At 55.6% G+C, this 55,095-nt stretch carries 56 protein-coding genes, 2 tRNA genes, 2 pseudogenes and 1 riboswitch (2 of these 61 only partly in view); of the genes and pseudogenes, 35 read left to right on the forward strand and 25 right to left on the reverse strand.

Features of this window, described 5'->3' with window-relative positions:
* The 7 genes in view from rutA to rutG are tightly spaced (at most 21 nt apart) and all read left to right on the forward strand, a layout consistent with a single transcriptional unit that may run on beyond the window.
* Positions 1-616: the 3' portion of a pyrimidine utilization protein A gene (gene rutA / locus IMQ56_RS19485; RefSeq protein WP_196063667.1), read on the forward strand. The gene continues 476 nt to the left of window position 1, outside the view; 616 of the gene's 1,092 nt are visible here — the last part of the coding sequence; the start codon falls outside the window, past its left edge; it ends in the stop codon at positions 614-616.
* Positions 616-1,305 (forward strand): pyrimidine utilization protein B, encoded by a 690-nt coding sequence (gene rutB / locus IMQ56_RS19490; RefSeq protein ID WP_149500546.1) that lies wholly within the window; start codon positions 616-618, stop codon positions 1,303-1,305. The genes rutA and rutB overlap by 1 nt, the downstream gene beginning before the upstream one ends.
* Positions 1,306-1,316: 11 nt before the next feature.
* Entirely contained in the window at positions 1,317-1,703 is a 387-nt protein-coding gene (gene rutC, locus IMQ56_RS19495) for a pyrimidine utilization protein C (protein ID WP_040117477.1), read from the forward strand.
* 7 nt (positions 1,704-1,710) lie between these two features.
* Entirely contained in the window at positions 1,711-2,511 is an 801-nt protein-coding gene (gene rutD / locus IMQ56_RS19500) for a pyrimidine utilization protein D (RefSeq protein ID WP_047733562.1), read from the forward strand.
* Positions 2,512-2,520: 9 nt separating this feature from the next.
* On the forward strand, positions 2,521-3,111 hold the full coding sequence (locus IMQ56_RS19505) for a malonic semialdehyde reductase (RefSeq protein ID WP_017693662.1): 591 nt from the start codon (positions 2,521-2,523) through the stop codon (positions 3,109-3,111).
* Positions 3,112-3,123: 12 nt separating this feature from the next.
* Positions 3,124-3,615 carry an NADH-dependent FMN reductase RutF gene (gene rutF, locus IMQ56_RS19510; RefSeq protein WP_196063668.1) on the forward strand — a complete coding sequence of 164 codons (492 nt, stop codon included), beginning with the start codon at positions 3,124-3,126 and terminating at the stop codon, positions 3,613-3,615.
* A 21-nt stretch (positions 3,616-3,636) separates the two neighbouring features.
* Positions 3,637-4,959 carry a pyrimidine utilization transport protein G gene (gene rutG, locus IMQ56_RS19515; protein WP_045349207.1) on the forward strand — a complete coding sequence of 441 codons (1,323 nt, stop codon included), beginning with the start codon at positions 3,637-3,639 and terminating at the stop codon, positions 4,957-4,959.
* Between the two features lie 110 nt (positions 4,960-5,069).
* Here the strand turns inward: rutG and IMQ56_RS19520 are convergent, their stop codons facing one another.
* A complete protein-coding gene (locus tag IMQ56_RS19520) occupies positions 5,070-5,990 on the reverse strand; it encodes a DMT family transporter (protein WP_017384777.1) in 921 nt (306 codons plus the stop codon).
* A gap of 116 nt (positions 5,991-6,106) precedes the next feature.
* Positions 6,107-6,277, reverse strand: a complete 171-nt coding sequence (locus tag IMQ56_RS19525) for a general stress protein (RefSeq protein WP_001273664.1) — start codon at positions 6,275-6,277, stop codon at positions 6,107-6,109.
* 391 nt (positions 6,278-6,668) lie between these two features.
* Between IMQ56_RS19525 and wrbA the strand changes: the two genes are divergently transcribed.
* Positions 6,669-7,265, forward strand: a complete 597-nt coding sequence (gene wrbA / locus IMQ56_RS19530) for an NAD(P)H:quinone oxidoreductase (protein WP_006809323.1) — start codon at positions 6,669-6,671, stop codon at positions 7,263-7,265.
* Positions 7,266-7,283: 18 nt separating this feature from the next.
* Positions 7,284-7,511, forward strand: a complete 228-nt coding sequence (locus IMQ56_RS19535; RefSeq protein ID WP_006809324.1) for a YccJ family protein — start codon at positions 7,284-7,286, stop codon at positions 7,509-7,511.
* Positions 7,512-7,543: 32 nt separating this feature from the next.
* On the opposite strand, the gene agp is transcribed toward IMQ56_RS19535, so the two are convergent.
* Positions 7,544-8,785, reverse strand: a complete 1,242-nt coding sequence (gene agp / locus IMQ56_RS19540; RefSeq protein ID WP_017384778.1) for a bifunctional glucose-1-phosphatase/inositol phosphatase — start codon at positions 8,783-8,785, stop codon at positions 7,544-7,546.
* Positions 8,786-8,937: 152 nt separating this feature from the next.
* Here agp and IMQ56_RS23080 point away from each other — a divergent pair.
* Positions 8,938-9,033 (forward strand): annotated as a pseudogene (locus tag IMQ56_RS23080) (transcriptional regulator); the annotation flags it as partial.
* A 78-nt stretch (positions 9,034-9,111) separates the two neighbouring features.
* Here the strand turns inward: IMQ56_RS23080 and IMQ56_RS19550 are convergent.
* Positions 9,112-9,471: a helix-turn-helix domain-containing protein gene (locus IMQ56_RS19550; protein WP_017384779.1), complete on the reverse strand. Its 360-nt coding sequence runs from the start codon at positions 9,469-9,471 to the stop codon at positions 9,112-9,114.
* A 100-nt stretch (positions 9,472-9,571) separates the two neighbouring features.
* Here IMQ56_RS19550 and IMQ56_RS19555 point away from each other — a divergent pair, with 100 nt between their 5' ends.
* On the forward strand, positions 9,572-10,321 hold the full coding sequence (locus tag IMQ56_RS19555; protein WP_017384780.1) for an SDR family oxidoreductase: 750 nt from the start codon (positions 9,572-9,574) through the stop codon (positions 10,319-10,321).
* Position 10,322: 1 nt separating this feature from the next.
* Here the strand turns inward: IMQ56_RS19555 and IMQ56_RS19560 are convergent, their stop codons facing one another.
* Positions 10,323-10,826, reverse strand: a complete 504-nt coding sequence (locus IMQ56_RS19560) for a DedA family protein (RefSeq protein WP_017384781.1) — start codon at positions 10,824-10,826, stop codon at positions 10,323-10,325.
* Positions 10,827-10,985: 159 nt separating this feature from the next.
* Positions 10,986-11,155: riboswitch (M-box (ykoK) riboswitch) on the forward strand.
* A gap of 60 nt (positions 11,156-11,215) precedes the next feature.
* On the opposite strand from IMQ56_RS19560, the gene IMQ56_RS19565 reads away from it, so the two are divergent.
* On the forward strand, positions 11,216-12,217 hold the full coding sequence (locus IMQ56_RS19565) for a magnesium transporter (protein ID WP_015570882.1): 1,002 nt from the start codon (positions 11,216-11,218) through the stop codon (positions 12,215-12,217).
* Positions 12,218-12,259: 42 nt separating this feature from the next.
* Here IMQ56_RS19565 and IMQ56_RS19570 read toward each other — a convergent pair.
* Positions 12,260-12,347: transfer RNA gene (locus tag IMQ56_RS19570), tRNA-Ser, on the reverse strand.
* Between the two features lie 254 nt (positions 12,348-12,601).
* Here IMQ56_RS19570 and IMQ56_RS19575 point away from each other — a divergent pair.
* Positions 12,602-13,120, forward strand: coding sequence for a LuxR C-terminal-related transcriptional regulator (locus IMQ56_RS19575; RefSeq protein ID WP_023303404.1), 519 nt, complete (start codon positions 12,602-12,604; stop codon positions 13,118-13,120).
* A gap of 40 nt (positions 13,121-13,160) precedes the next feature.
* On the opposite strand, the gene IMQ56_RS19580 is transcribed toward IMQ56_RS19575, so the two are convergent.
* Positions 13,161-14,774 (reverse strand): mechanosensitive ion channel domain-containing protein, encoded by a 1,614-nt coding sequence (locus IMQ56_RS19580; RefSeq protein ID WP_196063669.1) that lies wholly within the window; start codon positions 14,772-14,774, stop codon positions 13,161-13,163.
* Positions 14,775-14,947: 173 nt separating this feature from the next.
* Between IMQ56_RS19580 and IMQ56_RS19585 the strand changes: the two genes are divergently transcribed.
* The 3 genes from IMQ56_RS19585 to IMQ56_RS19595 are packed head-to-tail and all read left to right on the forward strand — an operon-like array spanning position 14,948 to position 17,741.
* Positions 14,948-15,955 carry an ABC transporter substrate-binding protein gene (locus IMQ56_RS19585; protein ID WP_063945836.1) on the forward strand — a complete coding sequence of 336 codons (1,008 nt, stop codon included), beginning with the start codon at positions 14,948-14,950 and terminating at the stop codon, positions 15,953-15,955.
* On the forward strand, positions 15,952-16,983 hold the full coding sequence (locus IMQ56_RS19590; RefSeq protein WP_017384785.1) for an iron ABC transporter permease: 1,032 nt from the start codon (positions 15,952-15,954) through the stop codon (positions 16,981-16,983). The genes IMQ56_RS19585 and IMQ56_RS19590 overlap by 4 nt, the downstream gene beginning before the upstream one ends.
* Entirely contained in the window at positions 16,980-17,741 is a 762-nt protein-coding gene (locus tag IMQ56_RS19595; RefSeq protein WP_032671209.1) for an ABC transporter ATP-binding protein, read from the forward strand. The genes IMQ56_RS19590 and IMQ56_RS19595 overlap by 4 nt, the downstream gene beginning before the upstream one ends.
* Positions 17,742-17,801: 60 nt before the next feature.
* Here the strand turns inward: IMQ56_RS19595 and IMQ56_RS19600 are convergent.
* Together IMQ56_RS19600 and IMQ56_RS19605 are read right to left on the reverse strand one after the other, a co-directional pair.
* Positions 17,802-17,889: transfer RNA gene (locus IMQ56_RS19600), tRNA-Ser, on the reverse strand.
* 144 nt (positions 17,890-18,033) lie between these two features.
* Positions 18,034-19,662, reverse strand: coding sequence for an ABC transporter substrate-binding protein (locus tag IMQ56_RS19605; protein ID WP_023296279.1), 1,629 nt, complete (start codon positions 19,660-19,662; stop codon positions 18,034-18,036).
* 270 nt (positions 19,663-19,932) lie between these two features.
* On the opposite strand from IMQ56_RS19605, the gene yccA reads away from it, so the two are divergent.
* Both yccA and tusE read left to right on the forward strand, forming a co-directional pair.
* Positions 19,933-20,592 (forward strand): FtsH protease modulator YccA, encoded by a 660-nt coding sequence (yccA, locus tag IMQ56_RS19610; RefSeq protein ID WP_003858127.1) that lies wholly within the window; start codon positions 19,933-19,935, stop codon positions 20,590-20,592.
* A gap of 88 nt (positions 20,593-20,680) precedes the next feature.
* Positions 20,681-21,010: a sulfurtransferase TusE gene (gene tusE / locus IMQ56_RS19615; RefSeq protein ID WP_196063670.1), complete on the forward strand. Its 330-nt coding sequence runs from the start codon at positions 20,681-20,683 to the stop codon at positions 21,008-21,010.
* Here tusE and yccX read toward each other — a convergent pair.
* Positions 21,007-21,288, reverse strand: coding sequence for an acylphosphatase (gene yccX / locus IMQ56_RS19620; RefSeq protein ID WP_023296278.1), 282 nt, complete (start codon positions 21,286-21,288; stop codon positions 21,007-21,009). The genes tusE and yccX overlap by 4 nt on opposite strands.
* Before the next feature lie 93 nt (positions 21,289-21,381).
* Here yccX and rlmI point away from each other — a divergent pair, with 93 nt between their 5' ends.
* Complete coding sequence (gene rlmI, locus IMQ56_RS19625; RefSeq protein WP_015570890.1) at positions 21,382-22,572, forward strand: 23S rRNA (cytosine(1962)-C(5))-methyltransferase RlmI; 1,191 nt, start codon at positions 21,382-21,384, stop codon at positions 22,570-22,572.
* A gap of 60 nt (positions 22,573-22,632) precedes the next feature.
* On the forward strand, positions 22,633-22,950 hold the full coding sequence (gene hspQ, locus IMQ56_RS19630) for a heat shock protein HspQ (protein WP_003858136.1): 318 nt from the start codon (positions 22,633-22,635) through the stop codon (positions 22,948-22,950).
* Positions 22,951-22,982: 32 nt separating this feature from the next.
* On the opposite strand, the gene IMQ56_RS19635 is transcribed toward hspQ, so the two are convergent.
* On the reverse strand, positions 22,983-23,396 hold the full coding sequence (locus IMQ56_RS19635) for a CoA-binding protein (RefSeq protein ID WP_006809337.1): 414 nt from the start codon (positions 23,394-23,396) through the stop codon (positions 22,983-22,985).
* A 171-nt stretch (positions 23,397-23,567) separates the two neighbouring features.
* Between IMQ56_RS19635 and IMQ56_RS19640 the strand changes: the two genes are divergently transcribed.
* Positions 23,568-24,230, forward strand: coding sequence for a DUF2057 family protein (locus tag IMQ56_RS19640; RefSeq protein ID WP_196063671.1), 663 nt, complete (start codon positions 23,568-23,570; stop codon positions 24,228-24,230).
* Positions 24,231-24,310: 80 nt separating this feature from the next.
* Positions 24,311-24,769, forward strand: a complete 459-nt coding sequence (gene mgsA / locus IMQ56_RS19645) for a methylglyoxal synthase (RefSeq protein ID WP_003858146.1) — start codon at positions 24,311-24,313, stop codon at positions 24,767-24,769.
* 54 nt (positions 24,770-24,823) lie between these two features.
* Here mgsA and helD read toward each other — a convergent pair whose 3' ends face one another.
* On the reverse strand, positions 24,824-26,878 hold the full coding sequence (helD, locus tag IMQ56_RS19650; protein WP_196063672.1) for a DNA helicase IV: 2,055 nt from the start codon (positions 26,876-26,878) through the stop codon (positions 24,824-24,826).
* A 122-nt stretch (positions 26,879-27,000) separates the two neighbouring features.
* Between helD and IMQ56_RS19655 the strand changes: the two genes are divergently transcribed.
* Entirely contained in the window at positions 27,001-27,447 is a 447-nt protein-coding gene (locus tag IMQ56_RS19655) for a YccF domain-containing protein (RefSeq protein ID WP_015570894.1), read from the forward strand.
* 18 nt (positions 27,448-27,465) lie between these two features.
* On the forward strand, positions 27,466-29,628 hold the full coding sequence (gene yccS, locus IMQ56_RS19660) for a YccS family putative transporter (RefSeq protein ID WP_015570895.1): 2,163 nt from the start codon (positions 27,466-27,468) through the stop codon (positions 29,626-29,628).
* Here yccS and IMQ56_RS19665 read toward each other — a convergent pair.
* Complete coding sequence (locus tag IMQ56_RS19665) at positions 29,585-30,211, reverse strand: TfoX/Sxy family DNA transformation protein (protein WP_017384804.1); 627 nt, start codon at positions 30,209-30,211, stop codon at positions 29,585-29,587. The genes yccS and IMQ56_RS19665 overlap by 44 nt on opposite strands.
* A 217-nt stretch (positions 30,212-30,428) precedes the next feature.
* On the opposite strand from IMQ56_RS19665, the gene sulA reads away from it, so the two are divergent.
* Together sulA and ompA are read left to right on the forward strand one after the other, a co-directional pair.
* Positions 30,429-30,938, forward strand: coding sequence for an SOS-induced cell division inhibitor SulA (sulA, locus tag IMQ56_RS19670; RefSeq protein WP_026094322.1), 510 nt, complete (start codon positions 30,429-30,431; stop codon positions 30,936-30,938).
* A 356-nt stretch (positions 30,939-31,294) separates the two neighbouring features.
* Positions 31,295-32,347: a porin OmpA gene (gene ompA, locus IMQ56_RS19675; protein WP_108376575.1), complete on the forward strand. Its 1,053-nt coding sequence runs from the start codon at positions 31,295-31,297 to the stop codon at positions 32,345-32,347.
* A gap of 65 nt (positions 32,348-32,412) precedes the next feature.
* Here ompA and matP read toward each other — a convergent pair whose 3' ends face one another.
* Positions 32,413-32,865 carry a macrodomain Ter protein MatP gene (gene matP, locus IMQ56_RS19680; protein WP_006809347.1) on the reverse strand — a complete coding sequence of 151 codons (453 nt, stop codon included), beginning with the start codon at positions 32,863-32,865 and terminating at the stop codon, positions 32,413-32,415.
* A gap of 186 nt (positions 32,866-33,051) precedes the next feature.
* Between matP and IMQ56_RS19685 the strand changes: the two genes are divergently transcribed.
* Positions 33,052-34,818, forward strand: coding sequence for a Lon protease family protein (locus IMQ56_RS19685; RefSeq protein ID WP_196063673.1), 1,767 nt, complete (start codon positions 33,052-33,054; stop codon positions 34,816-34,818).
* 68 nt (positions 34,819-34,886) lie between these two features.
* Complete coding sequence (fabA, locus tag IMQ56_RS19690) at positions 34,887-35,405, forward strand: bifunctional 3-hydroxydecanoyl-ACP dehydratase/trans-2-decenoyl-ACP isomerase (protein ID WP_000227926.1); 519 nt, start codon at positions 34,887-34,889, stop codon at positions 35,403-35,405.
* Between the two features lie 71 nt (positions 35,406-35,476).
* Here fabA and rmf read toward each other — a convergent pair whose 3' ends face one another.
* The 6 genes from rmf to rlmKL all read right to left on the reverse strand — a co-directional run bounded on the left by rmf (position 35,477) and on the right by rlmKL (position 43,402).
* Entirely contained in the window at positions 35,477-35,644 is a 168-nt protein-coding gene (rmf, locus tag IMQ56_RS19695; protein WP_003858162.1) for a ribosome modulation factor, read from the reverse strand.
* A gap of 254 nt (positions 35,645-35,898) precedes the next feature.
* Positions 35,899-36,465, reverse strand: a complete 567-nt coding sequence (gene pqiC, locus IMQ56_RS19700; protein WP_017384809.1) for a membrane integrity-associated transporter subunit PqiC — start codon at positions 36,463-36,465, stop codon at positions 35,899-35,901.
* Positions 36,462-38,102 carry an intermembrane transport protein PqiB gene (pqiB, locus tag IMQ56_RS19705; protein ID WP_015570901.1) on the reverse strand — a complete coding sequence of 547 codons (1,641 nt, stop codon included), beginning with the start codon at positions 38,100-38,102 and terminating at the stop codon, positions 36,462-36,464. Before pqiB ends, pqiC begins: the two co-directional genes overlap by 4 nt.
* Before the next feature lie 4 nt (positions 38,103-38,106).
* Complete coding sequence (gene pqiA / locus IMQ56_RS19710) at positions 38,107-39,360, reverse strand: membrane integrity-associated transporter subunit PqiA (RefSeq protein ID WP_196063674.1); 1,254 nt, start codon at positions 39,358-39,360, stop codon at positions 38,107-38,109.
* A gap of 13 nt (positions 39,361-39,373) precedes the next feature.
* Positions 39,374-41,281, reverse strand: a complete 1,908-nt coding sequence (locus IMQ56_RS19715) for an ABC transporter ATP-binding protein (protein WP_062938620.1) — start codon at positions 41,279-41,281, stop codon at positions 39,374-39,376.
* Between the two features lie 12 nt (positions 41,282-41,293).
* Positions 41,294-43,402 carry a bifunctional 23S rRNA (guanine(2069)-N(7))-methyltransferase RlmK/23S rRNA (guanine(2445)-N(2))-methyltransferase RlmL gene (rlmKL, locus tag IMQ56_RS19720; RefSeq protein WP_149604341.1) on the reverse strand — a complete coding sequence of 703 codons (2,109 nt, stop codon included), beginning with the start codon at positions 43,400-43,402 and terminating at the stop codon, positions 41,294-41,296.
* Positions 43,403-43,500: 98 nt separating this feature from the next.
* Here rlmKL and IMQ56_RS19725 point away from each other — a divergent pair, with 98 nt between their 5' ends.
* Positions 43,501-44,610 carry a YcbX family protein gene (locus tag IMQ56_RS19725; RefSeq protein ID WP_059294847.1) on the forward strand — a complete coding sequence of 370 codons (1,110 nt, stop codon included), beginning with the start codon at positions 43,501-43,503 and terminating at the stop codon, positions 44,608-44,610.
* Here the strand turns inward: IMQ56_RS19725 and zapC are convergent.
* Complete coding sequence (gene zapC, locus IMQ56_RS19730) at positions 44,607-45,149, reverse strand: cell division protein ZapC (protein ID WP_015570906.1); 543 nt, start codon at positions 45,147-45,149, stop codon at positions 44,607-44,609. The two genes, IMQ56_RS19725 and zapC, sit on opposite strands and share 4 nt — an antisense overlap.
* A gap of 166 nt (positions 45,150-45,315) precedes the next feature.
* A complete protein-coding gene (pyrD, locus tag IMQ56_RS19735; RefSeq protein ID WP_023299739.1) occupies positions 45,316-46,326 on the reverse strand; it encodes a quinone-dependent dihydroorotate dehydrogenase in 1,011 nt (336 codons plus the stop codon).
* Between the two features lie 248 nt (positions 46,327-46,574).
* Between pyrD and ssuE the strand changes: the two genes are divergently transcribed.
* The 5 genes from ssuE to ssuB are packed head-to-tail and all read left to right on the forward strand — an operon-like array spanning position 46,575 to position 50,815.
* The gene (gene ssuE, locus IMQ56_RS19740) at positions 46,575-47,150 is read left to right on the forward strand and encodes an NADPH-dependent FMN reductase (RefSeq protein WP_196063675.1); all 576 of its coding nucleotides are present in this window, start codon (positions 46,575-46,577) and stop codon (positions 47,148-47,150) included.
* A complete protein-coding gene (locus IMQ56_RS19745) occupies positions 47,143-48,105 on the forward strand; it encodes a sulfonate ABC transporter substrate-binding protein (protein ID WP_023303399.1) in 963 nt (320 codons plus the stop codon). The genes ssuE and IMQ56_RS19745 overlap by 8 nt, the downstream gene beginning before the upstream one ends.
* Positions 48,102-49,247, forward strand: coding sequence for an FMNH2-dependent alkanesulfonate monooxygenase (ssuD, locus tag IMQ56_RS19750; protein ID WP_017384817.1), 1,146 nt, complete (start codon positions 48,102-48,104; stop codon positions 49,245-49,247). The genes IMQ56_RS19745 and ssuD overlap by 4 nt, the downstream gene beginning before the upstream one ends.
* 9 nt (positions 49,248-49,256) lie before the next feature.
* The gene (ssuC, locus tag IMQ56_RS19755) at positions 49,257-50,048 is read left to right on the forward strand and encodes an aliphatic sulfonate ABC transporter permease SsuC (RefSeq protein ID WP_003858185.1); all 792 of its coding nucleotides are present in this window, start codon (positions 49,257-49,259) and stop codon (positions 50,046-50,048) included.
* Positions 50,045-50,815, forward strand: a complete 771-nt coding sequence (gene ssuB, locus IMQ56_RS19760) for an aliphatic sulfonates ABC transporter ATP-binding protein (RefSeq protein ID WP_015570909.1) — start codon at positions 50,045-50,047, stop codon at positions 50,813-50,815. Before ssuC ends, ssuB begins: the two co-directional genes overlap by 4 nt.
* 100 nt (positions 50,816-50,915) lie before the next feature.
* Here the strand turns inward: ssuB and pepN are convergent, their stop codons facing one another.
* Complete coding sequence (gene pepN / locus IMQ56_RS19765; protein ID WP_196063676.1) at positions 50,916-53,528, reverse strand: aminopeptidase N; 2,613 nt, start codon at positions 53,526-53,528, stop codon at positions 50,916-50,918.
* 421 nt (positions 53,529-53,949) lie between these two features.
* On the opposite strand from pepN, the gene IMQ56_RS19770 reads away from it, so the two are divergent.
* A complete protein-coding gene (locus IMQ56_RS19770) occupies positions 53,950-54,189 on the forward strand; it encodes a DinI family protein (protein WP_196063677.1) in 240 nt (79 codons plus the stop codon).
* 86 nt (positions 54,190-54,275) lie between these two features.
* Here the strand turns inward: IMQ56_RS19770 and IMQ56_RS19775 are convergent, their stop codons facing one another.
* Positions 54,276-54,701 carry a hypothetical protein gene (locus IMQ56_RS19775; RefSeq protein WP_133058704.1) on the reverse strand — a complete coding sequence of 142 codons (426 nt, stop codon included), beginning with the start codon at positions 54,699-54,701 and terminating at the stop codon, positions 54,276-54,278.
* 330 nt (positions 54,702-55,031) lie between these two features.
* A pseudogene (locus IMQ56_RS19780) lies at positions 55,032-55,095 on the reverse strand (recombinase family protein); it runs 411 nt beyond the window's last position.

Genomic DNA, 55,095 nt, shown 5'->3' on the forward strand with positions numbered 1-55,095 from the left:
AAGCGATTTCAAAGGCGACTTCTTTACCATGAACGACTGCCGCGTCAGCCCGCAGCCGTCAGTGCCGATGAAGGTGATATGCGCCGGACAGAGCGATGCGGGAATGGAATTCTCGGCGAAATACGCCGACTTCAACTTCTGCTTCGGCAAAGGCGTTAACACCCCGGCCGCCTTCGCGCCCACCGCGGCACGCATGAAAGCGGCCGCCGACAAAACCGGGCGCGACGTGGGTTCCTACGTGCTGTTTATGGTGATTGCCGACGAAACCGACGACGCCGCGCGCGCCAAATGGGAACGATACAAGGACGGCGCGGATGACGAAGCGCTGAGCTGGCTTACCGAGCAGAGCCAGAAGGATACCCGCTCCGGCGCGGACACCAACGTTCGCCAGATGGCCGACCCGACGTCTGCCGTCAATATCAACATGGGCACCCTGGTTGGCTCGTATGCCAGCGTCGCCAGAATGCTCGACGAAGTGGCTGCCGTGCCCGGCGCCGAAGGCGTGCTGCTGACCTTCGATGATTTTCTCACCGGCGTGGAAACTTTCGGCGAGCGCATTCAGCCGCTGATGCAGTGCCGCGCCCACATCCCTGGCGTGACGAAGGAGGTGGCGTAATGACGACCCTCAACGCTCGCCCGGAAGCCATTACCTTTGACGCGCAGCGCAGCGCGCTGATCGTGGTGGATATGCAAAACGCCTATGCCAGTAAAGGCGGGTATCTGGATCTGGCCGGGTTTGACGTCTCCACCACGCAGCCGGTGATTGAGAACATCAAAACCGCCGTGAGCGCCGCGCGTGCTGCGGGCATGCTGATCGTCTGGTTCCAGAACGGCTGGGACGAGCAGTACGTCGAGGCTGGCGGTCCCGGTTCCCCCAACTTTCACAAATCCAACGCCCTGAAAACCATGCGCCAACGGCCCGAACTCCAGGGCTCGCTGCTGGCGAAAGGCGGCTGGGATTATCAGCTGGTGGATGAGCTGGTACCGGAACCCGGCGATATCGTGCTGCCGAAACCGCGCTACAGCGGCTTTTTCAATACCCCGCTCGACAGCATGCTGCGCAGCCGGGGCATTCGCCATCTGGTCTTTACGGGCATAGCCACCAACGTGTGCGTGGAGTCGACCCTGCGCGACGGCTTTTTCCTCGAGTATTTTGGGGTGGTGCTGGAGGATGCCACCCATCAGGCCGGGCCGGATTTTGCCCAGAAAGCCGCCCTGTTCAATATCGAAACCTTTTTTGGCTGGGTCAGTAACGTCAATGATTTCTGCGACGCGCTGACGCCGCCGCTCGCCCGCATCGCCTGAGGAGAACCGCTATGCCGAAATCCGTGATTATTCCGCCGGGCACCAGCACCCCGATTGCCCCGTTTGCCCCCGGCACTCTCGCCGACGGCGTGGTGTATGTCTCGGGCACGCTGCCGTTTGATAAAGACAACAACGTGGTGTTTATCGATGACCCAAAGGCGCAAACCCGCCACGTGCTGGAGACAATCAAAACCGTGATCGAAACGGCGGGTGGGACGATGGAGGACGTGACCTTCAACAGCATCTTTATCACCGACTGGAAAAACTACGCCGCGATTAACGAGATTTACGCGGAGTTTTTCCCCGGCGATAAACCGGCGCGGTTTTGCATCCAGTGCGGGCTGGTAAAGCCCGAAGCGCTGGTTGAAATTGCCACCGTTGCGCACATCGCGAAGTGAGGCGGCCATGATACTGTCCATTTCACCGCCCCCCTTTGCGGGCGCGCCCGTGGTGGTACTGATTGCCGGGCTCGGCGGCAGCGGCAGCTACTGGCTGCCCCAGCTCGCCGTGCTGGGGCAGGAGTATCAGGTGGTGTGCTACGACCAGCGGGGCACGGGGAACAACCCGGATACCCTGCCGGAAGACTACACCCTCGCACACATGGCCGACGAGCTTGCGCTGGCGTTAGCCGGGGCCGGGATCGCCCGTTACTGCGTGGTCGGCCACGCGCTGGGGGCGCTGGTCGGTCTGCGGCTGGCTATCGATAAGCCCGACGCCCTCACCGCGCTGGTCTGCGTCAACGGCTGGCTGACCCTCAATGCCCATACCCGCCGCTGTTTTGACGTTCGCGAACGTCTGCTGCATGCGGGCGGGGCGCAGGCGTGGGTAGAGGCACAGCCGTTGTTCCTCTACCCGGCAGACTGGATGGCCGCCCGCGCCCCGCGGCTGGAGGCCGAGGACGCGCTGGCGCTGGCCCATTTTCAGGGCAAAGCCAATCTGCTGCGCAGGCTGGATGCCCTGAAACAGGCCGATTTCAGCCGCCACGCTGCACGCGTTCGCTGCCCCGTGCAGATTATCTGTTCCACCGACGATCTGCTGGTGCCGTCCGTCTGCTCCGCTGAACTGCACGCCGCTCTCCCGCACGCCCGCAAAACGGTCATGCGCCAGGGCGGGCATGCCTGCAATGTGACCGTGCCGGACATCTTTAACACTCTGCTGCTGAACGGGCTTGCCAGCCTGCTGCACAGCCCAGAACCCGCTTTGTAAGGAGCTTGAATGAGCGAAGCCATCACGCCCGCCGCGCTGGAAACGCTGTTTACCGGCGCACGTACCCATAACGGCTGGCTGGATATACCGGTCAGTGACGAGACGCTGCGCGAGATTTATGACCTGATGAAATGGGGGCCGACGTCCGCCAACTGCTCCCCGGCGCGCATTGTGTTTGTGCGAAGCCCGGAAGGAAAAGAGAAGCTGCGCCCGGCGCTCTCCAGCGGCAACCTTGAGAAAACGCTCACTGCCCCGGTCACGGCGATTGTCGCCTGGGACAGCGAGTTTTATGAGCGCCTGCCTGAACTGTTCCCACACGGCGATGCCAGAAGCTGGTTTACCTCCAGCCCCGCGCTGGCGGAAGAGACCGCCTTTCGCAACAGCTCAATGCAGGCCGCGTACCTGATTTTCGCCTGCCGCGCGCTCGGGCTGGACACCGGGCCGATGTCGGGTTTTGACCGGGAAAAAGTGGACGCGGCCTTTTTCACGGGCACGCTACTCAAAAGCAATCTGCTGATTAACATCGGCTATGGCGATACGACCAAACTGTACGGACGCCTGCCGCGTCTGGCCTTTGACGATGCCTGCGGGCTGGCGTAAGGAGCGAACGTGATGACACCGGATAAACAAACCTTTCGCGACGCCATGGCCTGCGTCGGCGCAGCGGTCAATATCATCACCACCGACGGCCCCGCGGGAATGGCGGGCTTCACCGCCAGCGCGGTATGCAGCGTCACGGATTCCCCGCCTACCCTGCTGGTGTGCCTGAACCGCGGCGCGTCGGTCTGGCCGATTTTCAGCGAGAACCGCACCCTGTGCGTTAACACGCTGAGTGCCGGACAGGAGCCTTTATCCAACCTGTTTGGCGGGAAAACGCCGATGGCGGACCGCTTTGCCGCTGCCCGCTGGCAGACAGGCGACACGGGCTGCCCGCGTCTGGAAAATGCGCTGGCCTCGTTCGACTGCCGTATCAGCCAGGTGGTGAGCGTTGGCACTCACGACATTCTGTTTTGCGACATTGTATCCATCGTACGCCACCCGGCGCCGCAAGGGCTGGTGTGGTTCGACCGCGACTATCACGCGCTTATGCGACCCGCCTGTTAATCCGCATTCAGGAGACAGATCATGTTCGGACTTCCCCACTGGCAGTTGAAATCGACCTCCACAGAAGAAGGCGTGGTCGCGCCGGATGAAAGGCTCCCGCTCGGGCAGACCATGGTGATGGGCGTGCAGCATGCGGTCGCGATGTTTGGTGCGACGGTGCTGATGCCCATGCTGATGGGGCTGGATCCTAACCTCGCCATTTTGATGTCGGGTATGGGTACCCTGCTGTTCTTTTTTGTCACCGGCGGGCGTGTGCCCAGCTATCTGGGCTCCAGCGCCGCCTTCGTTGGGGTGGTCATTGCAGCGACCGGGTTTAACGGTCAGGGTATTAACCCCAACCTGAGCGTGGCCCTCGGCGGCATTATCGCCTGTGGGCTGGTCTACACCCTGACCGGTCTGGTGGTGATGAAAGTCGGCACGCGCTGGATCGAGCGAATGATGCCCCCCGTCGTCACCGGGGCGGTGGTGATGGCGATAGGCCTGAACCTCGCGCCGATTGCGGTGAAGAGCGTATCCGGCTCGCCGTTTGAAAGCTGGATGGCGGTGATAACGGTGCTGTGCATCGGCGTGGTGGCGGTCTTTACGCGCGGCATGATCCAACGGCTGCTGATCCTGGTCGGGCTGATTGCGGCCTGTCTGGTCTACGCGCTGCTGGCGAACGTGTTCGGTCTCGGCAAACCGGTTGATTTCACACTGATTCACCAGGCCGCCTGGTTCGGCCTGCCGCAGATGACCTCCCCCACCTTTAACGCTCAGGCGATGATGCTCATCGCGCCTGTCGCGGTGATTCTGGTGGCTGAAAACCTGGGCCACCTGAAAGCCGTAGCGGGAATGACCGGGCGCAATATGGATCCGTATATGGGGCGGGCGTTTGTGGGAGACGGTCTGGCGACCATGCTCTCCGGCTCGGTCGGCGGCAGCGGCGTGACGACCTACGCGGAAAACATCGGCGTGATGGCTGTGACCAAAGTCTACTCGACGCTGGTCTTCGTGGCGGCGGCGGTGATGGCGATGCTGCTCGGCTTTTCCCCGAAATTCGGCGCATTGATCCACACCATCCCGGCCCCCGTGATTGGCGGCGCCTCGATTGTGGTATTTGGTCTGATTGCCGTGGCGGGGGCACGCATCTGGGTGCAGAATCATGTTGATCTGAGCCAGAACGGTAATCTGATCATGGTGGCGGTGACGCTGGTGCTGGGGGCGGGTGATTTCGCCCTGACGCTGGGCGGGTTTACGGTGGGCGGGATTGGCACGGCGACCTTCGGCGCGATCCTGCTCAACGCCCTGCTGAGCCGCCGGAAAAGGGATGTACCGCAAGGAAAAGCCATCACCCCCTCCACCTGAAATACGTGCCGCTTTCTTGCCGGGTGACGCTACGCTTACCCGGCCTACAATTGGCAAGTAGGCCCGCGCAAGCGAAGCGCCGCCGGGCTAAACGGGCAGGCTGCGCGTTATTAGCTATCTGCCCCTTGTTCAGCGCTCAATCCGGCAGTCGCCTTACGTCGTTTTTTTAACTTCAACTCGCTCACCAGCACCCCGGCGATAATAAACGCCGCGCCCACCAGCGCCAGCAGGGGCAGACGCTCCCCGGCGAGTCGCCCGAAAATACCCGCCCATACCGGTTCACCGGTATAAATGACCGTCGCCCGAGTTGGGGATACGCTGCGCTGCGCCCAGTTCATGGTGACCTGGATAATGGCGCTGAAAATGCCCAGCCCCAGCGCCACGACGATAAGCCCGGTAGACATCGGCGGGACGGACTCCCCTGCCGGCACCATCGTCGCGAACGCCACCAGCGACGCGGTGGTAAGCTGCACCACCGTCACCCGCTTGACGTCCACTTTTCCTGCCCAGGCGCTAATCAGGATAATTTCTGCCGCAATGGCGACGGCCCCCACCAGAGTGATGATCTCCCCCGGCCCCAGCGCCAGCAGATTATTTTCCGGCCCGGCTAATAAAATAAGGCCGATGAACGCCAGCACGATGCCAATGCACGACATCAAGCCCGGCATTCTGCCGAGGCACAACCACTGCAACAGCGGCACCAGCGGTACGTACATGGCGGTGATGAAGGCGGATTTACTGCTGGAGATAGACTGGAGCCCCCACGTTTGCAGGCTGTAGCCCATGGCAATCGCCACGCCAATGGCGACACCCGCTTTAAGCTCTCTCAGGGTCAACCCGCGCAGGGTTTTCAGCGAAATAAGCGCCACGGCAATCGCCGCGGTTGCAAAGCGCAGCCCCACGAAGAAAAACGGATCGCTCATCGTGACCGCGTACTGAACGGCAAGAAAGGTTCCGCCCCAGAACATGGTGATCAAAATCAGGATGGCTTCCTGAGGCTTAATGGAGAAGGTAAAACGGGAAACGGACATGGGACACCAGCACGAAGAATCAATCCTGTAGTGTGCGATGCCTTTGATGACAGTTCAATGTAGCAGACATAAAAAAACCGCCGGGAAACCCGGCGGCAGGGAGTTAACCCGGCGTACTACTTGTTGCTGCCGTGGCTATTTTTACCCCCTTTTTTACCAGCCTCTGATGCGCGCTGAGGGTCGTTTTTAAAGTTGCCCCCGCTAGACTGGCCACCTTTACGACCTGCTTCTGATGCTCTTTCACGGTCTTCAGCGAAATTACCTGAACCACCACGATGGTTTGCCATCTCTAACCTCCAGAGTGTGAAACATTAGACATCATATTGCATTCAGTAAAAGAGGATTCTTTCACCTCGCGGCTCAAGGACAGTGCCTTTATCTGTGCCGCGTGAAACTAAGCTTAGTGTAATGCGGCTATCCGGCAAGCGAGAGGTAATATTCTGCAACATGATCTCAGCCTTTCGTATGAAATGTCGGGGAAGTCATTCATAAGCCGTTCTTATATTTTGAAAAATCCGCGCCGCGAAAGTTGTTTCATTTTGCTACAAGGCGCATAACCAAAAGATATTGTTATATATCAAAGAAATGCCGTTCATTTTTGCAGTCTGGCTGTGATGTCATATCTTTAAAGGAACGCAGCGATCCGCTGTAAGAAAAACCAACGAGGAGTGATGCAAAATGGCAAAAGTTCTGGTGCTCTATTATTCCATGTATGGACACATTGAAACCATGGCTCACGCAGTAGCAGAAGGCGCAAACAGAGTAGACGGCGTTGAGGTCGTGGTTAAACGCGTACCGGAAACCATGCAGGCGGAAGCCTTCGCCAAAGCCGGGGGGAAAACACAAAACGCCCCGGTCGCCACCCCGCAGGAGCTCGCGGACTATGATGCCATTATCTTCGGCACCCCGACCCGCTTCGGCAATATGTCCGGCCAGATGCGCACCTTCCTCGACCAGACGGGCGGGCTCTGGGCCTCCGGCGCGTTATACGGCAAGCTGGCCAGCGTGTTCAGCTCTACCGGCACGGGCGGCGGCCAGGAGCAGACGATCACCTCCACCTGGACTACCCTTGCCCATCATGGGATGGTGATTGTGCCGATTGGCTACGGCGCGCAGGAACTGTTCGATGTTTCCCAGGTTCGTGGCGGGACACCGTATGGCGCGACAACCATTGCCGGTGGGGATGGGTCACGTCAGCCAAGCAATGAAGAACTTTCAATCGCCCGCTATCAGGGTGAATACGTCGCGGGTCTTGCAAAAAAACTGAACGGCTAACCCAACAGGAGGACAAGTATGCCAACTCAAGAATCCAAAGCTCACCACGTGGGCGAATGGGCAAGTTTACGCAATACCTCTCCGGAGATTGCCGAAGCCATCTTTGAAGTCGCCAATTATGACGAAAAGCTGGCTGAGCAGATTTGGGAAGAAGGCAACGATGAAGTGCTGGTTCGCGCCTTCGAAAAAACCGACAAAGACTCGCTGTTCTGGGGCGAGCAAACCATCGAACGTAAAAACGTCTGAACGTTCCCCCCGCCCACGCGGGGGGTTATCTTCTATTTCGCCGCGTTGTTCATCACCGCATTGAATTTATCGACAGGACAGAAGCCGTTGCCATCCACCGGACAGCCCTTCAGCTCCAGCGTCACGCGCTGCGCAGGGGATTGCAGCGACAGTACGCTGGCGTTACGCAGTTGCTCTGAACTCTGGTAGACATACTCAATTTTCATCAGCTCCTGATTAGTGTTTTTGTCATGCCAGCGCTGGAAGACAATTTTACCGCCAATCGGGGTTCTTTCCTGCTGGTCGTGCAGCTGATAAGGCCTGAAGTCCAGCGCGGTCAGCAGCGAGGCGATGTTAGAGTCGTGCCCCACCAGCAGGGTGATTTTTGGCGCTTTTGCCTGGTCGGTCACCAGCGCTTTATCAATGTACTTCACCAGCGGTTTAGCCACGTTCTGCGCCACCTCCGTCGACGTAAACAGCGAGTCCTGATAGCCGTTTTTCAGCTTCGACAGCACGCGCCACTGCTGATCGGTTTTGATTTCCCCCCAGGCCACCTGGTCTGTCGGGAAGCCTTCGTAATACTGTAGCGTGAACGCATCCACCAGCGAGTTACCCACCTTCAGCGGCCCGGAGACGCCCGGTTCTTTTTCATAATCGGCGCTGAACGTATCTTTCGCCTCCGTCAGGGAGCAGACTTTTTTCTCCTTGCAGGACGGCGAGTCGCTGTAGTTTGTCAGCTGTTCCAGCAGTTTGTAGCTTTCATCCAGCTGCATTTTCTGCCGTTCCGTCTCCATCGCTTTCAGCGCTTTCTCGCGAAACTCAGGGGAGTTATCGGTAATGACCGGATTGAAGGTGGGGTCCATGGTGCCCATTTTTTCCTGGTGATGCACAGGAACATCGCACCCGGGGAACGCGCCGGTGATAAAGAACTGTGCGGTCGCCACGGTGCGCTGGAGGCTGTTGGCGTAGGCATAGACGGTATCCGCTGGCGGGCATTCACCCGTCTTCACCATCCCCTGCTCTGCCAGCCACTCGCGCATATAGTGACCCATATACACTTCCAGTACGCCACCTTTGGTGGTGAGCTGTCCACCCGGGACGTCCCACTCCGGCCACTGCTTCGGCGTGGACTGCTCCAGCACGCTGCCGTTATTGGCAAGCGGCGCGCGCAGGTTGTGGCGGCTCATGATGAGCACCTGTTCCAGCTGATAGCCGTCCGGCGTGTCCTGCGCCTGTGCGCCAAAGGTCACGGAAAGGGTACATGCCACGGCAACTGCGAGTAGTGCTTTTCTCATCCCTAATTCCTCACACGTTTTTAATGTCGCCCTGAGTGTGACAGATCCGTGACAGGTTTTTCGGGAAGCATTTCTCAAACTGATGATTAACGTGCTTACGGCGTGTGCCGATGAGTTTTATAAAAAAACCATACCCCACCGGAGAATTCGCTGTGAAACGTACCCGCCTTGAAGAGAGCACCTGCCCCGTCGCCCGTTCGCTGGATATTATCGGCGACTGGTGGTCGCTGCTGATTGTTCGCGACGCGCGCTACGGGGTCGCAGTCGATATTCTGGTGGCCTATCTCACCGATGAAGCGGGGATCCGCGCTACGTAAAACAGTAGCCTAACGCTGAAGCTGGTCACCGTATTCGCTCATCCAGGCGGCCAGCGGCGAGAGTGCGTCCTGAAGGGTTAGCCCCAGCTCGGTGATCTGATACTCCACGCGCGGCGGGATCTCCGGGTAGACCGTTCGCGTCACCAGACCGCGCTGCTCAAACAGGCGCAGCTGCTTCGTCAGCTCTTTCTGGGTGATGGGGGCAGCGGCACGCAGCAGATCGCCAAAGCGAACGGGCGTATTGAACACAATCAGGCGATAGAGAATGGGGATCGCCCACTTACCGGAAATCAGATTCACAAACTGCGTCATCGGGCAGGTATACGCCTCAGATTTTTTTTCGCAGCACGCTTCCAGCAGCTCTGCCATTTCACACCTCTTGCCTCGTTAGTATCCAGTTGGTACCTGGTTTCCTTTCGATACTAACGTTTCTATAGTGCTTTCTCCAGAGACATTTCAGGAGAAGAACATGGGTCGTTTAACCGATAAGTATACGTTGATTACCGGCGGCACCAGCGGTATCGGTCTCGCCACCGCGCAGGCGTTTATCGCCGAAGGGGCGCGCGTCGCCGTGACCGGACGCAACCCGGATACCCTCGCCGAAGCAGAGCGCATTCTGGGCGATAAGGCCTGGGTGATCCCAACCGACGCAGGCGATATTTCGTCGCAAAAAGCGCTGGCGGAGTCCCTCACCGCCCGCTGGCCACGCCTGGATGCGGTCTTTCTCAACGCCGGTGACGTAACGCACGCGCCGCTGGAAGTCTGGCAGGAAGAGGCCTGGGACCGTCTGATGAACATCAACCTGAAGGGACCGTTCTTTTTAATTCAGGCGCTGCTGCCGCTGCTGAATAACCCATCCTCGGTGATCCTCTGCGGCTCCGTGAGCGCGCGCATCGGCCTGCCCACCAGCAGCGCGTATGCCGCGAGCAAGGCCGCCCTGCTGTCGCTGGCGCGTACACTGTCGGCGGAGCTGCTGCCGCGCGGGATCCGCGTCAACGGTCTGAGTCCCGGTCCGGTGGAAACCCCGGCGTTTACGAAAACGGGCTTAAGCGACGAGGCGCTTAACGCGATGATGGCAGAGGTCATTAAGCTGGTGCCGCTGGGCAGAATGGGCTCGACGACCGAGCTGGCAAAAGCCGCACTCTATCTGGCCTCCGACGAGTCGAGCTACACGGTGGGAACGGAACTGCTGGTGGACGGCGGAATGGGGAGCCTGTAATTCAAAAGGCGCTGATGCCGGTGACCGCGCCGACATACAGCGCCGCCCACGCACAGGCGGAAAGCAGGCTGACGGCGTAGACCTTGACGGCGTTCAGCCTGAGCATCCCGGCCGCCAGCGGAACGATGTAACGCAACACCGCCAGGAAGCGCGACGTAAAAAGCACGATGACCCCGTTCTTTTGCAGCTGATGCTGGACCCGCAGGAACTTATTGGCATGCTTTGAGGTGAAGCGCGTGACCATCCGGGTATGCCCCATCAGTTGGCCGATATGGTAATTCAGCATCGAACCTGCCGTTGCCCCCATCACTACGGCGAGCCACGTCAGCGCAGGATGCATGCTCCCCTGGCTGACGGTAATACCCGCCAGCAGCATCACCGACGCAGGCGGCAGCACGGAGGAGATCAGCACCGTCGATTTGCTCAGCGCCATCACGAATAACAGCACAAACAGATGTGCCGGATACAGCGCAAAATGATTCAGCAGGTTATCAACCCATGCCATTTTCCCCTCCCCCGCTAATAATTTAATTGTCCATTTAAAATGAATAACCTTAAATAAACCCTCAACATTTTATTAATAAGATTTACCTAAACCGTTCTTAAACATTATTTAATTTTCTGAGCACTAAATTTAAACAGGCGTATTATCCCTCTCGTTTTACAACGATCTCGTTATGGCGAGGCTCCTGTACAAATACACGTTATCGCTCTGGTGGGTTCGAGAGAACCGGCACAGGGTAAAACAGGCACTGTCGAATCAAGGCTTTGTCAGTATAACTTCCCTTGTGGGATACGGTGTACAGTGCTGAACCCAGGACGTGGGGATCTCCTTTCCGACATGCCCTGTCTTGCTCGCCCCTGAGAGATTTTATTATTCAAAGGGAATTTACTATGTCTTACGCTATTCACAACCAAAACCTGGCTTTTAATGACAGCGCCATCGCGCAATATATGAATACCGATTTTATCGTTATCGATATTTCATTATGCGTAGCTCTGGCACGCGAGCAGTTCTTTGAAAAATTAAAAGATGATGATATTCCGTCGCATATTTTTATCGAAGATAACGGTCGCCTCGCGGGTTTAATCGCCGTACGCAAATTATTGCAGGCCACGGACACCGTGCAGCCTGTTAAGGGGTTGATGATATCGGATTTTATTCAGCTCAAACCGGAAGATGAGCGGGCGGATGTCGCCGGGCTGCTGGCGCACGCGGGTGCGGATGTAGTGCCGGTGGTGACCCACGGCAAGCTGGTGGGCTGCCTTACCGAGCGTGAAATCGCCCATCTGCTGGAAGATGACGTTACTGAAGATGCCCAGCTTCAGGGGGCGACGCTGCCGCTGGAGAAGCCCTATCTGGAAACCAGCGCCTTCAGCCTGTGGAAGAAACGCTCCGTCTGGCTGCTGCTGCTGTTTGTTGCGGAAGCGTATACCAGTTCGGTGATCCAGCATTTTGAAGAGGCGCTGGAATCTGCCATCGCGCTGGCGTTCTTTATTCCGCTGCTGATTGGCACCGGCGGAAACAGCGGGACGCAGATCACCTCGACGCTGGTGCGCGCCATGGCGCTGGGTGAAGTCCACCTTCGCGATGTGGGTCGCGTGCTGCGCAAAGAGATCAGCACCTCGTTAATGATTGCCGCCACGCTGGGTCTGGCGGGCTGCGTTCGCGCCTGGATGATGGGTATTGGGATGGAAATCACGCTCATCGTCAGCCTGACGCTGGTCTGCATTACGCTGTGGAGCGCCATCGTCTCGTCGGTGATCCCGATGGTACTGAAACGCTGCAAAATCGATCCGGCGGTGGTCTCCGCACCGTTTATCGCCACGCTAATCGACGGGACCGGGCTGATTATCTACTTCAAAATCGCGCAGTATACGCTGGGGCTGGAATAACGAAAAAACCCTGCGATATTGCTATCGCAGGGTTTTCGAATTTGGCGGAAGCGTAGAGATTCGAACTCTAGAACCCTTTCGGGTCGCCGGTTTTCAAGACCGGTGCCTTCAACCGCTCGGCCACGCTTCCAAAGTGAGGCGCACTATAAACATCTCTGAGCATGATGTAAAGCACGAAATTGCATAACATTACACGTCTTCCGTCCTCCCCTTCCGCCCCGCTGATTTCTTCGTCATCGGCTGGCTAAAATGTAAACATTTATTTTTACATTCATAACGTTTATTAGATTCGCAGGTGGTCATTTAGACTCTTTTTCGTACAACACCCATTAACCGTGGATCACTGCGATAAGAGATTAGCCATGACTTTATTTAACGACGATTATGAATTTTTTATTTATCAGTGATAACTACTACCTTTGCCAGGGTGTATCAAGCTCCCTGACATCAACCCATTTGATTCGCGATGACGCGGATATTCACGATCTTGATGGGGTCGATCAGGCGATGGATTTTATCATTGCGATTGAACAGGATAAGTTACGCAATAAAACCATTCGGCAGGTCAAAAAAGTTAAGCGTGATTACATTGTCCTGATGCATGAGATAGAAGCCAACCGCGCAGTGAGAATCGATAATATTATCTATTCGTCGATGCATTTTACTGCTCACCCTTTTCAGCAGCTGATGCGCTTTTACCGGGCGCTCAGAACACACTCCTTTACGCGACGCGAATATGACGTGCTGAAGCTGTTTCATTTGGAAAACCATGAGATCGCGAAAAAGCTGCAATTGTCACAAAAAACGACCAGCACCTACCGCGTGAGGATCCTCGAGAAATTAAATATGCGCTCAAAAAACATTCTGGCGATGACCCGTGTAAAATCGGCGATCGTCGATTAAAAGCTGTAACATTTTGCCTTGCCACGGAAAAACCGGGCCGTCACGTTTCGCCCTGAGGGGGTTTGGCTGGCGCGGTATACCAGTTCTCTTTGGCAACCATTACGCTGCCCTCTGGCTGCATAACAAAATTCGGGGACATGATCTGCACGTTAAATTCGTTAAACACATCCTGTATCTGGCTATGCAGTTCATTGCGGGCAACCGCGAGGGACTGTTCGGGCAGCAGACGGACCTGCAATTCGTAAGCGATATACCAGTCCATTAACCCTAACTGGCGTACCAGCGGCGGCTCGGAAAGGTCAATCCCTTTTGCCCGTTTCGCGGCCAGCTCCAGCATGGCATGCACCTGACGCCATGGGGTGTCATAACCGATCGTGACGCTGACCGTCAGATTGAGGCTGCCATCGGGCTGTAGCGCGCTCAGGTTGGTGATCTTACCGCTCACCACCACCGCGTTGGATACGGTAACGACATAATTTTCCCGGGTAATAATTTTGGTCGCCAGCATGCCAATTTCACTGACCTTGCCTTCGTTATCCGCTACCCGAATGACATCGCCTTTGCGCAGCGCGCGGGAGTAAATCAGGACCAGACCGCTCATGGCATGGTTCATCACCCCTGCCGAGCCCAGCGTTAACATCAGGCCGAAGAAGACGCTAATACCTTTAAACGCCAGCGAGTTAGCACCGGGAAGAAACGGCCAGGCGGCGGAGAGAGCAAATAGCCAGACGGCAACGGAAATGAGCTTACGGGTCGCCCCTACGGTTTCCGGATGTACGCCGGGAAGTTGCAGACGACCAGCCTCCACCTGATTCAGCACCATCTTAAGAAGCTTCAGAATAAAAGCGGTAATGAGGAAAATGATCAGCACAATCGTCAGCCCCGGCAAGGCCGAGACAATCGCCAGGGCGATTTGCTGCACCACGCGAAGCGTCCAGTCTCCCAGCGACGTGCCCCACACCCGCGTCCACGGAAACAGACTGAACGCCCAGCTCAGCCAGACGTAAAAGCCGATCAGCCCCAGCAGGAACATCAGCAAGGCGTAAAGCCGAATCTCAATGGCGCCAATGTATCGCCGCCAGCTTTGCGGCACCCGGCTGCGATTCTCCACAATACGCCGACGGTAGACGCGCCGGAACCAGCGCCAGGAACGCCACGCGCCATAGCAGAGCAGCAACAGCCCCAGCAGGCCAGCGGCAGTTTTTACCGTAGACAGCGCCAGCCAGCCGGTATCGTATTGATCGCGCAGCGCCATTCTCTGCGCTTCCATGCGCGCCAGCACGCGCTGTGCGGCCTGATCGAGGGTAAGGTCGTCCCCTTCGTCCAAATCCCCTTCGGTCAGCAGCATCACAGGTTTACCGTTCATCACTATCAGCCGTCCCTGCTGGTTATAGCGGGTCACGGGGACGATGCTGAGCGGCTCACGCACATCCGCCTCGGTAAAATTGCGCAGGGTGTTGCGGATGCGTAAAACGCGCTCTTCCGGCGTGGTCAGGCCAAATTTCGCCTGTAGCATGACGATGGGCTGATGAAAGATATAGACCGTTCGGGCGCGCTCCTGCTCCGTAGGCGCCTGGCGGGGCTCTGCGGCATACGATGAGAAGCCGCTCAGGGCGGCAAAACAGAACGCAAACGCGAGCAGGATCTTTTTCATCCTTACTACCCCAGGTCAGAAATCTTGTTATTTTTCAGGCAACCCGCGAATGCCAGGTGGGTATGTTGAGAATAGTCCAGCCTTTCGTTTCTGCAACAAGCGACGGTGAGCGTGTTGCTCTCAATCACAATATATGTATTATGTTATAACATAACAATTTTGGATTGCGTTTTATGTTACTCAAAAAAGGGTTATTTCTGGCTTCACTGCTCACCATAGCGCCTGCCGCTTTCGCCGCTACCACCTGGCCCCTCACGATTGAAAATTGCGGCGTTAAGCAGACCTTTACGCAGGCTCCTCAGCGCGTCGTGACCGTGGGTCAGCATGAAACAGAATTACTGCTCGCACTGGGGCTGGAGAAAACGATCGCCGCGACGTCAGTCTGGTTCGGCAAGCTCCCGGCCCCGCTGGAGGATGCCGGAAAAAACCTCCCCCGGCTTGCAGATAATTCCCCCTCCTTTGAAGCCGTGGCAGGGCAGAAACCTGAACTCGTTCTCGCACAGTATCACTGGCACATTGGTCCGCAGGGAGAAGTGGGAACCCGTGAGCAGTTTGCGTCGCTGGGGATTAAGACGTGGATCTCCCCTGCCGACTGCACGGATAAAACGGTAACGGAAACCTCAAACGCAGACGGAGCACGTAGCGCGCCGTTTTCACTGGCGGAAATTACACGGGAAGTGACAGATCTGGCGAGGATTTTTGATGTTTCCGCGCGAGGTGAGCAGCTCAATCGTGCGCTGGCGGAGCGTATTAAAAAGGCCCAGGCGCGCGCCTCCGCGAAACCGCTTAGCGTTGTATTCTGGTTCTCCAGCAGCCGTCTGAATGGCGATCCCTGGGTGGCCGGGAATTACGGCGCGCCTGGCTGGATCAGCCGCACGCTGGGGTTGAAGAACATTATTGACTCTCACGACGAATGGCCCGCTGTAACGTGGGAACATATAGCCCGATCGCAGCCGGACGTGATTGTTATCGCCGGGATGTCCCGCAGGCTCTACCCTGCCGATGACGTTGAGGTAAAAAAAGCGTTCTTGCGCAGTGACCCGGTGACAAAGAACATGCCTGCGGTCAGGAACAACCACATCATCGTGGTGCCAGCGATGTCGTTAAACCCTTCATTGCGTAACGTCGATGCGGTTGAGCTTATCAGCGATCGGCTGGCTTCTTTCCAGGATGAACAATGAGTCATTTCGCTTTTGACCGCCGCCAGCAGGGTTTACTGGCAGCAGGTGCCATGGCGCTGCCGCTGATGCTGGTCTTTGCCGCCAGTATCGGTGATATGCCGGTGTCGTATGCCAGTACCGGGAAAGCGATCCTCAACGGACTGGGTTTGACCTCTTATGCGTTGCCGCAAACGGAGGAAGGTATCGTCTGGCAATATCGCATGAGCCGGGCAGTAATGGCCGCGTGCAACGGCGGCGGCCTGGCGTTGTGCGGGCTGGTGTTACAGTCGATCCTGCGTAACCCTCTGGCTGAGCCTTATCTGCTGGGGATTTCCGCGGGCGCATCGCTGGGGGCCGTCTGCGTGATGCTTCTCGGCATCGGGGGGAGCGTGATTGGCGTAAGCAGCGGTGCGTTTGTCGGCTCGTGCGCCGCCTTTGCGCTCATCATGGTGATTACGAACGGGATGAGTGAAAGCCCGTCGCGCATTTTGCTGGCTGGCATTGCGGGCACCCAGCTCTTCAACGCCATGACCGCGTACGTCGTCAGTACGTCCGCCAATGCCGAGCAGTCCCGTAGCGTCATGTTCTGGCTGCTGGGAAGTCTGAGCGGCGTGCGCTGGCCTGACGCGCTGCTGGCGCTGGCCGTTACGCTTGCGGGTTTACTGGTGGTATTGCTCTTTTCACGGGCGCTGGACACCTTCACCTTCGGGGATGAGGTCTCCACCACGCTGGGGATCCCGGTTACCGCCGTGCGTATTGTCTTATTGCTGACCTGTGCCATTGTTACCGCAACGCTGGTGAGCGCCACGGGCGCAGTGGGGTTTGTCGGGCTGGTCATTCCCCATGTAACGCGCATGCTATGTGGGCCGGGCCATCGTCTATCTATCCCGCTGACGTTTCTTATCGGCGCCCACTTTATGATCCTCGCCGATATCGTCTCACGCACGCTGATTGTGCACCAGGTTCTGCCCATCGGGGTGGTGACTGCGCTGGTAGGCGCCCCCGTCTTTGTGGCGTTGCTTTATCAAAACCGAAAGGAGCATCCATGAATATTACTGTGGCCGGGTTAACCGTAACCCGACAAGCGCAGACGGTGCTTAAGGATATCGATCTCGACCTGCCATCCGGGCAGATTATCGGCCTGTTAGGGCCAAACGGCTCGGGCAAGTCGACGCTGCTGCGCTGTCTCGCCGGGCTGTTTCCACGACTCAGCGAACGCGTGGCGCTTAATGGCACAACGCTCGGCATGATGCCGCTGAAAAAACGCGCGCAGCACATGGCGTTTGTCCCGCAACATGCTGAGGTCGACGGAGAACTGACCGTTGAGGACATTGTCAGACTGGGGCGTACGCCCTACCGGAAAACATTCCAGAGAACCTCGCGCGACGATGAGGCTGCGGTTGAGCAGGCGATTGGCCTGATGCAGTTATGCCGCTTACGCCAGCGGCGATGGCACTCTTTGTCTGGCGGAGAGCGCCAGCGAAGCCAGATAGCCCGCGCGCTGGCCCAGCAGCCGCAGGTGCTGTTGCTCGATGAACCGACAAACCACCTGGACATTCAGCACCAGCTGGAGCTGATGCGGCTCGTTTCACAGCTGCCGCTTACGGTGGTGGTTGCACTGCACGATCTCAATCTTGCGGCCAATTATTGCCAGCGTCTGATCCTCCTGAAGGCCGGGCAGATCGCCGCCACGGGCGCGCCAGAAGCGGTTCTGACGCCGGCAAACATCGAGGACACCTGGTGCGTAAAAGCTCAGGTCTGCAAGGCCGACGCCGGGATCACGATAAGCTATAACATGGTGGCATGACGGAAGCCTGGCGCAAAAGCAAAAACCCCTGCGATATTGCTATCGCAGGGGTTTCGAATTTGGCGGAAGCGTAGAGATTCGAACTCTAGAACCCTTTCGGGTCGCCGGTTTTCAAGACCGGTGCCTTCAACCGCTCGGCCACGCTTCCTAAGTGAGGCGAACTATAAACACCTCACCGCGCGCTGTAAAGAGTGCGCGCATTCGTTCGCTTTAAAAATAGCCAAAATGCGTTTAATCGGTTGAATAGACGACAGATTGGCCGTTTTGACAGCATAATATCCACTGCGGATCGTTAGTGCTTTTTGATGTACATATCTTTGGTGTAGTAGTACCCGAGCTTGTCTGGCGTGAAGCCCCCTACCCACGGTTTCACCAGGTGCGTGCGCACGTAATGATAGACCGGGATCGCCGGTACATCCCGTCCCAGCAGATCTTCTGCCTGCTGGTAGAATTTACCGCGCTCCTCCGCCGTTTTCGATTTCGCCGCGTTCACCAGTGCCCGATCGTAGTCCGGATTGCTGTACTGAGTGGTGTTTTGGCTATCCCCGGTACGGAAGTTGTTCAGGAAAGTTGCCGCATCGTCGTAATCGGCAATCCAGGCGTAGCGTACCGCGTCAAAGTTATGGGTGTGCATGGTATCAAGCATGGTTTTCCACTCCTGATTTTGCAGCTTCGCCTCCACGCCGAGGTTCTTCTTCCACATTGAGCTGGCGGCAATGGCAATACGCTGGTGCGATTCCGAGGTGTTATAGAGGAGATTAAAGCTGAGCGGATGGCTGTCGTTAAATCCGGCTTCGGCCAGCAGCTTTTTCGCCTCGGCAATGCGTTTATCCATCGGCCAGCTGGCGTAATCCGGGTTCTGGAGCTTGACGCCGCCAATATCCGGCTGGCTGATCAGCCATGCCGGGCGCTGGCCCTGCCCTAATACTTTCCCGGCGATGATGTCTTTATCCAGCGCCAGGTTCAGCGCCTTGCGCACGCGGGCGTCGTTGAACGGCGGCCGGGTGGTGTTGAACTGATAATAATAGGTGGCAAGCTGCGGTGAAACGTCCAGCTCGCTCCCCAGCGTTTTCTTCAGCTGAGCAAACTGGTTGATCGGCACCGTGTAAACAATGTCGATTTCGCCCGCTTTGTAGCGGTTGACGTCAGCAGCTTCAGAGGAAATGGGCAGATAGGTCACCTTGTTGATGACGGTATGTTCGTTATCCCAATATTTCGGGTTACGCACCGCCACAATGCGTTCGTTAACCACCCACTGTGACAGTTTATAGGCCCCGCTGCTGACGAAGTGCTCCGGTTTGGTCCACTTATCACCGAAACGGCCTACCAGGACTTTATCAATTGGCACCAGAGACGGGTGAGCCAGCATCGCCAGGAAAGCGGCGTTAGGTTGCGTGAGCGTAACTTCCAGCGTGGTGTCATTGATGGCTTTCACCCCCAGCGACTCGGGCGCTTTTTTGCCTTCTGCGATATCAGTGCCGTTGACGATACGCATACTACCGGGATAGCTGGCATACGGAGAGGCGGTTTTCGGGTCGACCAGCCGCTGCCAGCTCCAGACAATATCTTCCGCGGTGATGGGGGTTCCATCGCTCCAGGTAATGCCCGGACGCAGATGGAACGTCCAGACGGTGTTGTCTTTATTTTCCCATTTCTCCGCCAGGCGCGGCTGGATTTCACCTGCCGGAGAGACGCTGACCAGCCCGTCGAATAAATCGCTGATAATATTGAATTCGACATCGCTTTCGACTTTATGCGGGTCGAGCGAGGCGGGTTCACTGCCGTTGTTCCTGACCAGTTCCTGCTTATCTGCCAGCTGGGTTCCTGCCGGCACGTTAGCCGCCCAGGTTGCCGTGCTGGCGCACAGGATCCCTGCGGTTAACAAAGAGAGTGTAAAGTGCGTGCGTGTTTGTGGTTTCATTTCCTTCGCCTTATTGTCTGTTTTTATGACGATCCGGAAATAACTCTTAGCGGCCTAAGGGAAATAACGCAATATTTTTCAGTGACCTATAAGAGGTTGATCTGAATACGCCCTACAAACCGCACTTCATTCTGAGTACAAAGGCTTTGCCAGAATAAAAAACCAGTATAATCCCTAAGGGGCTGAGTAAAGATGGGTAAAACCACTTTGCGTCTGCCGCGCCGTTTCCTATTCTTTGCGCTAATTACATCTGTCATAAGAGAGTGACTCATGGATCGTATAATTACTTCTTCACGCGACCGCACATCGCTACTCAGCACCCATAAGGTGCTGCGCAATACCTATTTCATGCTCAGCCTGACGCTGGCGTTTTCGGCGATTACCGCGACGGCCAGCACCGTACTGATGCTGCCTTCTCCGGGCCTGATCCTCACGCTGGTAGGTATGTACGGTCTGATGTTCCTGACCTACAAAACCGCGGATAAACCGGTGGGTATTCTCTCCGCGTTCGCCTTTACCGGCTTCCTGGGCTACATTCTGGGGCCAATCCTGAATGCCTATCTGTCTGCCGGAATGGGCGACGTAATTGGTATGGCGCTGGGCGGTACCGCGCTGGTGTTCTTCTGCTGCTCGGCCTACGTGCTGACCACCCGTAAGGACATGTCCTTCCTTGGCGGTATGCTGATGGCAGGTATCGTGATTGTGCTGGTCGGTATGCTGGCGAACATCTTCCTGCAATTGCCTGCGCTGCATCTGGCAATCAGCGCGGTGTTTATCCTGATTTCATCCGGCGCAATCCTGTATGAAACCAGCAACATCATTCACGGCGGTGAGACGAACTATATCCGCGCCACCGTGAGCCTGTATGTGTCGCTGTACAACATTTTTGTCAGCCTGCTGAGCATCCTGGGCTTCGCCAGCCGCGATTAACTCACCGTGCTGTGAACAGGGCCCCGCTTATGCGGGGCTTTGTTTTTTTGGTAGACTTAGGCGGTTTTTGACTAACGCGTGAATGAATATGTTGAGTTTTGAAGGCAAAGATATCGAAACCGATAACGACGGTTATCTGAAAGAGAGCAGCCAGTGGAGCGAAGCGCTGGCGGAGAAAATTGCGGAAAACGAAGGAATTACCCTCTCCCCGGAACACTGGGAAGTGGTGCGCTTCGTGCGAGAATTTTACCTTGAATTCAACACCTCGCCGGCTATCCGCATGCTGGTCAAAGCCATGGCGAATAAATTTGGCGAAGAGAAAGGCAACAGCCGTTATCTGTATCGCCTGTTTCCGAAAGGCCCGGCTAAACAGGCGACAAAAATCGCCGGCCTGCCAAAGCCGGTAAAATGCATTTAATAGCGAATACTGAAGTTAGCGTATTCCCGGTCGGGTTGATGCGGTTCCGTTAGCACCTTATCAACCCGCGCGCTGCGCGGTCCGCCCGCTTTCAGCCACGCCACCAGCTTCTCAACCCGATCCGCCTCACCGCAGGCCACAACCTCCACGCTGCCATCATCCATGTTACGCGCATACCCTGTCAGCCCGAGCTGAAGGGCTTCGCGCTGGGTGCTGTAGCGGAATCCGACGCCCTGTACAAGGCCATGAACCCAGGCAATGGTGCAAACATTTGACATCATCCTTCTCCTTATCCGACTGGCGCGTTGCATTTCCTCACTGAAGTCGGGAAAATGGCGGCCATTTCATTGGAATCGACAGAATAGCAAATTATGAGTGTACGTTTAGTGTTAGCCAAAGGGCGCGAGAAGTCATTACTGCGCCGCCATCCCTGGGTCTTTTCCGGCGCGGTTGCCCGCATGGAAGGTAAAGCCAGCCTCGGTGAAACCATCGATATTGTTGACCATCAGGGGAAATGGTTAGCACGCGGCGCATACTCGCCAGCATCTCAGATCCGCGCGCGCGTCTGGACATTCGATAAAGAAGAAACCATCGATATCGACTTCTTTGTCCGTCGTTTGCAACAGGCGCAGCAGTGGCGCGAGTGGCTGGCAAAGCGTGATGGGCTGGACAGCTATCGTCTGATTGCCGGAGAGTCCGACGGGCTGCCGGGCGTGACCATTGACCGCTTCGGCAATTTCCTGGTGTTGCAGCTGCTGAGCGCCGGGGCGGAATACCAGCGTGCCGCGCTGATTAGCGCCCTGCAAACCCTGTTCCCGGAATGTGCCATTTACGACCGCAGCGACGTGGCGGTACGTAAAAAAGAGGGCATGGAGCTGACGCAAGGCCCGGTCACCGGCGAACTGCCGCCAGCCCTGCTGCCTATTGAAGAGCATGGCATGAAGCTGCTGGTGGATATTCAGGGCGGCCATAAGACCGGTTATTACCTCGACCAGCGTGACAGCCGTCTGGCAACGCGCCAGTACGTTGCCGATAAGCGCGTGCTGAACTGCTTCTCTTATACCGGCGGCTTTGCGGTCTCTGCCCTGATGGGCGGCTGTGCTCAGGTAGTGAGCGTCGACACCTCACAGGAAGCGCTGGACGTGGCGAAGCAGAACGTTGAGCTGAACAAGCTGGATCTGAGCAAAGCGGAGTTTGTGCGCGACGACGTATTCAAACTGCTGCGTAAATACCGCGACCAGGGCGAGAAATTTGACGTAATCGTGATGGACCCGCCGAAGTTTGTTGAAAACAAAAGCCAGCTGATGGGCGCCTGCCGTGGCTATAAAGACATCAACATGCTGGCGATCCAGCTGCTGAACCCGGGCGGCGTGCTGCTGACGTTCTCCTGCTCTGGCCTGATGACGACAGATTTATTCCAAAAAATCATCGCCGATGCCGCAATAGATGCGGGTCGTGATGTACAATTTATAGAGCAGTTCCGTCAGGCCGCCGATCACCCGGTGATCGCTACCTACCCGGAAGGGCTGTATCTGAAAGGGTTTGCCTGTCGCGTCATGTAACTTGAAAAGAGAAATATTGCCCGCACATAGTGTGTATGTAATATTTCCCGGGAGGTGACTATGATTGCCAGCAAATTCGGTATCGGCCAGCAGGTCCGCCACACCTTGCTTGGATATTTGGGTGTGGTCGTGGATATCGACCCGGAGTATTCCCTTGATGAACCGTCAGCAGACGATCTGGCCGTTGACGCAGAGCTTCGCGCCGCGCCCTGGTATCATGTGGTTATGGAGGGCGACGATGGTCAGCCTGTCCATACCTATCTTGCCGAAGCGCAGCTGAGTGGTGAACTACAGGATGAGCATCCGGAACAACCCACTATGGACGAGCTTGCTCAGACCATCCGCAAACAGTTACAGGCACCAAGACTGCGCAACTGAAGGTGTAAAAAAGCCCGTCAAACGGGCTTTTTTTATTTTGCCAGCCCCAGACGGGGAATATCGATTGCCGGACAGCGATCCATCACCACCTTCAGCCCGGCATCGCGCGCCAGCACGGCCGCCTGCTCATTAATCACGCCCAGCTGCATCCACAGCGTTTTCGCGCCGATGGCAATCGCCTCCTGCGCCACGCCCCAGGCCGCCTCTGAATTACGAAAAACGTCCACCATATCCACCTTTTCCGGCACGTCCGCGAGCGTCGCATAGCCCTGCTGGCCCAGCAGCGTTTTCCCCGCCACCTTCGGCGAGACCGGGATCACGTGATAACCCTGATCCAGAAGGTATTTCATGACCCGATAGCTTGGGCGATCCGGTTTATCGCTCGCGCCGACCAGCGCGATAGTGCGCGTGGACGTCAGAATCTCGACAATGTCGTTCTCTTTCATGCTCTTCCTCCTGGCTTTTTTCAAAGTGTACGTCAAAGCGGACATCTCAACCACGCATCCCATACAGAAGTATGAGGGCAAAACGGCAGAATATGTCTATATGTTAGTAAACGTGTTTGTCGAAAACTTTTGATACATTCTTACCGGGTAGTTTGTCTACAGGAGTCTGCTATGAAAACCGGCATTGCCTGGGCTATGGTTGCGTTAATCATGCCGGTTTGTGTTTTCGCAACCACCCTCAGACTCTCAACCGACATTGACCTGCTGGTGCTGGACGGGAAAAAAGTCTCCAGCTCCCTGCTGCGGGGTGCAGACAGTATCGAGCTGGATAACGGCCCGCACCAGGTGGTTTTTCGGGTGGAAAAGACCATTCGCCTCGCCGACAACGAACAGCAGGTGTACATTTCGCCTCCGCTGGTGGTCAGCTTTAATACCCAGCGTATCAGCCAGGTCAATTTTCGTCTCCCGCGCCTTGAGACAGAAAAGGAGTCACTGGCATTTGATGCCTCGCCGCGCATTGAACTGGTGGACGGGGACTCCATGCCCATCCCGGTAAAACTGGATATTCTGGCGCCGACAAAAAGGCCAAAGGGAACAGACTATGAAGCGGACACCGAGACCTACAACAGGGCCAGCAGGCGCGCCTCGCTGCCCCAGTTCGCCACCATGATGGCGGATGACAGTACCCTGCTTTCGGGCGTATCGGAGCTGGATGTACTCCCCCCTCAGTCGCAGACCCTTACTGAGCAACGCCTCAAGTTCTGGTTCCAGAATGCCGATCCGGACACGCGCGCCCGTTTTCTGCAATGGGCGAAGCAACAACCTTCGTCGTAAGCCACATTTTTTCGTCCTTTCTCTTGCAGCATCAGCCAGTTCCCGTCATCGTGTAACGAGGTAACCTCACGGATAAGATTATGGAACTGACAACACGCACACTTCCGGCGCGCAAGCACATTGCTCTGGTTGCGCACGATCACTGTAAACAAATGCTGCTTAACTGGGTTCGTCGCCATCAGCCTCTTTTACAGCATCATGCCCTTTCTGCCACGGGAACAACCGGCAACCTGATCCACCGCGAAACCGGTCTGGAAGTGAATGCCATGCTGAGCGGCCCGATGGGGGGTGACCAGCAGGTAGGTGCTCAGATTTCAGAAGGTAAAATTGACGTTCTGATTTTCTTCTGGGATCCGCTGAACGCGGTTCCGCATGATCCGGACGTTAAAGCGCTGCTGCGTCTGGCGACGGTGTGGAACATTCCGGTAGCCACCAATCTTTCAACGGCAGATTTCATCATTGAATCGCCGCAGTTTAACGATCCGGTGGAGATTTTGATCCCGGATTATCAGCGTTATCTTGCGGAGAGACTGAAGTAGTTTTTTTGCCCGGTGGCGCTGCGCTTACCGGGCCTATAGAATTTGCCCGGCGCGTTACGGCTTTCTCGCCACCGGCACGTCAATACTTTTCAAAATATCGACAAACACCGACGGCTCCTCTTTGTTGAACAAGAGCCACACGCGATGGCGCGCGCGGGTTATCGCCACGTACAGTAAACGCCGCTCCTCTGCATCCGGGAAATCTTCCGGAACAGGTAATAACGCCTCTTCCATCACGGATTCCCGCGCCGGTGCAGGGAAACCGTCGCTCCCCTCTTTTAGCCCCACCACAATCACGTAGTCGGCCTGCTGCCCTTTACTGGCGTGAATGGTCATAAAATCGAGCTGAAGTTTTGGCCAGCGCGTCGCCGCTTTTTCCAGCGCCGTCGGCTTGAGGTGGTGATAACGCGCCAGCACCAGAATGCGCTCATCCGGTTTCGCATAGCCGCTCAGTTTATCCAGCAGCGGTTCCAGCTGATCGTCCGCCAGCAGCGTGACGGCCTTTTTATCCCCCGACGTCAGGCTGTTAAGCGGTTTCGACAGCTGGTGCGGGTTCTGCTGAATAAAACGGTTGGCTATTTCGCCAATCCGCGAGTTGAAGCGGTAGGTGGTGTCCAGATCGCTGCGATCGCCTTCCCCAAAATAGTGGTGGAAGGCCGTCGTGAGGGATAGTTGCGCCCCGCTGAAACGGTAGATAGCCTGCCAGTCATCGCCCACGGCAAACAGCGACGTGTGTTTATTCTGCGCCCGCAGCGCCGAAAGCAGCGCAGCGCGCTGCGGCGAGATATCCTGAAACTCATCCACCAGAATGTGTTTCCACGGGCTGACGAAGCGCCCTTTCTCCAGAATGATGATGGCCTGATGGATCAGCCCCGAAAAATCGACCGCGTTTTCGTCTTTCAGCGCGGTTTTCCACGCTTTCAGCATCGGCGCCATCAGCTTAACCCGTTTAGAAAACACAGCGCGGATCGACTCCGGTGCGCTTTCTATCATCTCCGCCTGAGAGCCGCCGTGCATGCGCATCAGGCTTACCCACCGGTCGAGACGAGAGCCCAGCCGGCGCGCCAGCTTTTCATCCTGCCAGAAGCTGCCCTCCGGCACCTCCCAGCTGAGTTCCTCTTCAAGCCACTGACGCCAGCCTTTCGCCTGCGCCTTTTTTTCACTGCACTGCTGACGCCATGCCTTGATAAACAGCGCCTGGCGAGCCTGAGCGTCGTTCTCCAGCTTGCTGACAACAGGAACTTTTTTGCTGCCCTGTTGAATGATGTGTAAAGCGAGGGAGTGGAACGTGCGCGCCGAGATATCCTGGGTATGCAAACGCGCCTGAATGCGCTCATCCATCTCCTGCGCAGCCTTGCGACCAAAGGCCAGCAGCAAAATCTGGTCTGCAACCGCCTCGCCCGTTGTCAGAAGCCAACCCGCGCGCGCCACCAGCACCGACGTTTTGCCGCTCCCGGCACCTGCCAGCACCAATAAAGACTGTTCGCCATTCACCACGGCGCGCGTCTGGGCAGGATTGAGGGGCGATGACTCCACTGTACTGAAGAAGTCGGCATATTGCGTAAGCATCGCCTCAGTCCAGGCCTGGTTATGCGCCAGACGGCTTTTCTCGATATCGCTCAGCCAGGCCTGGCACTTCCGCCACGCGTCGCGGCAGTTCTCAAATTCCTCAAGCCGCGCCACCGGTAAAGGCAATGCCGTCAGCGCCTGGGCGATTTTTTGCTGAAGCCCGGCGGTTTGCTGGCGCGTCAGCCACTTCTGCTGCGTATTGCTTAGCGCGATATCGTCCAGCACCTGTTGCAGAACCTGTGCGGCAATCACGCTCATCTCCTGGCTCCACTGCTGCCAGCGCGTGTTCAGATGATGGTGGAAGCGTTGGGTTTCCGCCCACTCGGTCCCGTGGAGTCGCACCACTTTGTCTGCCGGCAGGACGAACTCCAGCTCCCCCCATACCAGCCCTCGTTTACAATGAATGGCCAGTAGCTGATTAAACGGAATAAGGTATTCGTGGCGTTCACCGGAGACTTTCACTCCTGCATTGAGCAGGACAATCTTGTCGTAAGGGTGCTGCGCCAGGCGTTTGCCCATTGAAGTTGCTTTCAGTTCCATATCCTGCCGGATCCACGAGGTCATAATTTGTCAGACAGTTTAACTGCCAGTTTTAAGGTGCTCCAGCCCAAAAAAACGTTACAATCACCGGGCGTTAATCATATCGAAGGAAATGAGGGTTTATGCGTACCGTTCTGAATGTGTTGAATTTTGTCCTTGGCGGTTTTGCCACCACCCTTTCCTGGCTTTTTGCCACTCTGGTGAGCATCGTGCTCATCTTCACCCTTCCGCTGACGCGCTCCTGCTGGGAAATCACCAAACTGTCCCTCGTTCCTTATGGAAATGAAGCCGTACACGTGGATGAGCTGGAGCCGGAAAGAAAAAATGCCTTCATGAATACCGGCGGCACGCTGCTGAATATTTTATGGCTGATCTTCTTTGGCTGGTGGTTGTGTCTGATGCATATCTTCGCCGGTATCGCCCAGTGCATCACGATTATAGGCATTCCGGTTGGCATCGCTAATTTCAAAATTGCTACCATCGCCCTGTGGCCGGTAGGACGCCGTGTTGTCCCGGTCGAAGTCGCGCAAGCCGCGCGTGAAGCCAACGCCCGTCGCCGTTTTCAGTAATAAGGACTGGCCGCACTCATGCTAAGCCCCCTGCTTCGTCGCTATACGTGGAACAGTAACTGGCTGTATAACGTCAGGATCTTTATCGCCCTCTGCGGCACCGTCGCTCTGCCGTGGTGGCTAAATGACGTGAAGCTCACCATCCCCCTCACGCTTGGGGTGGTGGCCGGTGCGCTGGCGGATCTCGACGACCGCCTGGCCGGTCGTTTGCGTAATCTGGTCATCACGCTGGTCTGCTTCTTTATTGCTTCCGCCTCCGTTGAGCTGCTTTTCCCCTGGCCCTGGCTGTTTGCCTTAGGGCTGACGGTGTCCACCAGCGGCTTCATTTTGCTCGGCGGCCTCGGGCAACGCTACGCCACTATCGCGTTTGGCGCCCTGCTGATTGCCATTTACACCATGCTGGGCGTCTCTCTTTACGATCAGTGGTATCAGCAGCCGGTCCTGCTGCTGTTGGGCGCTATCTGGTATAACCTGCTGACCTTAACCGGACATCTTATTTTTCCGGTTCGTGCCTTACAGGACAACATTGCCCGCAGTTACGAACAGCTGGCCCACTATCTGGAGCTGAAATCCCGGCTGTTTGATCCGGATATTGAAGAGGACAGCCAGGCGCCCCTGTACGATCTGGCGCTGGCAAATGGCCAGCTGGTCGCCACGCTAAATCAGACCAAAGCGTCTCTGCTCACCCGTCTGCGCGGCGATCGCGGTCAGCGCGGTACCCGGCGCACACTGCACTACTACTTTGTCGCCCAGGATATTCACGAGCGCGCCAGCTCCTCGCATGTGCAGTACGCTGACCTGCGCGAGAAATTCCGCTACAGCGACGTGATGTTCCGTTTCCAGCGCCTGCTGTCAATGCAGTCTCAGGCCTGCCAGCAACTTGCGCGCTCAATACTGCTGCGCACGCCCTATCAGCACGATCCTCGCTTTGAACGCGCATTCAGTCATCTGGATGCGGCCCTCGATCGCGTTCAGGCCAGTGGGACATCGCCGGAACAGTTCAAAGCCCTGGGATTCTTGCTCAACAACCTGAGAGCCATCGATGCTCAGCTCGCCACCATTGAGTCTGAACAGGCGATGGCAATGCCGGGCAATGACGCCGACAACCAGCTTGCCGACGACAGTCTCAACGGTTTCAGCGATATGTGGCTGCGCCTGAGCCGTCACTTTACGCCGGAATCCGCCCTCTTTCGCCATGCGGTAAGGATGTCGCTGGTTCTGTGCGTCGGCTACGCGTTTATCCAGATAACAGGATTGCACCACGGTTACTGGATCCTGCTGACCAGCCTGTTTGTCTGCCAGCCGAACTATAACGCTACCCGCCATCGGCTCGCGCTGCGTATTGTCGGGACATTAGTCGGGGTCGCCATCGGGCTGCCGGTGCTCTACTTTGTGCCATCCGTAGAAGGGCAACTGATCCTGATTGTGATTACCGGTGTACTGTTTTTCGCCTTCCGCAATGTGCAGTACGCCCACGCCACGATGTTCATCACGCTGCTGGTGCTGCTCTGCTTCAATCTGCTGGGTGAAGGCTTTGAAGTGGCCCTCCCCCGCGTGATCGACACGCTAATCGGCTGCGCCATTGCCTGGGCGGCGGTGAGCTTTATCTGGCCGGACTGGCGTTTTCGTAACTTACCGCGCGTGTCCGACAGAGCAATGAACGCCAACTGCCGCTATCTGGATGCTATTCTTGAGCAATACCATCAGGGTCGCGATAACCGTCTGGCCTATCGGATTGCCCGTCGCGATGCGCATAACACGGACGCAGAGCTGGCTTCCGTTGTCTCGAATATGTCAACTGAGCCGCGCGCCACGGCAGAAATCCGGGAGACAGCCTTCCGCCTGCTGTGTCTGAACCACACGTTCACCAGCTATATCTCTACCCTTGGCGCCCACCGTGAGAAACTGACAAATCCGGGCATCCTGGCGCTGCTGGACGACGCCGTTTGCTACGTTGATGATGCGCTTCATCATCAACCTGCGGATGAGCCACGGGTTCACCAGGCACTGGATGAACTGGTGCAACGTATCGCACACCTTGATCCTGGCACCGACAACAAAGCTCCGCTGGTCCTACAGCAAATTGGCCTGCTTATCGCTTTGCTGCCGGAAATTTGTCGGCTGCGACAGAAGATCGCTACCTGGCGGAATGATGGCCCTGCGACTCAGGCAGCGCATTAAACCACTCCATAAGCTCCCGGCGAATATCCGCCGGGAGTGCCGCTTCATGTAACCCTTCGATGGCGCCTTCAAGCGCGAACAATACCCGGATACTCAGCGCTTTATTCTTAGAGCGCATTTTCAGCCAGCTCGTCTTCGCCCCCAACTGTCGTAGCGTCTCTTCATTGGTAATGCCCGCCTCCATAAGCAGGACCTCAATCTGAAAGGTCAGGTTCGGCAGATCCTTAAGCCGGTTACGCTGATGGCGCTGGTAGCGCTCTTTCCTGGCGGCATCGAGCGCAAACGAGGAGAGCTGAAGCAGCTTTTCCCTGTTTTGCCACAGACCTTCATCCACACGGTAGTAATTAAGCAGCACTGGCCGTCCTCGTTTCATCAGGGTCAGAAAAGAGGAGGCGTTTTTTACACAGTATTTTGCACTTTGCTCACAGGCGCGAAGGTACAGCTCGCCGTCAGACACCATCGCGAACACCGCTTCATCCACGGCCAGGGTATAACCGCCAAACAGGGCGCGATGATGAATTTCGCCCAGCGGAGAGAGGTATTCCTGAGATTGATAAATCCGATCATAAGATATCTTTTTCATGATAATTCCATTAAAAATCATACAGTAAACACGATATTTCTTACTAACGGATCCGTTAGCAGGAAAATAGGCAACTTCTTGCCGTTGGGCAAGATGATTTTTTCAGGTTCACCAGGAATGGATGAAATTTGCGAGTCGCTTTCCGAAAATGAGGTTGATCTTTATGCACACAGGGGTTACTGTATATCCATACAGTAACTACAGGGCTGGAATGAATATGTACACTTCAGGCTATGCAAATCACTTAACACCTTCCACTTCTGCCGCAGGCAATGCTGCGCAGAATTCTATCGGGCGTGTATCGACAGGGCTTATCAGTGAAGTGGTTTACCGTGAAGACCAGCCGCTGTTAACACAACTCTTACTCCTGCCGCTTTTGCAGCAGCTCGGGCAACAGTCTCGCTGGCAGCTCTGGCTGACGCCACAGCAAAAATTAAGTCGTGAATGGGTTCAGTCGGCTGGCCTGCCGTTAGCGAAGGTGATGCAGATTAATCAACTCTCCCCTTGCGATACGGTCGAGTCGATGGTCCGGGCATTACGTACCGGGAACTATAGCGTCGTGATTGGTTGGTTGCCTGAGGATCTGTCGCAAGAGGAACATTTGCGTCTGACTGAAGCGGCTGAAGAAGGTAACGCGATGGGTTTCATCATGCGGCCGGTTCGTGGAGATTCCTATCGCAGAGGACAACATCCCGGGCTAAAAATTCACTCAAATGTGTACCATTGAGTGATTTTAAGAGTTTTCCTGGAATTTTTTTCGACCGCAGTATGCAAAAAAAGTTCAACGCGCCAAAACTGCGGCAAGGCTTGTCTGACGCGGTTCTCGTTAATTTTACTGCACAAAATTCGTTCAAAAATTGTTAAATATTAGGTATACGGAACTTTTTTTTTCATATGCCTGACGGACTTCACACTTGTAAGTTTTCAGCTACGTTGTAGACTTTACATCGCCAGGGGTGCTCGGCCTAAGCCGAAGATATCGGTAGGTTTATATTTGACCACGCCCCCCGGTGAAGGATTTAACCGTGATTCCTCCGATGGAGATATTCATGGCAAATTTTGGATGATAACGAGGCGCAAAAAATGAAAAAGACAGCTATCGCGATTGCAGTGGCACTGGCTGGCTTCGCTACCGTAGCGCAGGCCGCTCCGAAAGATAATACCTGGTATGCAGGTGGTAAACTGGGTTGGTCTCAGTTCCATGACACCGGTTGGTACGACAGCGCAAACAACAATGATGGCCCAACTCATGAGAGCCAGCTTGGTGCAGGTGCGTTCGGTGGCTATCAGGTTAACCCGTATGTTGGCTTTGAAATGGGTTACGACTGGTTAGGTCGTATGCCTTACAAAGGCGACAACGTAAATGGCGCTTTCAAAGCTCAAGGCGTACAGCTGACCGCTAAACTGGGTTACCCAGTAACTGACGACCTGGACGTGTACACCCGTCTGGGCGGCATGGTATGGCGTGCAGACTCCAGCAACAGCCGTGCTGGTGACGACCACGACACTGGTGTTTCCCCAGTATTCGCTGGTGGCGTTGAGTGGGCAATGACCCGTGACATCGCTACCCGTCTGGAATACCAGTGGGTTAACAACATCGGTGACGGTGCTACCGTTGGCGTTCGTCCAGACAACGGCATGCTGAGCGTTGGTGTTTCTTACCGTTTCGGTCAGCAGGAAGATGCGCCAGTCGTAGCTCCAGCTCCGGCTCCAGCTCCAGAAGTACAGACCAAGCACTTCACTCTGAAGTCTGACGTTCTGTTCAACTTCAACAAAGCTACCCTGAAACCAGAAGGTCAGCAGGCACTGGATCAGCTGTACACCCAGCTGAGCAACCTGGATCCTAAAGACGGTTCTGTAGTGGTTCTGGGCTTCACCGACCGTATCGGTTCTGACGCTTACAACCAGGGTCTGTCTGAGAAACGTGCTCAGTCTGTAGTTGATTACCTGGTATCTAAAGGTATCCCAGCTAACAAGATCTCCCCACGTGGTATGGGCGAATCTAACCCAGTTACCGGTTCTACCTGTGACAACGTGAAACCACGCGCTGCACTGATCGACTGCCTGGCACCAGATCGTCGCGTAGAGATCGAAGTTAAAGGTATCAAAGACGTTGTAACTCAGCCTGCGGCATAAGTTATCGTATTATAAAAAAACCCCGCGATGCGGGGTTTTTTATTATCTGAAGAAAAGTAAAAAGCTTATTTTTTACCTAACAGTGCCTGTAGATCGTTCTTCAGCGTCGACATCTGGCTGGCATACTTCTCTTTGTGCTCGGCATCTTCAATCAGCTGCACCACCGTTTCCGACAGGGTTTTCCCGCGCCGCTGCGCAAGCCCGGCCAGACGCTGCCAGACCATGAACTCCAGGTCGATGGATTTCTTACGGGTGTGCTGATGCTCGGCATTGAAATGCCGTTTACGACGAGCACGGATAGTTTGCTTCATCCGGTTTAACAAGGCCGGATTAATGTGTTTCTCAATCCAGCCGTTGACCTGTACCGGTTCGTTTTCGAGGGTCAGCAACATATCCACAGCTTCTTGTGCCGCGCTGGCTTCGATGTAGCAGGTGATCAGCTCCCCTTCACGGTGCTTTTTGACCAGGTACTTCCATTTCCAGCCGCTTTCGAGGTTTTCCAGTTGTTGATATTTCATTGCGATCTCAGTGTTACCGTGTAACTCTGTTCAGAATATCAGTTTTTTGGCAATCTGCTGAAAAGAAATCATATCCTGTGAAACGCCGCAGGCGATCCGCATGACGAAAACCCGAATCCTGATTGGGCAGAGTGCGCCGCTTACGGTATACTCCACGGTTTTACTTCTGACTAAAAAACATCAACTTTGACCATTACGAAACTTGCATGGCGTGACCTGGTTCCGGATACCGAGAGCTATCAGGAGCTGTTTGCACAGCCAGACCTCACAAAAGAACACGAATTCATACTTAGCGATACACAACCGCGTTTGCATTACGCGCTGGAGCAGATGTCATCCCCATGGGCTACATCTCCTTTCATGCTGCTCAAAGCCCCGGAAGAAGCCGAGTATCTGACGCTTCTCGGTGATGCCATGCGCCAGTTGCATCCAAAAACGAATGCCGTTTTTGGTGGTCAGTATCATATTGCCGGACGTGACGTGACCTTCGAACCTGCCACGCAGGCAGACGGACAATTCGCTGCAAAAGGCGAAGTGATCACCGCCAACTGGGTGGAAGCAGAACAGCTGTTCGGCTGCCTTCGTCAGTTCAATGGCGATGTGTCACTGCAACCCGGTCTGGTACACCGCGCGAACGGCGGCGTGTTGCTCATCTCCCTTCGCACCCTGCTTGCACAGCCTCTCCTGTGGATGCGCCTGAAAACGGTGGTGACGCAGCAACGTTTTGACTGGGTAGGCTACGACGATTCACGTCCGCTGCCTGTTTCCATTCCGTCTATGCCGCTGTCGCTGACCGTCGTGCTGACGGGTGACCGTGAATCTCTGGCTGATTTCCAGGAAATGGAGCCAGAACTCGCGGAGCAGGCGGTTTACAGCGAATTTGAAGACAATATTCAGATCGCCGATGCCGATGCCGATGACATGGCGCAGTGGTGTCAGTGGGTTATGGCCGTGGCGGAACGTTTCGCGCTGCCCTCGCCTGCCGAGGATGCGTGGCCGGGCTTAATCCGCGAGGCCGTACGCTACACTGGCGATCAGGAAACCCTGCCGCTCTGCCCGCTCTGGATCGGTAAACAGCTGCGTGAAGTGGGCGTTATCAGCGGCAACGGTCCGTTTACCGGCGAGCAGCTTAGCCAGATGCTGGCCCAGCGTGAATGGCGTGAAGGTTATCTTGCTGACCGTATGCAGGATGAAATTCTGCTGGAACAGATTCTGGTGGAGACCGAAGGCGAACGTATCGGGCAAATCAACGCCTTGTCCGTCATCGAGTTCCCCGGACACCCACGCGCCTTTGGCGAGCCTTCCCGTATCAGCTGTGTCGTGCACATTGGCGACGGCGAATTTACCGATATCGAACGCAAGGCCGAACTGGGTGGAAACATTCATGCCAAAGGCATGATGATCATGCAGGCATTCCTGATGTCTGAACTTCAGCTGGAGCAGCAGATCCCCTTCTCTGCCTCGTTGACCTTTGAACAGTCCTACAGTGAAGTCGACGGCGATAGCGCCTCGATGGCGGAGCTGTGCGCCGTGATCAGCGCGCTTGCAGACGTACCGATTAATCAGAATATTGCGATTACCGGTTCCGTGGATCAGTTTGGTCGTGCCCAACCGGTGGGTGGACTGAATGAGAAAATCGAAGGCTTCTTCGCTATCTGCCAGCAGCGCGGTTTAAACGGCAAACAGGGCGTGATTATTCCGGCACCTAACGCTCGCCATTTGAGCCTGAGCCAGGCGATTCTGGATGCGGTAGAGCAGGAACAATTCGCCGTCTGGGCCATCGAAGGGGTTGAGGATGCTCTACCCTTACTGACAAACCTGGTCTGGGACGGCGAAGGCCAGACAACCCTGATGCAGACCATTCAGGAACGTATAGCTCAGGCGACACAGCAGGATGCTCGTCATCGTTATCCGTGGCCGTTACGCTGGTTAAGTTGGTTTAGTGCTAACTGATCGGACTTGTTCAGCGTACACGTGTTAGCTATCCTGCGTCCTTCACTAAAATAAGGCTTACTGAGAACATGGTAGATAAACGCGAATCCTATACTAAAGAAGACCTTCTTGCCTCTGGTCGCGGTGAACTGTTTGGTGCGAAAGGCCCGCAGTTACCGGCCCCAAATATGCTGATGATGGACCGTGTCGTGAAAATGACCGAAACCGGCGGCAACTTTGATAAGGGTTACGTAGAAGCAGAACTCGATATCAACCCGGACCTGTGGTTCTTCGGTTGCCACTTTATTGGCGATCCGGTAATGCCTGGCTGCCTGGGCCTCGATGCCATGTGGCAGCTGGTTGGCTTCTATCTGGGCTGGCTTGGCGGTGAAGGTAAAGGCCGTGCGCTGGGCGTAGGCGAAGTGAAATTCACCGGTCAGGTTCTGCCTACCGCGAAGAAAGTCACCTACCGTATCCATTTCAAACGCATCGTTAACCGCCGCCTGATTATGGGCCTGGCGGACGGTGAAGTGCTGGTAGATGGTCGTCTTATCTATACTGCGAACGACCTGAAAGTGGGTCTGTTCCAGGATACCTCCGCTTTCTGATAACGGCATTTAGCCCCTTCCAGAAAGGCGAAACCTCCGCATTGCGGAGGTTTCTTTTTAAAGAGACGGTATCAAGCAAGTACTGCCCTGTCTCCGATGGCTTCTCGCCAGCCCCCTAGCCATTGGGACCTTTGATTCAGGGCCTGATAGGGACACATTTCTTTTGAACGTCCGGCGATGCCAGCCTGATAACCACGTTGATGAGCCCTTTCCAGGCGATCTCGTTTCTGTCTCTTCATGCCTCGTTTCCCTCATTCTTTTGTCTGGTGGAAAGAAAACAGTGATTGCAATATGTGCAAGCACAGTTAACGAATACCCCGAATCGGCGTCAGCGTCAACGTTCAAAATTCATACGGGTGTCATATTTGTGAGCTACATGGAAGATCGTTTGTACAAAAAATGTGACGCGGGACAAGTAACAAACTGAACATAAAACGAAAAAAAAGCCGCAATCAGCAAGAAGCTGAGTGCGGCTTTCGTCGATGAATTTTACTTATGGCAGCCGGGAAATCTCTCTTGCGATAGCAGCCGACTCCTGTGCCCACCCCTGCGCAAGCACTTTCACCATTTCGTCATAGCCATCTTTCTGCTGCTTCAGTTCCAGATGGAAAGGACGCTTAATCAGCTGGCCCTGATGATTCAAGAGCCACTCCCCGCTGATAACAACCGCACCATCATAGCGGCCATGGAATCCCGTCACGTTAACATTCAGGGTATCCTGATCGCTTCCCAGAGGCTGCGAGGCGACTACCCAACCAGGGAGCTGGCTGCTCAGATTCGCCACCAGCGTATTGCGTAGCTGCTGATCCAGCGGGCTGGCCCACAGGTTATTGTTGGCGATAACGTACTGCACATCGCTGGTCTGGTAGACCACCCCGTTGCCCGCCAGATAATCTGGCACGGCAACCTGTTCAACCCACAGCAGACGGCTGCCCTGCGAGGTGCTACTCTGCGCACCGGATTGCGCGCTTAACGGCAACTGGTAGTAGCTTTTGTTATCGCTTCCAGAGCTACAGGCCGTTAATACCAGTGCGCCTGCGATGATTAGCCATTTTTTCATTGTTTCGCCCTCTTAGGCTCAGGATCCTTTTTGTCTTTCGCTTCAAACACCAGCGCGTTGCTCTTTTCATTGAGCGTTTTCAGAACGGGCTGTAGCTCGCGTAAAACCTGATCAAGACGTTGCATATCCGCCACCATCTTGTTGTAAGCCGCTGAGCCCGGCTGGAAGCCCTGCATACTGCGATTCAGTTCGCGCAACGTTTTCTGCATATCCTGCGGCAGCTGCTGCATGGACTGGTTGGCGGTGATCTTGTTGATATTATCCAGCGTGGTTTGCAGACGTTGCATCGTCGCCTGGCTCTGATGCAGTGATCCCGTCGCGGCCTCAAGCATTGGATTCAGCGGCAGATTGTTGATCTTATCCAGCGTTTCCATCAGGCGCTGTTGGATCTGCGCCAGGCCACTGCTGACCGTAGGAATAATTTTGTAGCCGCCAAATTCACGGATCCCCGTCATTGGTGGCGCTTTTGGATAGAAGTCCATATCGACATATAACGCCCCTGTGACCAGGTTGCCAGTTTTCAGCGAGCCACGCAGACCGCGATTCATCAGATCGCTGATATGCTCCCCAATATCCTGGTCCTCGCCTATCTGGTTAATCAAACGCTCAGGCTCAATGCGGATCAGCACCGGAATACGATAATCATCATCAAGCATCTGCTTGAGTCCCGGAACAAAGTAAGGCACTTGTCCCACGGTCCCCAGACGGATACCGCGGAACTCAACTGGCGCCCCAGGCTGCAAGCCGCGTACAGAGTCCTTAAAGAACATCAGGTAGTCGATGTGATCGGTATAGAGCGCATCCTGAATGCTTTTTTGATCGTCAAACAGCCTGAAGGCGGTTTTCTCCGCCACCGGTTGTCCCAGATCGATACCTTCCGGCACATCAAAACTGACGCCCCCACCAAACAGCGTGGTGAGTGAACCCATCTCAACGCGCATCCCCGCAGAGGTGAGATCTACCGCGATCCCGCTGTCTTTCCAGAAGCGAACGTTGCTGGTCACCAGGCGGTCATTAGGCGCATTGATAAAAAGCTGATAGCTGATGGTCCGTTTTTGCGGATCGAAGGTGCTTGTTTCAACCGAACCGACGCGATATCCACGGAACAGCACCGGATCGCCCGGCGAGAGCTGGCCCGCTTTTTTGCTGTCCAGAATAACGCGGATCCCTTTTGCATCCGGTGGCGCAAGCGGCGGTGAATCCAGCAGCTGATAGTTTGCTGGCTGGGCGCCTTTGTTGCCGGGCTGGAGTTCGATGTAGGCCCCTGACAATAGCGTCCCTAAGCCGCTGATCCCTTCTCTTCCGACCTGCGGTTTCACGACCCAAAAAACAGAATCTTCATGGAGCAGTTTTTCCATGCCGGCATTCAGGCGGGCCTTGATTTCAACATGGGTTAAATCATCCGTCAGGGTCGCGCTTTCCACGACACCCACATCCACGCTGCGGCTCTTGATGGTGGTTTTTCCGCCCTCAATCCCCTCTGCATTGGTGGTAATTAGCGTGACTTCCGGTCCCTGATGGCTGTAATGATAAAACAGGATCCATGCACCGATCAGCGCGGTCACGATGGGGAAAATCCACACCGGCGACCAGTTTCTGACCTTCTGCACTTTAGCCTCTCCACTCTTATTTTCCATGCTCTTACTCTTCCTCATGGCTTGAATCGGGCTCACGATCCCACGATAAACGAGGGTCGAAGGTCATGGCCGCAAACATGGTCATAATGACGACCAACGCAAACATCAGCGCCCCCATAGCGGGATAAATACTCATCAGCCCCCCCATACGCACCAGCGCTGAGAGAACCGCAATCACGAACACGTCAATCATCGACCAGCGGCCAACAAATTCCACGACCTCATAAATCAGATGCATACGCTCGCTGTCTCGCTTACCGTGCCCTTTTGCATCCCAGCAAAGCCAGGCAATGGCAATCATCTTTAAGGTCGGAACCATAATACTGGCGAGGAATATGACGCCTGCTACAGGGTAAGACCCCTCGCTCCACAGCAAAATCACCCCGGCCAGTATGGTCGAGGGCATTCTGTCGCCGAGCAGATCGGTGATCATGATCGGCAAGATATTGGCGGGCAGATAGAGCATGACAGAGGTCACCAGCAGCGCCATGGTCCATTGCAGGCTATTTTTACGCCGGACGTGACCTTTTGTTTCACAGCGCGGACACACCTCGACATCCGCGGGCAGCACGGCGGTGCAGCACGAGCAGGAGCGAAGCCCCTGACGGATACCCGGTACGCCCACCTTTACCGTCTGCGAAAGCGTCGGCGCCGGGGCAATATCGTCCCAGGCCCAGCGTCGGTCCACGCACTGGAACGCGCGCAGTTGTAGCACGCAGTACAGACACCACGGAATAAAGCTGCTGCCAATCCCCACATCGCCGTAGGCCATCAGCTTCACGAAGCTGACCAGGATACCCGCGAGAAAAATTTCCGCCATCCCCCAGCTTTTCAACTGGAACAGGATCCGCGCGAGTTTGATTTTAAGGACAGTGGGCATCCTGACGCGGTTGACCAGCAGCAGAATGACGACCAGGCAAAAAGCCGGGACGATCTGCACGAAAAGAAGAAAGAAGGTGGCAAGGCTGGCGTAATCTTCCGAGAACATCACGCCTGGTATTTCCAGTAAATCCACCTGGCTGGTCATCCCGCCCACTTTCATATAGATGAAAGGGAAGAGATTGGAGAGCAGTAACATGAATAAGGCTGCCAGCGCATAAGCCGTAGGACGCTGCCTTGGCGCGTCCCACTCGGTCGTCAGCGTAGCGCCGCAGCGCGGGCAGGCAGCCTTATGTCCGTGACCAAGCTCTGGCAACGCCACGAGCATATCGCATTGCGAGCATAATATATGCCGATCGGCATGGTGCTGGTCACACATAGATTATCCCTGTTTATGCGCCGTTTTTCAGAGACTCAAGGTACTCCCAGCGCTCAAATGCCTCTTCCAGCGCCTGTTCAGCCTGGGAGAGTTCAGCCAATACTTTCTGAGTATAGTCGTGAGGCTGCGTAAAGAATGACGCATCAGCGACCTGGATTTGCAGTGCTTCCAGTGCAGCTTCCAGCTCTTCCAGACGCTGCGGCAGCCCTTCCAGCTCGCGCTGCAAGTTATAACTCATTTTAGCAGGAGACTTTTTGACAGTTTCTGCCTTTGCAACAACAGGTTCAGCGACATTTTTGGTCTTCGCCTGTTTTTGCGCCAGCGACTGCGATTGCTGTCCACGCGCGTCATGATAGCCGCCCACATATTGCCCGATGCGTCCTTTGCCTTCGAAGATCCAGCACTCGGTCACGGTGTTATCGACAAACTGACGATCGTGGCTGACCAGCATCACGGTTCCCTGATAACCATCAATCAACTCTTCCAGCAGTTCCAGCGTTTCGACATCCAGATCGTTAGTCGGTTCATCGAGAATCAATAAGTTACTGGGTTTCAGGAACAGACGCGCCAGCAAAAGACGGTTACGTTCTCCCCCGGACAGCGCGCGCACCGGCGTCATAGCGCGTTTCGGGTGGAACAGGAAGTCCTGAAGGTAGCCCAGCACGTGACGCGGCTTGCCATTAACCATGACCTCCTGTTTACCCTCGGCGAGGTTATCCATCACCGTACGGTCTGGATCCAGCTCGGCGCGGTGCTGGTCGAAGTACGCCACTTCCAGTTTGGTACCGCAGTGGATACGACCGCTGTCGGCCTGGAGCTGACCGAGCATCAGTTTCAGCAGTGTGGTTTTACCGCACCCGTTCGGGCCGATCAGCGCAATTTTGTCGCCGCGCTGAACCTGAGCGGAGAAATCGTTCACCAGCACTTTGCCGTCAACCGAATAATTCACGTTCTCCATTTCGAAGACAATCTTGCCCGAGCGGGACGCCTCTCCCACCTGCATTTTGGCGCTACCCATGACTTCGCGGCGTTCGCTACGTTCGCGGCGCATCGCCTTCAGGGCGCGAACGCGGCCTTCGTTACGGGTACGACGCGCTTTAATGCCCTGACGGATCCATACCTCTTCCTGGGCCAGCTTGCGGTCGAACTCGGCATTTTGCAGCTCTTCCACGCGCAGGTTTTCTTCTTTCTCCAGCAGATAGGTATCGTAATCGCCCGGATAGGTCACCAGCTTGCCGCGATCGAGATCGACAATGCGCGTGGCCATGTTGCGGATGAACGAACGGTCGTGGGAGATGAAGATAATGGTACCGTTAAAGGTTTTCAGGAACCCTTCCAGCCAGTCAATCGCTTCGATATCCAGGTGGTTCGTCGGTTCGTCCAGCAGCAGCACCCTGGGCCCGCTCACCAGGGCACGGCCCAGCGCCGCTTTACGCAGCCAGCCGCCGGAGAGCGCCGACAGCTCCATATCCGCTTCCAGGCCAAGCTGGGCCAGCACTTCGTTAATGCGGTTTTCCAGCTGCCACAGGCCGTGGTGATCGAGCATCTCCTGCACTTTTGCCAGCTCGTTGAGATTCTTGTCGCTCGGGTCCGTCATCACCAGATGCGAAATCTCGTGGTAACGCTTGAGGTATTCCGCCTGCTCTGAAATCCCTTCGGCCACAAAATCGTACACGCTGCCGGTGACGTTACGCGGCGGATCCTGTTGCAGACGAGAGACGATCAGATCCTGCTCGTAAACAATACGGCCGTCATCCAGCCCCTGCTCACGGTTGAGGATTTTCATCAGCGTCGATTTACCTGCGCCGTTACGGCCCACCAGACAGACGCGCTCGTTATCTTCGATATGCAGCTCTGCATTATCGAGAAGCGGTGAGTCGCTGAAAGAGAGCCACGCGCCGTGCATACTAATTAAAGACATTTATTTTTCCTTTCAGACCGCGGAGATCAGCCAGCAGTTGTGGATTTGACGGTTACGGGCAAAGTCCTGAGACAGCGTTTTTTGGCTGATTTCTTGTGCTTTCAGTCCCAGTTCGGCCAGGCCGTCGTGATCCATGCGGAATCCGCGCTTGTTATTCGAGAACATAATGGTGCCGCCTTTACGCAGCAGACGCTTCAGGTCGGTCATCAGGCGCAGGTGATCGCGTTGAACATCAAAGCTATCCTCCATACGCTTGGAGTTAGAGAAGGTCGGCGGATCGATAAAGATCAGGTCAAACTGCTCGTCGGTATCGCGCAGCCAGCCCAGCACGTCGGCCTGTAACAGGCGATGCTGACGGCCGGTTAAGCCGTTAAGACGCAGGTTGCGCTCTGCCCACTCCAGATAAGTCCGGGACATATCTACCGTGGTGGTGCTACGCGCGCCGCCAAGCCCCGCATGAACGCTGGCGCTGCCGGTATAGGAGAACAGGTTCAGGAAGTCTTTCCCCTTGCTCATCTGGCCCAGCATGCGGCGGGCGATGCGGTGATCGAGGAACAGACCGGTATCAAGGTAGTCGGTAAGGTTAACCCACAGGCGCGCGTTATATTCGCCCACTTCGATGAAGTCACCCTTCTCGCCCATCTTCTGATACTGGTTTTTGCCTTTCTGACGCTCACGTGTTTTCAGCACCAGCTTGTTTGGCGAAATGCCGAGTACGGCGATGGTGGCCGCAATCACATCCAGCATACGCTGACGCGCTTTTTGCGCATCGATAGTTTTCGGCGGGGCGTATTCCTGAACCACCACCCAGTCCACATAGCGGTCAACCGCCACGTTGTACTCGGGCAGGTCAGCGTCGTACAGGCGATAACATTCGATGCCTTCTTGCTTCGCCCACTTCTCAAATTTCTTCAGGTTTTTGCGCAGGCGGTTGGCGTAATCTTCCGCCACGCCTGACGGTTTGCTATCCGCCGCTATCTCTGCCAGATGGTAGTTTTTCTGCACGCAGTCCAGCGGGCCGTTTTTCGCTTTGAACTGGCGATCGGCACGCAATTGCAGGCAGCTCAGCAGCTCCGGCGAGGCGCTAAACAGGGAGAGGTTCCAGCCGCCGAAATGCGCTTTCATGTTGCGACCGAGCAGGCTGTGCAGTGCAATCAGCGCCGGCTCGCTGTCCAGACGCTCACCATACGGCGGGTTGCTGATCACCGTACCGTACGGGCCTTTTGGCAGCGGATTGGTCAGGTTCGCCACGTCCTTCACCTCGAAGGTCACCAGCTCGCCGATACCGGCACGACGGGCGTTGCTGCGCGCGCGTTCAATCACCCGTGCATCGCTGTCCGAACCGTAAAAGTGAGAGGTGTACTCCGCCAGCCCTTTACGGGCGCGGGTCTGCGCATCGTCTTTGACCTCTTTCCAGATGGCTTCATCGTGCTGCGCCCAGCCTTTGAAGCCCCAGTGGCCGCGGTGCAGCCCTGGCGCACGGTCGGTGGCCAGCATCGCGGCTTCAATCAGCAGCGTACCGGAACCGCACATCGGATCGAGCAGCGGCGTACCTGGCTGCCATCCGGAGCGCATCACGATAGCGGCAGCCAGCGTTTCTTTGATCGGAGCCATCCCGGTGCGATCGCGATAGCCGCGCAGATGCAGGCCTGCTCCACTCAGATCCAGGGAAATACTGGCCGTATCGCCGTTCAGCCAGACGTTGATACGCAGATCCGGGTTTTCACGGTCAACGTTCGGACGTTCTTTATTGCGACGCGTGAAGCAGTCCACAATGGCATCCTTAACGCGCAGGGCACCATACTGGCTGTTGCGGATCTCATCGTTGACGCCGTTGAAATGCACCGCAAAGGTAGCGTCCGGGGTGAAGATCTCTGTCCAGTCGATCATCTGTACGCCGGTGTAGAGATCAAGATCGCTGTAGACCTTGCACTCTTTCATCGGCAGCATGATGCGCGACGCCAGACGGCTCCACATCAGGCTCTGGTAAATAAGCCGCGTGTCGCCCTCAAAATGGACACCACCCTGAACCACCCGGCACTCTTTCGCGCCCAGGGCTTCCAGTTCAGTTTTTAACAGCTCTTCCAGCCCACGGGCCGTACTGGCAAACAGAGAATTCATATCGTCACTTTTACTCATAGAAAATTGTCGCGCATTATAGCTAATATGGCGTGTATGTCATAAAGTTGAAGGCTTATTTTCTTTAGCGGGAGTGTGCAGTGGCGACGTTATCCAGGCTTTTTATTCATCCGGTGAAATCCATGCGCGGCATCGGCGTCTCTCACGCGCTGGCCGATATGAGCGGATTCGCCTTCGATCGTATTTTTATGGTCACCGAGCCTGACGGTACGTTTATCACCGCACGTCAGTTCCCGCAGATGGTTCGCTTTACCCCTTCCCCGCTTCATGACGGGCTGCATTTGACTGCGCCGGACGGTTCAAGCGTCGTGATCCGCTTTGCTGATTTTGCGCCGCTTGATGCGCCAACGGAAGTGTGGGGCAATCATTTTACCGCGCGTATCGCGCCGGATAACATTAACCAGTGGCTGAGCGGCTTTTTCTCCCGTGACGTTCAGCTGCGCTGGGTTGGGCCTGCGCTGACCCGTCGCGTGAAGCGCCACGATGCGGTTCCTCTCTCCTTCGCCGATGGTTTTCCCTTCCTGCTGACCAGCGAGGCCTCGCTGCGTGATTTACAAAACCGTTGCAAAGCCAGCGTGCGGATGGAGCAGTTTCGCCCGAATCTGGTGGTGACCGGAGCGGATGCCTGGGATGAAGATACCTGGAAAGTGATCCGCATCGGCAGCGTTATTTTTGATGTCGTGAAGCCGTGCAGCCGCTGTATTTTTACCACCGTCAGCCCGGAGAAAGGTCAGAAACACCCTTCCGGCGAACCGCTGAAAACCTTGCAGTCATTTCGTACCGCGCAGGATAACGGCGATGTCGACTTCGGCCAGAACCTGATCCCCCGCTCCAGCGGCGTGATCCGCGTGGGCGACGAGGTCGAAATCCTCACCCGCGGGCCTGCCAGGGTGTACGGCGCAGGTCAGGAAGAAGAGATGGTTGACGTTGTCACCAACGTCGCTTCCGCGGTGGATATTCACTGGGAAGGCAAGGTTATCCGTGGTAACAATCAGCAGGTGCTACTGGAACAGCTGGAACAGGCAGGTATCCGCGTACCGTATTCCTGTCGCGCGGGGATTTGCGGATGCTGTCGCATTAAACTGGTCGATGGTGAAGTAAGTGCGCTGAAGAAATCTGCGATTGGCAGTGACGGCACGATCCTGTGCTGTAGCTGTGTCCCGAAAACATCCGTACAGCTGGAAGCTTAAACTGCCTGTTCAAGGCTGAAGGAATCAACGCGCAGCTGTGGCTTCAGCCTGTCATTCATCACTTTGATGGCATCACCTAACTGCATAACTCGCCCGGCAATGGTCACGCCGGGTTGGGCCAGCAAACAGAGCGCAGCGTTTTCACCGGGTTCAACCACCAGCAAATTCACCTCTTCTTCGGTATCGCTCAGATTGACGCTCGCCGCATCGCCGATAGCCGGGGTCCAGCACATGCCGTGGGCGAGAAAATGCCAGCTTTTCGGCATTTGCGGTTTCAGGAAACGGATCGCCACCAGCGCATTTAGTACCAGTTCAGCGCGCTGTTCTTTGGAGAGATCGAACTCACGGCATTTTTCTTCAAAAGAGAAATAGAGTGCAGCGTCGTCAACGCAAAAGCCTGAGGGAGCAAACGCGTCTGGCGTTAACATTCGGCGCGCAAAACGAGAGCGAAACAACATGCCATTGGCTAAGTCGAGCATCATACGGTCATGCTCGTCACAAAAATACCAGCGCCAGTTATCGTCAGGTTTAATTCGCATGTTTCTCTCCCGTCCCCTAAACGTCCTGTACTAAAAATGTCCTGTTTGCCGCTTCGCTTATAACACTAGTAATAAAAGACTATAATGTTTAAATAAGCAACAATGACGGAATATAAAACAACCAGGGCTGGAAATAAAGCCCTGGTTGTCTGATTAAGAGAAAAGATTAGATATGCGTGACGATTTCTTTAATCAGCGGCGGCCCTTTAAAAATAAAGCCGGAATAAATTTGCACCAGCGATGCACCTGCCGCCATCTTCTCACGTGCAGCGATGACAGAGTCAATGCCACCCACGCCAATAATCGGCAGCTGACCTTTTAATTCTGCGGAGAGTGCGCGAATAATTTCGGTGCTTTTTAATTGTACCGGACGGCCACTTAATCCACCCGCTTCGTCACAGTTTTTCATTCCCTGAACGAGAGAGCGATCGAGTGTTGTATTGGTTGCAATCACACCATCAATATTATGGCGAACTAAACTGTCAGCAACCTGGATCAATTCTTCTGCCGAAAGATCCGGGGCGATCTTAACCGCGACCGGAACATATTTATGGTGGATCGCCTGTAGCGCCGTTTGTTTATTTTTAATGGCGCCAAGAAGATCGTCGAGCGCTTCGCCATATTGTAATGAACGCAGCCCTGGGGTGTTAGGCGAAGATATATTCACCGCAATATAACCGGCATAGGCATAGACTTTTTCCATACAAATCAGATAGTCATCTTTACCCTGCTCGACCGGCGTGTCTTTATTTTTGCCAATATTAATACCCAGCACGCCATCAAAATGGGCTTTCTTAACGTTCTCAACCAGATGATCGACGCCAAGGTTATTAAAGCCCATGCGGTTGATCAGCCCCTCGGCTTCAACCAGGCGAAACAGACGTGGCTTGTCATTTCCCGGCTGCGGACGCGGCGTCACCGTCCCGATTTCGATCGAGCCAAAGCCCATCGCACCGAGTGCATCAATGCATTCGCCATTTTTGTCCAGACCGGCCGCCAGGCCCAGTGGATTTTTGAAAGTCAGGCCCATGCACTGAACTGGTTTTTCCGGCACGTTTTGACGCACCAGCGCGGCCAGAGGCGTTCCTGTAATACGGCGTAACTGCTGAAATGTAAATTCATGAGCGCGCTCAGGATCGAGCTGGAAAAGGGCTTTACGAACGAAGGGGTAGTACATGAACTCTCCTGGATTCCCGGTGTGCAAACCGGGAGGGGATTATGTGCGATTCCGCCCGGAAAGGGAATTGACCTGTGGCAAAAAAGCCACGTAAAACGCAATCGTTTACTTATCGGTTCGCTTCTTATGCATTTTTCTGCATTCATCCTGAGGATAAATCATTTAGTGGAATAACCACGCAATGTCACACTCCTGAAAATTGTTATGAATGTTAGATAAAAGCAAACAATTAGTTATAAGGAGCAACCATGCGCGTCATTACCCTGGCCGGAAGCCCCCGCTTCCCCTCTCGCTCCAGCGCACTGCTGGAATACGCTCGCGAAAAGCTTAATGCTCTGGATGTCGAAGTGTGTCACTGGAATTTGCACAATTTCGCGCCTGAAGATCTGCTCTACGCCCGTTTCGACAGCCCGGCGCTGAAAACCCTGATCGAACAACTTAAGAGTGCTGACGGGCTGGTCGTCGCGACACCGATTTATAAAGCCTCTTTTTCCGGCGCACTGAAAACGCTGCTCGATCTGCTGCCCGAACGCGCGCTGGACGGTAAGGTCGTCCTGCCGCTGGCCACAGGCGGTACGGTAGCCCATTTACTGGCGGTGGGTTATGCCCTCAAGCCGGTTCTGAACGCGCTGAAAGCGCAGGAGATCCTGCATGGCGTCTTCGCTGACGACTCACAGGTAATCGACTACCAGCATAAACCCCATTTCACGCCGAATCTGCAAACGCGCCTCGACAGTGCGCTCGACACCTTCTGGCACGCCCTGAACCGTCGGGATCGCCACGCGGCAGCATTTCATCAATCACAAGGAGTGGCGCATGTTTAAAACAGTTACCCGTATCGGGCTGGCAGGTCTGCTGGCAGTGGCGTCGCTGGCTCAGGCGGCGGAGAAAGCGCCGGAGAGCCTGCGTATCGGTTATCAGAAAGGCAGCGTCAGCATGGTGCTGGCGAAAAGCCATGCGTTGCTTGAGAAGCGTTTCCCGGAGACCAAATTCTCATGGGTCGAGTTCCCTGCCGGACCACAGATGCTGGAGGCGCTGAACGTCGGGAGTATTGATTTAGGCAGCACCGGCGATATCCCGCCAATCTTTGCGCAGGCTGCCGGGGCGGATCTGGTTTACGTTGGCGTTGAGCCCGCCAAGCCGAAGGCAGAGGTTATTTTGGTGCCGGAAAACAGCGAGATCAAAAGCGTCGCCGACCTCAAAGGCCATAAGGTTGCTTTCCAGAAAGGTTCAAGCTCGCACAACCTTCTGCTGCGCGCGTTGCAGGAGGCCGGCCTAAAATTCACCGATATCCAGCCCGTTTACCTGACGCCTGCCGATGCGCGCGCGGCGTTTCAGCAAAAAAATGTTGATGCCTGGGCTATCTGGGATCCGTACTACTCCGCCGCACTGTTGCAGGGCGGTGTGCGGGTGCTGAAAGACGGCACCACCCTGAAGCAGACCGGTTCGTTCTACCTGGCGGCACGTCCTTACGCTGAGAAAAATGGCGCATTTATTCAGCAGGTGCTGGATACCTTCTCTCAGGCCGATGCGCTGACCCAAAGCCAGCGTCAGCAGAGCATCACGCTGCTGGCAAAAACCATGGGCCTGCCTGAACCGGTGATCGCCACTTATCTTGACCACCGTCCTCCCACCACCATAGCACCGGTTGACGCCCACGTTGCCGCTCTCCAGCAGCAAACGGCAGACCTCTTTTATCAAAACCGCCTGGTTCCAAAGCAGGTGAATATTCGCGAACGCATCTGGCAACCCGCTGGCATTGAAGGAAAAAAATCATGAGTCTGAATCTTTTCTGGTTTTTACCCACCCACGGTGATGGACACTATCTTGGCACAGAAGAAGGCGCCCGCCCGGTCGATCACGGCTATCTACAGCAGATCGCCCAGGCGGCAGACCGCATCGGTTTTACCGGGGTACTGATCCCGACGGGCCGCTCGTGTGAGGATGCGTGGCTGGTTGCCGCGTCAATGATCCCCGTCACCCAGCGCCTGAAATTCCTGGTAGCCTTGCGCCCGAGCGTGGTGTCGCCAACCGTCGCGGCGCGTCAGGCGGCAACGCTGGACAGGCTTTCCAACGGCCGTGCGCTGTTCAACCTGGTGACGGGCAGCGATCCGCAGGAGCTGGCGGGCGATGGCGTCTTCCTCGATCATACCGAGCGCTATGAAGCCTCCGCAGAGTTCACCCGCGTCTGGCGACGTCTGCTGGAAGGGGAAACCGTCACCTTCGAAGGGAAACATATCCACGTTCGCGATGCACAGCTCTACTTCCCGCCGGTACAGCAGCCGCGCCCTCCCCTCTATTTCGGCGGATCGTCGGACGTGGCGCAGGAGCTGGCGGCTGAGCAGGTCGATCTCTATCTGACCTGGGGCGAGCCACCGGAGCTGGTGAAAGAGAAAATTGCTCAGGTACGCGCTAAAGCCGCAGAACATGGCCGTACGGTACGCTTTGGTATTCGCCTGCACGTGATCGTACGTGAAACCAACGACGAGGCCTGGCAAGCCGCCGACCGTCTGATCGCTCATCTGGACGACGACACTATCGCTAAAGCACAGGCGGCGTTTGCCAAAACCGACTCCGTGGGCCAGCATCGGATGGCTTCCCTGCACAACGGCAAGCGTGAAAATCTTGAGATCAGCCCGAACCTGTGGGCCGGGGTAGGTCTGGTGCGCGGCGGTGCCGGCACGGCACTGGTCGGCGACGGTCCAACCGTAGCGGCACGCATTAATGAATACGCGGCGCTGGGGATCGACAGCTTTATCCTGTCTGGCTACCCACATCTGGAGGAGGCGTACAAGGTGGGTGAACTGCTGTTCCCGCATCTGGATGTCGCTATCCCGGAAATTCCGCAGCCACGTCAGCTTCAGTTGCAGGGCGAAGCCGTGGCGAACGCGTTTATCCCGAGAAAAGTCGCGCAAAGCTAAGGAGCCACCATGTCTGCAACCGCACAAAAATGGCTGCTGCGCGCCGCGCCGTGGTTTCTGCCCGTCGGCATTGTCCTCGTCTGGCAACTGGCGTCTTCAACTGGCTGGCTGTCGAGCCGCATTTTGCCCTCTCCGGAGGGCGTTGTGGAAGCGTTCTGGTCGCTAAGCGCCAGCGGTGAGCTGTGGCAACATCTTGCCATCAGCTCCTGGCGCGCGGTAATTGGCTTTTCGATTGGCGGAAGCATCGGCCTGACGCTGGGGCTGATCAGCGGCCTGTCACGCTGGGGTGAGCGGCTGCTGGATACCTCCGTTCAGATGCTGCGCAACGTGCCGCATCTGGCGCTTATTCCGCTGGTTATCCTGTGGTTTGGCATTGATGAGAGCGCCAAAATTTTCCTCGTGGCGCTGGGAACGTTATTCCCGATTTATATCAATACCTGGCATGGGATCCGTAATATCGATCGCGGTCTGGTGGAGATGGCCCGCAGCTATGGCCTGTCAGGTTTTGCCCTGTTTACCCATGTGATCCTGCCGGGCGCCCTGCCCTCCATTATGGTTGGGGTGCGTTTTGCGCTCGGCCTGATGTGGCTAACCCTGATCGTGGCGGAAACCATTTCGGCTAACTCCGGCATTGGTTATCTGGCGATGAACGCCCGCGAGTTCCTGCAAACGGACGTGGTGGTGGTTGCCATTATCCTTTATGCCCTGCTCGGCAAACTTGCGGACGTCAGCGCCCAGTGGCTGGAACGTAGCTGGCTGCGCTGGAACCCGGCCTACACCGCTCAGGAGGCGAAAGCATGAATACTGCACGACTGAACCAGGGAACACCGTTACTGCTGAACGGCGTGACCAAACGCTACGGCGACAACACCATTCTGAATGCACTGGATCTGCATATTCCTGCCGGACAGTTTGTGGCCGTTGTCGGCCGCAGCGGTGGCGGCAAGAGTACCCTGCTGCGTCTTTTAGCCGGGCTGGAAGCGCCAAACAGCGGTGACATTCTGGCAGGCACTACGCCGCTGGCCACGATTCAGGATGATACGCGCATGATGTTTCAGGACGCGCGTCTGCTGCCGTGGAAAACGGTGATGGATAACGTCGGGCTGGGCCTGAAGGGCAGCTGGCGGGAGGACGCCCGGCAGGCACTCGCTGCGGTAGGGCTGGAGAATCGCGCGGGAGAGTGGCCTGCGGCCCTGTCGGGTGGACAAAAGCAGCGCGTAGCGCTGGCTCGCGCGCTGATTCACCGTCCCGGCCTGTTGCTGCTTGATGAACCGCTCGGCGCGCTTGATGCCCTGACGCGGATCGAGATGCAGGATCTGATTGAAACCCTCTGGCAGACGCACGGCTTTACGGTACTGCTGGTGACGCATGATGTCAGTGAAGCCGTGGCAATGGCAGACAGGGTGCTGTTAATAGAAGAGGGCAAAATTGGTCTGGATCTGACGGTAGATATTCCACGTCCTCGCCGCGTGGGATCGGCCAGACTGGCGGAGCTGGAAGCCGAAGTACTGGATCGGGTGATGAAACGTGGGGAAGCGGAGATTCAGCGGATAAAGGCTAATGCCTGATGCCCTCACCCCGGCCCTCTCCCACAGGGAGAGGGAGAAAACCGATGCCCCGCGACCCCACGTAGGCCCGGTAAGCGTAGCGCCACCGGGCTTTTTTACATCAGGCCAGCGCCTTAGCAATCTTCTCGTACAGATCGCCAGACAGATTTTCCAGCCCTTTCAGCTGCTCAAGCGCGGCGCGCATTTTCGCCTGACGCTGCGCATCGTAACGTTTCAGGCGGATCAGCGGCTCAATCAGACGAGACGCCACCTGCGGGTTACGGCTGTTCAGCTCGGTCAGCATTTCAACCATGAACTGATAACCGCTGCCGTCTTCGGCATGGAACGCGGCCGGGTTGCTGCTGGCGAAGGCACCAATCAGAGAGCGGACGCGGTTCGGGTTGCTCATGGTGAACGAACGGTGCTTCAGCAGGCTGCGTACTTTGCTGAGTACATCGGCTGCCGGGCTGGTGGCCTGAAGGATGAACCACTTGTCCATCACCAGACCATCCTGATACCACTTGTCGTCGTACTCCTGCATCAGCGCATCGCGGCACGGCAGCTCGGCGGCAACGCTTGCGGCCAGCGCGGCCAGGGCATCCGTCATGTTATCGGCTTCGTGGTACTGCTTGCTGACCAGCGTGTTCGCCAGCTCTGCCTCACCAAACGCCAGATAGCGCAGGCAGGTATTGCGCAGGGAACGTTTACCGATACCCGCATGTTCCACCCGATACGCGTCCAGCTTGTTGGCGTTGTAAATGGCGAGGAACTCATCTGCCAGTTCGGTCGCCAGCGTGCGGGTCAGCGCTTCACGCACGGCGACGATGGCAATCGGGTCGATGATGTCAAACAGCTCGGCGATTTCAGTCGCAGAAGGCAGCGTTAAAATTTCAGCCGCCAGCGCCGGGTCAATGTTCTCATCCAGCAGGATGGCACGGAACGCGTCTGCCACATGAACCGGCAGCGTCAGCGGCTGGCCCTGCTGGTAACGGTTGACGTTCAGCTTGATGTAAGTCGCTAGCAGGCTTTGTGCCGCATCCCAGCGCGAGAAATCGTTGCGCGCGTGACGCATCAGGAACGTCAGCTGCTGATCGCTCCACTTATATTCGAGTTTCACCGGCGCGGAGAATTCGCACAGCAGGGCAGGAACGGGCTGGAAATAGACGTTATCGAAGATAAAGGTCTGCTCTGCCTGGGTCACGTTCAGCACGTTATGCACCGGGTGGCCGCCCTTCTGTAACGGGATCACGTTGCCTTCGTTGTCGTATAGCTCAACGCTGAACGGAATGTGCAGCGGATGTTTCTCTTCCTGCTCGGCCGTTGGCGGCGTGCGCTGGCTGATGGTCAGCGTGTACTGCTCGGTTTCCGGGTTGTAGTCGTCTTTGACCGTCACAATCGGCGTACCGGCCTGGCTGTACCAGCGGCGGAAATGAGACAGATCGACGTTAGAGGCGTCCTCCATCGCCTGGACGAAATCGTCGCAGGTGGCCGCACTGCCGTCGTGGCGTTCGAAGTAGAGCTGCATCCCTTTCTGGAAATTCTCTTCGCCCAGCAGGGTGTGGATCATACGGATAATTTCAGCGCCTTTTTCATACACCGTCAGGGTGTAGAAGTTATTCATCTCAATGACTTTATCCGGGCGGATCGGATGGGCCATTGGGCTGGCATCTTCTGCAAATTGCAGACCACGCATGGTGCGCACGTTGTTGATGCGGTTCACCGCCCGCGATCCCAGATCGGAGCTGAACTCCTGATCGCGGAAGACGGTTAATCCCTCTTTCAGGCTCAGTTGGAACCAGTCGCGACAGGTGACGCGGTTCCCGGTCCAGTTATGGAAATATTCGTGGCCGATAACGCGTTCGATATCGAGGTAATCTTTATCCGTGGCGGTATCGGTACGCGCCAGCACGTATTTAGAGTTAAAGATGTTAAGACCTTTATTCTCCATCGCGCCCATGTTGAAGAAATCGACCGCAACGATCATATAGATGTCGAGGTCATATTCGAGGCCAAAGCGCGTTTCATCCCACTTCATGGAGTTGATGAGGGAGGTCATTGCCCACGGTGCGCGGTCAAGGTTGCCACGGTCCACGAACAGCTCCAGCGCGACTTCACGGCCAGAGCGCGTTTTAAAGGTGTCGCGCAGGACATCGAAATCTCCCGCCACCAGCGCAAACAGATAGCAGGGTTTCGGGAACGGATCCTGCCACTGTACCCAGTGACGGCCATTCTCCAGTTCCCCTTCACCAATCCGGTTGCCGTTGGAAAGCAGGTACGGGTACAGCGTTTTGTCGGCAATAATTTTGGTGGTAAAGCGCGCCAGGACGTCCGGGCGATCCAGATACCAGGTAATGTGGCGGAAACCTTCGGCTTCACACTGGGTACACAGGGCTACGCCTGACTGGTAAAGTCCTTCCAGCGCGGTATTGGCGGCAGGGCTAATTTCATTCACGATGCGCAGGGTAAAGCGTTCCGGCAGGTTGTCGATGACCAGCTGGTTGCCTTCTTCTTTATAGTCTGACCAGGCTTCATCGTTAATATGCAGGGAAACCAGCGTCAGGTCTTCACCATCCAGACGCAGCGGCACGGCTGTCGCGCTCTGGCGCGTCACCTGGCTTACCGCCGTCACCACGGTTTTTGTGGCATCCAGGTCGAAAGTCAGATCGATATCGCTTATCAGGTATTCCGGCGCACGATAGTCGTGGCGGTATTTAGCTTGTGGCTGTTGTGTCATAGAAAACCTTATGCATCGTTTGTCGAGTAACGATTCAATATATTCCTGTTGTGTAAAACGCGCTATGCAGAATGTTCATCTTTTCAGGCACAACGCCCTTTTTAGCTACATTTGTATAATATGAACTCATAATTTTTAAAATCGATAAAGATCGTCCAGGAGCGCATTAAACAAGGGATGAGCGACATCGAGGCAAAGCATTATTAACGAACTTTAACGAACTTCACAGACCACTTTTGCCCCATCCATGCCCCATGGCTGAATTATGTCAACACCAGACACCATCAGCGTTCTAGGCGAGTTGGCTTAAAATTCACTTCAACGAACGCCCCAAAACACGACTACTTGCATCTGGCATCTTGACAGACAAACCTACCGCGCTTTTAATACTGTATATACAAACAGTATCAAGGGTGTATTTATGTTCGTTGAATTGGTATATGACAAACGTAATGTTGATGGGCTCCAAGGGGCCAGAGAGATCATCCTGGCTGAACTAACGAAGCGGGTGCACCAGATTTTTCCTGATGCCGAAGTGAAGGTAAAGCCGATGCAGGCGAACGCCTTAAACAGCAACGCCAGCAAAAGCGATCGGGAAAAGCTGAACCGCATGCTGGAGGAAATGTTTGAAGACGCAAATATGTGGCTGGTGAATGATTAGCAAAGCCCGTGTTCGCTTCGTGCATACCTTCAACTACGCAGACATGCACCACTACCCATCGTACTTTTCCGATATTGAACGGCACTTCATCTTAGTGGCGTTAAATAATAAGCACTTTTACTACTCACTGTTTTTGCGGTCACTCCAATAGATGCCCTTTTCAGTGCCGCATTAAATGCAACTAACGTTACCGGGCTTGGAGTTGTCTTGGTACGATGTGAATGGCTCTGAAACAAAAACACATCTTCAGGATACTTCTCCCTGCGGGAGTGGAGAATTCTTTTAACTCCTGGCTTAAGAGCAATGCATCTTTCCCTCAGTCCTTTTGTGGCTGAAAGAACAAGAATATCATGGCTCACATCATCAAACTTTGCCCCAAGAAGCTGTCCGGGCTTAGCCTGACTCAGATACAACATTGCCCAGAGATCTGACCATGTATCAGAAATATTCTCAAGATTCCGCTTGATAGCAATAAATTCAACTACGGTAAGCCCCCACACATCTCTCATCATTCCTTTCAGTAGATCCTCTTGTTACATGAAGCTTATGTACAAACAGAATCTTCATGGTTGTAACATTCAATATTCGAATTACCGAACAGTGCCCAGCAACCGTAGCTCATTTTTACATATGGCTGTCCGAAACATCAAACATCCTGCTCTCATACTAAGAATTTTTTGTTCTGAACGTTTGCAGTTCCGTATTGTCTAAATGAAAAGTTCATAAAAAAGGTTCAACATGGCAACGTTTATAATCGCAAGTACCGTAGTTGTTGCTCTTGGCTTGATAGTATTGAGCCTGATCAAAATTGGCATAAGCACATCGAATAACCCGGATGAATTTTAATGTGTTGAAGTTCGTGTAACGTCTTTATTTACTGGGAATTTTTTATATAGAGTACAAACG

The organism is Enterobacter sp. Res13-Sevr-PEC09-46, assembly GCF_015672585.1.
GTDB classification, from domain to species: domain Bacteria; phylum Pseudomonadota; class Gammaproteobacteria; order Enterobacterales; family Enterobacteriaceae; genus Enterobacter; species Enterobacter hormaechei_C.

What these genes read in the sequence shown, in the direction of transcription:
- tusE (WP_196063670.1), top strand. Translation starts at nt 20,681, where the DNA reads ATGTTGAGTTTTGAAGGCAAAGATATCGAAACCGATAACGACGGTTAT.
- hspQ (WP_003858136.1), top strand. Translation starts at nt 22,633, where the DNA reads ATGATTGCCAGCAAATTCGGTATCGGCCAGCAGGTCCGCCACACCTTG.
- IMQ56_RS19525 (WP_001273664.1), bottom strand. Translation starts at nt 6,277, where the DNA reads ATGGCAAACCATCGTGGTGGTTCAGGTAATTTCGCTGAAGACCGTGAA.
- yccS (WP_015570895.1), top strand. Translation starts at nt 27,466, where the DNA reads ATGCTAAGCCCCCTGCTTCGTCGCTATACGTGGAACAGTAACTGGCTG.
- pepN (WP_196063676.1), bottom strand. Translation starts at nt 53,528, where the DNA reads ATGACACAACAGCCACAAGCTAAATACCGCCACGACTATCGTGCGCCG.
- IMQ56_RS19555 (WP_017384780.1), top strand. Translation starts at nt 9,572, where the DNA reads ATGGGTCGTTTAACCGATAAGTATACGTTGATTACCGGCGGCACCAGC.
- IMQ56_RS19595 (WP_032671209.1), top strand. Translation starts at nt 16,980, where the DNA reads ATGAATATTACTGTGGCCGGGTTAACCGTAACCCGACAAGCGCAGACG.
- ssuC (WP_003858185.1), top strand. Translation starts at nt 49,257, where the DNA reads ATGTCTGCAACCGCACAAAAATGGCTGCTGCGCGCCGCGCCGTGGTTT.
- IMQ56_RS19745 (WP_023303399.1), top strand. Translation starts at nt 47,143, where the DNA reads ATGTTTAAAACAGTTACCCGTATCGGGCTGGCAGGTCTGCTGGCAGTG.
- yccA (WP_003858127.1), top strand. Translation starts at nt 19,933, where the DNA reads ATGGATCGTATAATTACTTCTTCACGCGACCGCACATCGCTACTCAGC.
- IMQ56_RS19590 (WP_017384785.1), top strand. Translation starts at nt 15,952, where the DNA reads ATGAGTCATTTCGCTTTTGACCGCCGCCAGCAGGGTTTACTGGCAGCA.
- IMQ56_RS19640 (WP_196063671.1), top strand. Translation starts at nt 23,568, where the DNA reads ATGAAAACCGGCATTGCCTGGGCTATGGTTGCGTTAATCATGCCGGTT.
- IMQ56_RS19575 (WP_023303404.1), top strand. Translation starts at nt 12,602, where the DNA reads ATGAATTTTTTATTTATCAGTGATAACTACTACCTTTGCCAGGGTGTA.
- IMQ56_RS19585 (WP_063945836.1), top strand. Translation starts at nt 14,948, where the DNA reads ATGTTACTCAAAAAAGGGTTATTTCTGGCTTCACTGCTCACCATAGCG.
- IMQ56_RS19665 (WP_017384804.1), bottom strand. Translation starts at nt 30,211, where the DNA reads ATGAAAAAGATATCTTATGATCGGATTTATCAATCTCAGGAATACCTC.
- IMQ56_RS19775 (WP_133058704.1), bottom strand. Translation starts at nt 54,701, where the DNA reads ATGATGAGAGATGTGTGGGGGCTTACCGTAGTTGAATTTATTGCTATC.
- fabA (WP_000227926.1), top strand. Translation starts at nt 34,887, where the DNA reads ATGGTAGATAAACGCGAATCCTATACTAAAGAAGACCTTCTTGCCTCT.
- pqiC (WP_017384809.1), bottom strand. Translation starts at nt 36,465, where the DNA reads ATGAAAAAATGGCTAATCATCGCAGGCGCACTGGTATTAACGGCCTGT.
- IMQ56_RS19605 (WP_023296279.1), bottom strand. Translation starts at nt 19,662, where the DNA reads ATGAAACCACAAACACGCACGCACTTTACACTCTCTTTGTTAACCGCA.
- IMQ56_RS19550 (WP_017384779.1), bottom strand. Translation starts at nt 9,471, where the DNA reads ATGGCAGAGCTGCTGGAAGCGTGCTGCGAAAAAAAATCTGAGGCGTAT.
- agp (WP_017384778.1), bottom strand. Translation starts at nt 8,785, where the DNA reads ATGAGAAAAGCACTACTCGCAGTTGCCGTGGCATGTACCCTTTCCGTG.
- rutG (WP_045349207.1), top strand. Translation starts at nt 3,637, where the DNA reads ATGTTCGGACTTCCCCACTGGCAGTTGAAATCGACCTCCACAGAAGAA.
- pqiB (WP_015570901.1), bottom strand. Translation starts at nt 38,102, where the DNA reads ATGGAAAATAAGAGTGGAGAGGCTAAAGTGCAGAAGGTCAGAAACTGG.
- ssuD (WP_017384817.1), top strand. Translation starts at nt 48,102, where the DNA reads ATGAGTCTGAATCTTTTCTGGTTTTTACCCACCCACGGTGATGGACAC.
- helD (WP_196063672.1), bottom strand. Translation starts at nt 26,878, where the DNA reads ATGGAACTGAAAGCAACTTCAATGGGCAAACGCCTGGCGCAGCACCCT.
- rlmI (WP_015570890.1), top strand. Translation starts at nt 21,382, where the DNA reads ATGAGTGTACGTTTAGTGTTAGCCAAAGGGCGCGAGAAGTCATTACTG.
- IMQ56_RS19770 (WP_196063677.1), top strand. Translation starts at nt 53,950, where the DNA reads ATGTTCGTTGAATTGGTATATGACAAACGTAATGTTGATGGGCTCCAA.
- IMQ56_RS19535 (WP_006809324.1), top strand. Translation starts at nt 7,284, where the DNA reads ATGCCAACTCAAGAATCCAAAGCTCACCACGTGGGCGAATGGGCAAGT.
- IMQ56_RS19505 (WP_017693662.1), top strand. Translation starts at nt 2,521, where the DNA reads ATGAGCGAAGCCATCACGCCCGCCGCGCTGGAAACGCTGTTTACCGGC.
- pqiA (WP_196063674.1), bottom strand. Translation starts at nt 39,360, where the DNA reads ATGTGTGACCAGCACCATGCCGATCGGCATATATTATGCTCGCAATGC.
- rutB (WP_149500546.1), top strand. Translation starts at nt 616, where the DNA reads ATGACGACCCTCAACGCTCGCCCGGAAGCCATTACCTTTGACGCGCAG.
- IMQ56_RS19715 (WP_062938620.1), bottom strand. Translation starts at nt 41,281, where the DNA reads ATGTCTTTAATTAGTATGCACGGCGCGTGGCTCTCTTTCAGCGACTCA.
- IMQ56_RS19560 (WP_017384781.1), bottom strand. Translation starts at nt 10,826, where the DNA reads ATGGCATGGGTTGATAACCTGCTGAATCATTTTGCGCTGTATCCGGCA.
- rutD (WP_047733562.1), top strand. Translation starts at nt 1,711, where the DNA reads ATGATACTGTCCATTTCACCGCCCCCCTTTGCGGGCGCGCCCGTGGTG.
- wrbA (WP_006809323.1), top strand. Translation starts at nt 6,669, where the DNA reads ATGGCAAAAGTTCTGGTGCTCTATTATTCCATGTATGGACACATTGAA.
- IMQ56_RS19655 (WP_015570894.1), top strand. Translation starts at nt 27,001, where the DNA reads ATGCGTACCGTTCTGAATGTGTTGAATTTTGTCCTTGGCGGTTTTGCC.
- rutF (WP_196063668.1), top strand. Translation starts at nt 3,124, where the DNA reads ATGACACCGGATAAACAAACCTTTCGCGACGCCATGGCCTGCGTCGGC.
- IMQ56_RS19635 (WP_006809337.1), bottom strand. Translation starts at nt 23,396, where the DNA reads ATGAAAGAGAACGACATTGTCGAGATTCTGACGTCCACGCGCACTATC.
- rlmKL (WP_149604341.1), bottom strand. Translation starts at nt 43,402, where the DNA reads ATGAATTCTCTGTTTGCCAGTACGGCCCGTGGGCTGGAAGAGCTGTTA.
- IMQ56_RS19565 (WP_015570882.1), top strand. Translation starts at nt 11,216, where the DNA reads ATGTCTTACGCTATTCACAACCAAAACCTGGCTTTTAATGACAGCGCC.
- rutC (WP_040117477.1), top strand. Translation starts at nt 1,317, where the DNA reads ATGCCGAAATCCGTGATTATTCCGCCGGGCACCAGCACCCCGATTGCC.
- zapC (WP_015570906.1), bottom strand. Translation starts at nt 45,149, where the DNA reads ATGCGAATTAAACCTGACGATAACTGGCGCTGGTATTTTTGTGACGAG.
- ssuE (WP_196063675.1), top strand. Translation starts at nt 46,575, where the DNA reads ATGCGCGTCATTACCCTGGCCGGAAGCCCCCGCTTCCCCTCTCGCTCC.
- ssuB (WP_015570909.1), top strand. Translation starts at nt 50,045, where the DNA reads ATGAATACTGCACGACTGAACCAGGGAACACCGTTACTGCTGAACGGC.
- IMQ56_RS19520 (WP_017384777.1), bottom strand. Translation starts at nt 5,990, where the DNA reads ATGTCCGTTTCCCGTTTTACCTTCTCCATTAAGCCTCAGGAAGCCATC.
- mgsA (WP_003858146.1), top strand. Translation starts at nt 24,311, where the DNA reads ATGGAACTGACAACACGCACACTTCCGGCGCGCAAGCACATTGCTCTG.
- matP (WP_006809347.1), bottom strand. Translation starts at nt 32,865, where the DNA reads ATGAAATATCAACAACTGGAAAACCTCGAAAGCGGCTGGAAATGGAAG.
- rmf (WP_003858162.1), bottom strand. Translation starts at nt 35,644, where the DNA reads ATGAAGAGACAGAAACGAGATCGCCTGGAAAGGGCTCATCAACGTGGT.
- sulA (WP_026094322.1), top strand. Translation starts at nt 30,429, where the DNA reads ATGTACACTTCAGGCTATGCAAATCACTTAACACCTTCCACTTCTGCC.
- pyrD (WP_023299739.1), bottom strand. Translation starts at nt 46,326, where the DNA reads ATGTACTACCCCTTCGTTCGTAAAGCCCTTTTCCAGCTCGATCCTGAG.
- IMQ56_RS19580 (WP_196063669.1), bottom strand. Translation starts at nt 14,774, where the DNA reads ATGAAAAAGATCCTGCTCGCGTTTGCGTTCTGTTTTGCCGCCCTGAGC.
- ompA (WP_108376575.1), top strand. Translation starts at nt 31,295, where the DNA reads ATGAAAAAGACAGCTATCGCGATTGCAGTGGCACTGGCTGGCTTCGCT.
- yccX (WP_023296278.1), bottom strand. Translation starts at nt 21,288, where the DNA reads ATGTCAAATGTTTGCACCATTGCCTGGGTTCATGGCCTTGTACAGGGC.